Source organism: Anabaena sp. 4-3, from assembly GCF_001597745.1.
Taxonomy (GTDB): Bacteria; Cyanobacteriota; Cyanobacteriia; order Cyanobacteriales; family Nostocaceae; genus Trichormus.
The window spans coordinates 149555-201057 of record NZ_LUHJ01000013.1; the positions used below are offsets into that span (position 1 = coordinate 149555).

At 42.3% G+C, this 51503-nt stretch carries 46 protein-coding genes and 1 tRNA gene; 27 read left to right on the forward strand and 20 right to left on the reverse strand.

Annotated features, from left to right (window positions below):
- Window positions 1-237 precede the first annotated feature (237 nt).
- The 4 genes from A3775_RS25355 (at window position 238) to murI (ending at window position 6083) form a co-directional block, all read left to right on the forward strand.
- Window positions 238-570, forward strand: coding sequence for a hypothetical protein (locus tag A3775_RS25355; protein ID WP_066381543.1), 333 nt, complete (start codon window positions 238-240; stop codon window positions 568-570).
- 524 nt (window positions 571-1094) lie between these two features.
- A complete protein-coding gene (locus A3775_RS02815) occupies window positions 1095-2939 on the forward strand; it encodes an N-acetylmuramoyl-L-alanine amidase (protein ID WP_066381545.1) in 1845 nt (614 codons plus the stop codon).
- A 261-nt stretch (window positions 2940-3200) separates the two neighbouring features.
- The gene (locus tag A3775_RS02820) at window positions 3201-5063 is read left to right on the forward strand and encodes an N-acetylmuramoyl-L-alanine amidase (RefSeq protein WP_066381547.1); all 1863 of its coding nucleotides are present in this window, start codon (window positions 3201-3203) and stop codon (window positions 5061-5063) included.
- A 156-nt stretch (window positions 5064-5219) separates the two neighbouring features.
- Window positions 5220-6083 carry a glutamate racemase gene (gene murI, locus A3775_RS02825; protein WP_066381553.1) on the forward strand — a complete coding sequence of 288 codons (864 nt, stop codon included), beginning with the start codon at window positions 5220-5222 and terminating at the stop codon, window positions 6081-6083.
- 125 nt (window positions 6084-6208) lie between these two features.
- On the opposite strand, the gene A3775_RS23365 is transcribed toward murI, so the two are convergent.
- The gene (locus tag A3775_RS23365; protein WP_156481554.1) at window positions 6209-6406 is read right to left on the reverse strand and encodes a hypothetical protein; all 198 of its coding nucleotides are present in this window, start codon (window positions 6404-6406) and stop codon (window positions 6209-6211) included.
- Window positions 6407-7423: 1017 nt separating this feature from the next.
- Between A3775_RS23365 and sds the strand changes: the two genes are divergently transcribed.
- A complete protein-coding gene (gene sds, locus A3775_RS02830; protein ID WP_066423754.1) occupies window positions 7424-8395 on the forward strand; it encodes a solanesyl diphosphate synthase in 972 nt (323 codons plus the stop codon).
- A gap of 494 nt (window positions 8396-8889) precedes the next feature.
- On the opposite strand, the gene A3775_RS02835 is transcribed toward sds, so the two are convergent.
- Window positions 8890-9363, reverse strand: a complete 474-nt coding sequence (locus tag A3775_RS02835) for a hypothetical protein (RefSeq protein ID WP_066381555.1) — start codon at window positions 9361-9363, stop codon at window positions 8890-8892.
- Between the two features lie 206 nt (window positions 9364-9569).
- On the opposite strand from A3775_RS02835, the gene hetZ reads away from it, so the two are divergent.
- The 5 genes from hetZ to gmk all read left to right on the forward strand — a co-directional run bounded on the left by hetZ (window position 9570) and on the right by gmk (window position 15673).
- Window positions 9570-10775 (forward strand): heterocyst differentiation protein HetZ, encoded by a 1206-nt coding sequence (hetZ, locus tag A3775_RS02840; protein WP_066381556.1) that lies wholly within the window; start codon window positions 9570-9572, stop codon window positions 10773-10775.
- A 193-nt stretch (window positions 10776-10968) separates the two neighbouring features.
- Window positions 10969-11745: a PatU gene (locus tag A3775_RS02845; protein WP_066381558.1), complete on the forward strand. Its 777-nt coding sequence runs from the start codon at window positions 10969-10971 to the stop codon at window positions 11743-11745.
- 256 nt (window positions 11746-12001) lie between these two features.
- Window positions 12002-14326: a DUF3488 and DUF4129 domain-containing transglutaminase family protein gene (locus A3775_RS02850; protein ID WP_197480080.1), complete on the forward strand. Its 2325-nt coding sequence runs from the start codon at window positions 12002-12004 to the stop codon at window positions 14324-14326.
- A gap of 309 nt (window positions 14327-14635) precedes the next feature.
- Window positions 14636-14902, forward strand: a complete 267-nt coding sequence (gene remA, locus A3775_RS02855) for an extracellular matrix/biofilm regulator RemA (RefSeq protein ID WP_066381562.1) — start codon at window positions 14636-14638, stop codon at window positions 14900-14902.
- A gap of 168 nt (window positions 14903-15070) precedes the next feature.
- Window positions 15071-15673 carry a guanylate kinase gene (gene gmk / locus A3775_RS02860; RefSeq protein WP_066381564.1) on the forward strand — a complete coding sequence of 201 codons (603 nt, stop codon included), beginning with the start codon at window positions 15071-15073 and terminating at the stop codon, window positions 15671-15673.
- Window positions 15674-15935: 262 nt separating this feature from the next.
- Here the strand turns inward: gmk and A3775_RS02865 are convergent, their stop codons facing one another.
- The 3 genes from A3775_RS02865 to A3775_RS02875 all read right to left on the reverse strand — a co-directional run bounded on the left by A3775_RS02865 (window position 15936) and on the right by A3775_RS02875 (window position 17408).
- A complete protein-coding gene (locus tag A3775_RS02865) occupies window positions 15936-16454 on the reverse strand; it encodes a photosystem I reaction center protein subunit XI (RefSeq protein ID WP_066381566.1) in 519 nt (172 codons plus the stop codon).
- Between the two features lie 271 nt (window positions 16455-16725).
- Complete coding sequence (gene psaJ, locus A3775_RS02870) at window positions 16726-16875, reverse strand: photosystem I reaction center subunit IX (RefSeq protein ID WP_006276004.1); 150 nt, start codon at window positions 16873-16875, stop codon at window positions 16726-16728.
- Window positions 16876-16913: 38 nt separating this feature from the next.
- Window positions 16914-17408 (reverse strand): Photosystem I reaction center subunit III, encoded by a 495-nt coding sequence (locus tag A3775_RS02875; protein WP_066381568.1) that lies wholly within the window; start codon window positions 17406-17408, stop codon window positions 16914-16916.
- Window positions 17409-17585: 177 nt separating this feature from the next.
- Between A3775_RS02875 and tsaD the strand changes: the two genes are divergently transcribed.
- Window positions 17586-18635 carry a tRNA (adenosine(37)-N6)-threonylcarbamoyltransferase complex transferase subunit TsaD gene (gene tsaD / locus A3775_RS02880; protein ID WP_066423755.1) on the forward strand — a complete coding sequence of 350 codons (1050 nt, stop codon included), beginning with the start codon at window positions 17586-17588 and terminating at the stop codon, window positions 18633-18635.
- 106 nt (window positions 18636-18741) lie between these two features.
- On the opposite strand, the gene A3775_RS02885 is transcribed toward tsaD, so the two are convergent.
- Both A3775_RS02885 and A3775_RS02890 read right to left on the reverse strand, forming a co-directional pair.
- Window positions 18742-19674, reverse strand: coding sequence for an alpha/beta fold hydrolase (locus A3775_RS02885; protein ID WP_066381572.1), 933 nt, complete (start codon window positions 19672-19674; stop codon window positions 18742-18744).
- A 154-nt stretch (window positions 19675-19828) separates the two neighbouring features.
- Complete coding sequence (locus A3775_RS02890) at window positions 19829-20548, reverse strand: hypothetical protein (protein WP_066381573.1); 720 nt, start codon at window positions 20546-20548, stop codon at window positions 19829-19831.
- 537 nt (window positions 20549-21085) lie between these two features.
- Here A3775_RS02890 and A3775_RS02895 point away from each other — a divergent pair.
- The 6 genes from A3775_RS02895 (at window position 21086) to A3775_RS02920 (ending at window position 26070) form a co-directional block, all read left to right on the forward strand.
- Complete coding sequence (locus tag A3775_RS02895; protein ID WP_066381575.1) at window positions 21086-21637, forward strand: GNAT family N-acetyltransferase; 552 nt, start codon at window positions 21086-21088, stop codon at window positions 21635-21637.
- Between the two features lie 190 nt (window positions 21638-21827).
- Window positions 21828-21901 (forward strand) — tRNA-Pro (locus A3775_RS02900).
- Between the two features lie 679 nt (window positions 21902-22580).
- Window positions 22581-23408, forward strand: coding sequence for a Tic22 family protein (locus tag A3775_RS02905; protein WP_066381577.1), 828 nt, complete (start codon window positions 22581-22583; stop codon window positions 23406-23408).
- 5 nt (window positions 23409-23413) lie between these two features.
- The gene (gene prmC, locus A3775_RS02910) at window positions 23414-24337 is read left to right on the forward strand and encodes a peptide chain release factor N(5)-glutamine methyltransferase (RefSeq protein ID WP_066423758.1); all 924 of its coding nucleotides are present in this window, start codon (window positions 23414-23416) and stop codon (window positions 24335-24337) included.
- A gap of 60 nt (window positions 24338-24397) precedes the next feature.
- On the forward strand, window positions 24398-25006 hold the full coding sequence (locus tag A3775_RS02915; protein WP_066423761.1) for an L-threonylcarbamoyladenylate synthase: 609 nt from the start codon (window positions 24398-24400) through the stop codon (window positions 25004-25006).
- 143 nt (window positions 25007-25149) lie between these two features.
- Complete coding sequence (locus tag A3775_RS02920) at window positions 25150-26070, forward strand: sensor histidine kinase KdpD (protein ID WP_066381585.1); 921 nt, start codon at window positions 25150-25152, stop codon at window positions 26068-26070.
- Here the strand turns inward: A3775_RS02920 and A3775_RS02925 are convergent.
- The 6 genes from A3775_RS02925 to A3775_RS02950 all read right to left on the reverse strand — a co-directional run bounded on the left by A3775_RS02925 (window position 26030) and on the right by A3775_RS02950 (window position 31191).
- Complete coding sequence (locus tag A3775_RS02925) at window positions 26030-26497, reverse strand: GNAT family N-acetyltransferase (protein ID WP_066381587.1); 468 nt, start codon at window positions 26495-26497, stop codon at window positions 26030-26032. The genes A3775_RS02920 and A3775_RS02925 overlap by 41 nt on opposite strands.
- A 175-nt stretch (window positions 26498-26672) precedes the next feature.
- On the reverse strand, window positions 26673-27074 hold the full coding sequence (locus A3775_RS02930; RefSeq protein ID WP_066381589.1) for a hypothetical protein: 402 nt from the start codon (window positions 27072-27074) through the stop codon (window positions 26673-26675).
- A gap of 79 nt (window positions 27075-27153) precedes the next feature.
- The gene (secF, locus tag A3775_RS02935; RefSeq protein WP_066381590.1) at window positions 27154-28137 is read right to left on the reverse strand and encodes a protein translocase subunit SecF; all 984 of its coding nucleotides are present in this window, start codon (window positions 28135-28137) and stop codon (window positions 27154-27156) included.
- Window positions 28134-29558 carry a protein translocase subunit SecD gene (gene secD / locus A3775_RS02940; RefSeq protein ID WP_066381591.1) on the reverse strand — a complete coding sequence of 475 codons (1425 nt, stop codon included), beginning with the start codon at window positions 29556-29558 and terminating at the stop codon, window positions 28134-28136. Before secD ends, secF begins: the two co-directional genes overlap by 4 nt.
- 164 nt (window positions 29559-29722) lie before the next feature.
- Window positions 29723-30706: an alpha-ketoacid dehydrogenase subunit beta gene (locus tag A3775_RS02945; protein ID WP_066381592.1), complete on the reverse strand. Its 984-nt coding sequence runs from the start codon at window positions 30704-30706 to the stop codon at window positions 29723-29725.
- 194 nt (window positions 30707-30900) lie between these two features.
- Window positions 30901-31191 (reverse strand): DNA-binding transcriptional regulator, encoded by a 291-nt coding sequence (locus A3775_RS02950; RefSeq protein ID WP_066381594.1) that lies wholly within the window; start codon window positions 31189-31191, stop codon window positions 30901-30903.
- 166 nt (window positions 31192-31357) lie between these two features.
- Between A3775_RS02950 and A3775_RS24005 the strand changes: the two genes are divergently transcribed.
- Window positions 31358-31495, forward strand: coding sequence for a hypothetical protein (locus tag A3775_RS24005; RefSeq protein WP_156481555.1), 138 nt, complete (start codon window positions 31358-31360; stop codon window positions 31493-31495).
- A gap of 41 nt (window positions 31496-31536) precedes the next feature.
- Here A3775_RS24005 and hemB read toward each other — a convergent pair whose 3' ends face one another.
- On the reverse strand, window positions 31537-32526 hold the full coding sequence (gene hemB / locus A3775_RS02955) for a porphobilinogen synthase (RefSeq protein WP_066423763.1): 990 nt from the start codon (window positions 32524-32526) through the stop codon (window positions 31537-31539).
- Between the two features lie 687 nt (window positions 32527-33213).
- Between hemB and prfC the strand changes: the two genes are divergently transcribed.
- From prfC to A3775_RS02985, 6 genes are all read left to right on the forward strand, one after another.
- On the forward strand, window positions 33214-34842 hold the full coding sequence (prfC, locus tag A3775_RS02960) for a peptide chain release factor 3 (protein WP_066381598.1): 1629 nt from the start codon (window positions 33214-33216) through the stop codon (window positions 34840-34842).
- Window positions 34843-35134: 292 nt separating this feature from the next.
- Window positions 35135-37360, forward strand: coding sequence for a M48 family metalloprotease (locus A3775_RS02965; protein WP_066381599.1), 2226 nt, complete (start codon window positions 35135-35137; stop codon window positions 37358-37360).
- Between the two features lie 650 nt (window positions 37361-38010).
- A complete protein-coding gene (locus tag A3775_RS02970; RefSeq protein WP_066381601.1) occupies window positions 38011-38502 on the forward strand; it encodes an RNA-binding protein in 492 nt (163 codons plus the stop codon).
- Between the two features lie 1363 nt (window positions 38503-39865).
- A complete protein-coding gene (locus A3775_RS02975) occupies window positions 39866-41134 on the forward strand; it encodes a glycosyltransferase family 1 protein (protein WP_066381606.1) in 1269 nt (422 codons plus the stop codon).
- Window positions 41135-41441: 307 nt separating this feature from the next.
- The gene (locus A3775_RS02980; RefSeq protein WP_231866928.1) at window positions 41442-42623 is read left to right on the forward strand and encodes an aminotransferase class V-fold PLP-dependent enzyme; all 1182 of its coding nucleotides are present in this window, start codon (window positions 41442-41444) and stop codon (window positions 42621-42623) included.
- A gap of 318 nt (window positions 42624-42941) precedes the next feature.
- Window positions 42942-43301: a hypothetical protein gene (locus tag A3775_RS02985; protein ID WP_066381609.1), complete on the forward strand. Its 360-nt coding sequence runs from the start codon at window positions 42942-42944 to the stop codon at window positions 43299-43301.
- Here the strand turns inward: A3775_RS02985 and A3775_RS02990 are convergent.
- The 4 genes from A3775_RS02990 to A3775_RS03005 all read right to left on the reverse strand — a co-directional run bounded on the left by A3775_RS02990 (window position 43291) and on the right by A3775_RS03005 (window position 46409).
- Window positions 43291-44076 (reverse strand): hypothetical protein, encoded by a 786-nt coding sequence (locus A3775_RS02990; protein ID WP_066423769.1) that lies wholly within the window; start codon window positions 44074-44076, stop codon window positions 43291-43293. The genes A3775_RS02985 and A3775_RS02990 overlap by 11 nt on opposite strands.
- Window positions 44077-44188: 112 nt before the next feature.
- Window positions 44189-44962, reverse strand: a complete 774-nt coding sequence (locus A3775_RS02995) for an ABC transporter permease (protein WP_066423770.1) — start codon at window positions 44960-44962, stop codon at window positions 44189-44191.
- Window positions 44963-45126: 164 nt separating this feature from the next.
- Complete coding sequence (locus A3775_RS03000) at window positions 45127-45990, reverse strand: M56 family metallopeptidase (protein WP_066381617.1); 864 nt, start codon at window positions 45988-45990, stop codon at window positions 45127-45129.
- A complete protein-coding gene (locus tag A3775_RS03005; RefSeq protein WP_066381618.1) occupies window positions 45990-46409 on the reverse strand; it encodes a BlaI/MecI/CopY family transcriptional regulator in 420 nt (139 codons plus the stop codon). Before A3775_RS03005 ends, A3775_RS03000 begins: the two co-directional genes overlap by 1 nt.
- A 291-nt stretch (window positions 46410-46700) precedes the next feature.
- Here A3775_RS03005 and A3775_RS03010 point away from each other — a divergent pair, with 291 nt between their 5' ends.
- Together A3775_RS03010 and A3775_RS03015 are read left to right on the forward strand one after the other, a co-directional pair.
- Window positions 46701-47438 carry a 2-phosphosulfolactate phosphatase family protein gene (locus A3775_RS03010; RefSeq protein WP_066423771.1) on the forward strand — a complete coding sequence of 246 codons (738 nt, stop codon included), beginning with the start codon at window positions 46701-46703 and terminating at the stop codon, window positions 47436-47438.
- Between the two features lie 375 nt (window positions 47439-47813).
- A complete protein-coding gene (locus A3775_RS03015; protein ID WP_066423773.1) occupies window positions 47814-48122 on the forward strand; it encodes a hypothetical protein in 309 nt (102 codons plus the stop codon).
- Here A3775_RS03015 and A3775_RS03020 read toward each other — a convergent pair.
- Window positions 48093-48359: a type II toxin-antitoxin system ParD family antitoxin gene (locus A3775_RS03020; protein WP_066423853.1), complete on the reverse strand. Its 267-nt coding sequence runs from the start codon at window positions 48357-48359 to the stop codon at window positions 48093-48095. The genes A3775_RS03015 and A3775_RS03020 overlap by 30 nt on opposite strands.
- Window positions 48360-48597: 238 nt before the next feature.
- Window positions 48598-51048 (reverse strand): ATP-dependent Clp protease ATP-binding subunit, encoded by a 2451-nt coding sequence (locus A3775_RS03025; RefSeq protein WP_066423776.1) that lies wholly within the window; start codon window positions 51046-51048, stop codon window positions 48598-48600.
- A gap of 230 nt (window positions 51049-51278) precedes the next feature.
- Between A3775_RS03025 and A3775_RS03030 the strand changes: the two genes are divergently transcribed.
- A partial coding sequence (locus A3775_RS03030; protein ID WP_066423779.1) for a DUF3288 family protein occupies window positions 51279-51503 on the forward strand: 225 nt, incomplete at its 3' end.

Consider the following 51503-nt stretch of genomic DNA (forward strand, 5'->3'; position numbering starts at 1 on the left):
ACATCCCCCATGAGATTTGTATAAAACTCATAGCATGACGCAATACGATTTTTCTGTTCCAACTTTGACACCGTTATAGTCAAAAACTGAAACGGTTACATTTTTAGCAACCAAAAAAAATCCTTAAAGCACTACTTGACAAAGGTGCGATGGGTAACGCTAACCTAACGCATCCTACATAGCTGATGCACTCACAACACAAAGCGGCTGAGGAATACCAGCAGCAAAGGTTCACTTGTGGCAATTTTCCTGATTGTCGTAGCAATTTTCGGTAAAGTGATCACAGGCTTCAGCGTCTTTGGTCAGTCCCAAATCAACCGCCTAGCGACTGGTGTGGGCATAATACTTAAGGGGGAAGTCGAATTGGTATTTTCTGGTGTCCCTGCTACCAGTGACGTACTCTCTAAACTAATAGGGGTGGCAATGATTGATCACGGTTATTCTCACAACCTGATTAGCCCTTCCCCGGCTAAGTTCCTCTTGTCTTGCAAAATCACACAACATGGCAAAAGATTCAAAGCAACTCATTCTAGAGGAGTAGGGAATAGGCAACCACAAGCATCTCATTGATTTTTAGTCCCCAGTCTCCTGCTTTCCCAGTTCCCTACTTCCCCAATCCGGCGGAAACTTCTGTACTCTATACTCCGTCCCCTGAAATTGTTTATTTTATTTGTTGTCCCATTGCTACTATCATTTGGAATGTTATTTGTTGCCAGTTTTGTCTCACTTCTCAGTCCTAATCTAGATGTTTATTCAGCAAGTAAAAGATAATAACTGCAAATCTTGTCATATCAGCTAACACAACTTGGAGTTTTAATCTAAAAAACCCAATTACTAACAATCAATTCAGTCAATCTTCATCTCTGGCCAACTCAGTGTTACATCTGATGCTTTGTAGGGTAAATTATAAGTCCTGATATTCAGGCAAAAGTTGCGGGAATACTGTGAGGATAAGCTATTAATTTGCTTTTTTTATACTAGCACCCCAGTCAGAGAAGGTATCAAGACTCAAAATTAGGTGGTGAAGGTGTGACAACTTACCAATATGTTGAGATATTGATGACTCTCATGAATGTGAATCAGGAGAAAGGATTGTGAAATTACACTGGCTACTATCTGGTACTGTTGGAACTGTCATGTTACTTTCGTCGCCAGCATTAGCGGCGCGGTTGGATTCTTGGCGGTTTGATGCCCAGCAGAACCGTTTGCAAATTAACACCACAGGCGCAGTTCAACCCAAAGCACAACTGATTTTCAACCCCACACGTTTAGTGATTGATTTGCCTGGGGTAGTATTTGGGCGACCACAGTCCACACAACCGATAGGTGGTGCCATTCGCGCTGTTCGGGTAGGGCAATTTGACCCACAAACCACACGAATCGTTGTAGAGTTGGCTCCTGGTTACAACCTCGACCCCCAACAGGTAAAATTCGTGGGTGTAACTGCTAATCGATGGACAGTCCAGTTACCCACTCCCACAAGGGAGCAAGCCGAGTCTACCTCTGAAAATGTTTACAATAGAGTCACTCTAGAATCTGAGACTAAACCAGAGTTTTCTAATAATGTTGTCAGTGCAGTCGGCGGGAAAACTCAAATCGACAATTTACAAGTAACTGGGGATGGTTTTTTTGTCCGTACCAGTGGCGGGAATCCTGATATTCAGATGATTCGCAGCCGCGATCGCGCTACAATTTTTATCGATATCCCTGATGCCAGGTTATCATCCCGTCTCACCCAGCGTAATATTACCGTCAACAAGCATGGTGTGAGCCGAGTAGAACTTATTCAACTCCAAACCCGCACCCCCTCTGTTCGCATGGCTTTGCGGGTAGACAAAAATAGTCCTGACTGGCGTGTTACCAAGAGTAGTGCTGGCGGGTTGGTAGTTCTCCCCAGTCGCGTGGTGAGATTGTCAGGAAATGATAATAATGATAATTCTGACAATTCCGACAATATTACTTTACCCAGCAGACCAGTTGCAAATAAAGCACCAGCTACGATTCAATCTATTGACTTAGTAGATAATCGATTACTGATTCGCGCTGATCAAGCGACATCTGCTACCAGTGGATGGGATAGAACAACCGGTCTTTTCCGCATCACTATTCCTAACGCGAAGTTAGCTTCTAACGTTAAAGGCCCGACTTTTAAAGCTAATAGTCCGATTCTGCGCGTCCGGTTACAAACCCAAAACCCCAATACTGTAGTTGTTTTAGTCCAACCAGCCGCAGGAGTGCAAATTGGCGCACTCAATCAAGTCGGTAGTCAATTTTTGGCTTTGGAATTACAAGGTTCGCGTCGGACGATCGCCACACCACCTTTACCTCCCATCCCCGAACAACTACCAGATGCGAGAAATCCTATACCTGTACCCCAACCAAATACCCGTCCACTTCCTAGAGGTAAAGTCATAGTGCTAATTGATCCTGGACATGGTGGTAAAGACCCAGGTGCAATTGGTATTGGTGGATTACGTGAAAAAGATGTCATCTTACCCATTGGCCAACGCATTGCTCAGATTTTGCAACAAAACGGCGTGCAGGTAGTGATGACCAGAGATTCTGACTACTTCGTTAGTCTACCAGGACGAGTCCAAATGGCCGAACGAGCTAATGCTGATGTGTTTGTCAGTATCCACGCCAATGCCATCGGCGGCGGACGAACAGAAGTTAATGGTTTGGAAACATATTATTACGACAGTGGTCTGGGTTTAGCGCGTGCAGTTCATCAGAGCATTCTCCAAAGTGTCAATGTCAGAGATCGGGGAGTACGACGAGCTAGATTTTATGTCCTCAGAAAAAGTTCTATGCCCTCTATTTTGGTGGAAACAGGTTTTGTGACTGGTCGAGAGGATGCCGCTAAGTTGAGAACTTCAGCTTATCAAAATCAAATGGCAGAGGCGATCGCTCGTGGTATTCTTAACTACTTAAAACGATAAGTGTAATTAAAACGGATAAGGATAGTAAAACCACTGAAAACATCCGAATTTACTGACAAATCACAGACAGGAAAAATTATGTAGAGAATACAATGGCAAAAATTAGAGAGCCTGCTATAATTTAACGCCATTAGTTAGATGCGTTTTATACCAGCACAAAATTTGTTTGCCACCTATAAAAGTGAGAACGATGACGGTGTGACGGTGTGAGGATTTGCAAATGTTTTGAGAGATTAATCATGCGAATCAGGAGCAAGAATTGTGAAATTACACTGGCTACTATCCGGTACAGTTGGAACTGTGATGTTACTATCGTCGCCAGCATTAGCGGCGCGGTTGGATTCTTGGCGGTTTGATGCCCAGCACAACCGGTTGCAAATTAACACCACAGGCGCAGTTCAACCCCAAGCACAACTGATTTTCAACCCCACACGTTTAGTGATTGATTTGCCTGGGGTAACATTTGGGCGACCACAGTCCACGCAACCGATAGGTGGTGCCATTCGCGCTGTCCGGGTAGGCCAGTTTGACCCACAAACCACACGAATCGTTGTGGAGTTGGCTCCTGGTTACACCCTCAACCCCCAAGAAGTAAAATTTGTTGGTGTGACTGCTAATCGATGGACGGTACAGTTACCCACACCCGTAGCTGAAAACGTCATAGATACCCCAGAAATTGCCCAGCAACTACCCTCTAACTCTCCTGAGAAAAATATTTACAGAAATATTTACTCTGTTACACCCCATCTTCCAGCAACAGAGGTCAACACCGTCGCCTCTGTCACTGAAATTGAAAACTTACAAGTGACAGCAGATGGTTTTTTCATCCGCACTCGTGGCGGTAATCCGCAAATTCAAGTCAATCGGACTGAGGATAAAAAGGCGATTACTATAGATGTTGCTGGCGCATCTTTATCACCTACTCTCAGTCAGCAGGATTTGACGATCAATCGTTATGGTGTGAGTCGGATTCAATTTACCCAGCTACAAAACAAACCCCAATCTGTACGCCTGACAATGCAGGTGGATCAAAACAGTCCAGATTGGCGGGTAAGCACCAGTAGTGTCGGTGGATTTGTGGTTCTGCCTCATAGAACTCAGGTCAGATTACCAAACGAGCATAGCCCAAACCTCATATTATCTACCACCAACTCACCCGCTACCATTCAAGCGGTAGAACTAGCTAATAACGGTACGCAATTGTTGATTCGCTCTGACCAACCTGTAACTACTCAAAGTGGTTGGGATAGAACCTCTGGATTGTTTCGCATCACAATTAACAATGCTAAGTTAGCTGCCAAAGTCAAAGGCCCAGAATTTACAGCCAATAGTCCCATTCTTCGGGTAAGACTGCAATCCCAAGCACCGAATACAGTGGTGCTGTTGGTACAACCAGCCGCAGGAGTACAAATTGGAGAACTCAATCAACTCAGCAATCAACTGTTAGCACTAGAGTTACAAGGCTCACGACAAGTTGTAGTTGTACCACCTTTATCATCAACTTCCCAAGCTCAATTACCACAGCCAAATATAGATAATCCTCCAACCATATCTCAGCCAGTACCCAGTCCCTCTGTTCCCAGAGGTAAAGTTGTGGTAGTGATTGACCCCGGTCATGGCGGTAAAGACTCAGGCGCGCCTGGTTTGGGTGGGTTATTAGAAAAAGATGTAGTGTTACCGATTGGCCGCAGAATTGCTGAGATTCTGGAGCAGAATGGAGTGCAAACTGTCTTAACACGGAATGCTGACTTCTTTGTAGAACTCCAGGGTAGAGTAGACATCGCTGAACGAGCTAATGCCACAGTATTTGTCAGCGTTCATGGTAATTCTGTAGAAAATCGCCCTAATGTCAATGGTTTAGAAGTCTATTATTACGAAAGTGGTTATGCTCTAGCTGAATCAGTCCGCAAGAGTATTCTGCAAAGTATAGGCACTATTAAAGACCGAGGTACACGCAAAGCTAGATTTTACGTCCTCAGAAAGAGTTCTATGCCATCGATTTTAGTAGAAACAGGCTATATGTCAGGTCGGGAAGATAATCCTAGATTGGGTTCACCGGAATATCAGAATCGAATGGCAGAGGCGATCGCTCGTGGTATTTTGCAATATTTAAAGAGAGGCTAAAAATCTCATTACCAAAAAATTGGGTTTGAGGATGTCAAAATGTAAGAACATAGTACAAATCATAAATTGGTGTGCATACAGAATTTAATAGTCATTTAGCAAAATGTCTGCTAAATTCTGTATTTTAAATCCCCAAATTTCCATCAGTATTTGCCTGTGTATTCATCTTCCGGCTTTGAAGGTAATCTTTACAATTTTTTAGACCAAGAGCCTCAACGCGCTCCTATTGGTGTTTTTGATAGTGGTGTGGGTGGGTTGACGGTATTGCGTCAACTCTATCGGCAATTACCTCACGAATCAATCATTTACTTTGGCGATACCGCTAGGCTACCCTACGGCATTCGTTCGCAAGCAGACATTTTACAGTTTGTCCGCGAAATTCTGGACTGGATGCAACAGCAACGCGTCAAAATGGTAATCATGGCTTGTAACACCAGTTCTGCTCTCGCACTAGAAATAGTCCGGGAAGAATACAAGATTCCGATTCTCGGAGTCATTCTTCCTGGTGCGAAAGCAGCCACACAACAAGGTAAGCGTATTGGTGTAATCGCCACTCCAGCCACAGCTAAAAGTAATGCCTATAAGCACGCTATCTTAGAAATTAACCCGGATGTGGAAGTGTGGCAAGTCGGCTGTCCTGAGTTTGTACCACTGATTGAGCAAAATCGGATTGACGATCCCTACACTACTGAGGTAGCTAGGTCTTATCTAGAACCTCTGCTGCAACAAGACATTGATACTTTGGTTTACGGCTGTACCCATTATCCCTTGCTCGCGCCTGTGGTGCGATCGCTTGTTCCTTCCCAAGTTAAAATTATTGATCCGGCTGTTCATGTCGTCACAGCCTGTAGCCAAGAATTAGACCTACTAGGTTTAAGCAACACTCACCCCCCCCTACCCACTCGCTTTGTCGTGAGTGGCTGTCCCCAACAGTTTGCTCAATCTGGAGTGCAGTGGCTAGGTTGTACCCCAATGGTTGAGTCGGTAAACTGGGCTAGTGTTCCAGTTTCCCAACTCTAGCAAGATTTTTTAGCTGAAAATTAGTTAATAGTTAATGGTCAACAGTCCAAAGTCCATCACGAATGATGGATAATAACGATTGTACAGACGCTATTACGCTCGTTCTTCCACTTCTGATCGCGTCTCTACTGACTATTAACTATTTCTGTCACTGTTGGCGTTAGGGGTAATTCCTCTGGTTCTTTTTCTAAAGGCACTGGAGAAACATTCTCATGAACAGGTTTTTTGCCGATGCGTTTGGCTAAACCCAATAATAGGTAGACAGTGAACAAATAACCCGCCGCTAAAATAAAAATCATCATAGGCATATTCCCGTAAGTCATTGTTCCACCAGCACCCTTTTAAATCCATAATCAAATTGCATAAAATTAGCAAAAAGTCAACCAACCAAATACCATCTTGGTGGCTATACTTTTCTACGCCAAACTCTGCCATAGAGATATAATTCTCTAATGACAAAGAATTTCCTATGGGATTATTTGCAGACCATACATCCGATGACAGGTATTAAATTGCTAAACAGCAACTCAATACCGCACTCCTCAGCAGCCTACCTAGTCTGCTTGATTTTTGTTGACATCTTGACACTAGGAGCCATACTCACGCTCAACGCAATATGAAGTTTAATGGCAAATTTTCTCAAGAAAATCGCCAAGCTCCTAACTAAGATTTTTTCGTCCTAGGGCAGATTCCAGAAAATACTTGCTGAAATTTGGCTTTGACGAATGATATTTATGGCTCACAACACCAAAATAGTCATGTCACTCAAAAAGAGAGCGACTACTGTTGTGGGGTGAATACCTGAAAATTTTTAAATTCCTAGGTTATAGCCTAACACAACCAAGCCAATTTTGAGGCAAAATTTCCAATTTTCTAGAGGGTGACACAAAAACAAAAAACTGAATTATTTCATAAAAATAATTAATATGTGATTTTTCAAAAAATAAAATAAATTTTTCTTATTAATTGAGTATAAAAAATAGTAAGTAACTTGACAAAATACTCGCTCATTCGACAATAGCCTTCGATATCAGAAAACTGCCGATCATATTTACGTTTGTTATTTTTGAAATTTAAAACATATTCATCATCAGACTGGCAGTGAATTAGCTGCAAAAGACGGACAAATACATATAAAATACTTATCTTTCGGGTGGAGTGTTCAAAAACCTGACACTCCTATACCCTGATACCCTTACACCCTCGTGCAAGAGTGAGCATTTTATGGCTTAAATTCGAGAGTATTCTGATGAGCAAAACTTTGCGCTGGCACGGCGTTATTTTAAAATGATTATTAGAATATGTAAATTTTCGTAACTAAAGTCAGAGTCCGCCCATCCATGACCCCAGCCACCTCCCTGTTTACCCCTGTGGAAGGAGACCTGCAAATACTAGCAGATAACCTCAAACAGCTAGTTGGAAATCGCCACCCCATTCTGTTTGCAGCCGCCGAACATTTATTCGGGGCTGGGGGAAAGCGTATCAGACCAGCAATCGTGCTGTTGATATCGCGGGCGACAATGTTAGATCAAGAGATTACACAACGTCACCGCCGCCTGGCAGAAATTACAGAAATGATTCACACTGCCAGTTTAGTACATGACGATGTAGTAGATGAATCAGAAGTCCGGCGAGGCGTGCCTACGGTGCATAGCTTGTTTGGCAATCGCATTGCCATCTTAGCCGGAGATTTTCTGTTTGCTCAATCTTCCTGGTACTTAGCGAACCTAGACAACTTGGAAGTAGTCAAACTACTTTCAGAAGTGATTATGGATCTGGCTACTGGAGAGATTCAGCAAGGAATGAATCGCTTTGACACTAGCATCTCACTGGATACCTATCTCCAGAAAAGCTATTACAAAACCGCCTCGCTGATTGCCAACAGCTCAAAAGCGGCGGGAATACTGAGTGAAGTTGCCTCAGAAGTTGCCGAACATTTGTATGCCTATGGTCGTCATTTGGGTATAGCCTTTCAGATTGTCGATGACATTTTGGATTTCACTAGCACCGCCGACACCTTGGGTAAACCAGTAGGATCGGATTTAAAAAGCGGTAATCTCACGGCACCTGTATTGTTTGCCCTAGGGGAAAAACCACACCTAGAGGTGCTGATAGAGCGAGAATTCGCTCAAGAAGGAGATATAGAACAAGCCTTGTCCTTGGTTGAAGATAGTCAAGGAATACAGCAAGCGCGGGATTTAGCAGCTCATCATACTAAGCTAGCAATTGACAATCTAGCTGTTCTCCCGCCCTCAGAATCTCACCAGGCGTTGATCAATATCGCTGAATATGCACTGAGCCGGTTATATTAGTTGACCCTCCCCTGGCTCAAGGCTAGGGGATGCTTCGCTCATCAACCCTACTGGCTTTGACAGGATTCCTTCAGACAAAGTAGAGGTTAATCAACGGTTGCATCTTCCGTAGCGTTCGGATCACAGTTCCAATTTCTCGTATGCCCTACGGCACTTCAGGCTAAATTCAAGATATTAGTAGCAGCATTGCCATCTCTGTCGAAGATCAACCCGTACTAATAAAAGTGGGTTCTCATTGACAGGGATTTTTTAACGTCAATAGTTCAATTATTTTTCGCCAGTGCAATCAAACTTGGAATTTAGTTCGGCGTGACTATTGCTATCGGCGGGAAAATATCATAACATAAACAACCCTCCTTATAGGAGAGGGCTTTCAACCCATTTGTGTGGTAATCTTAAAATTTGCGATTTGCAGTCAAAAATTTCGGAAATTTTGGAGACGGAAAATTTTGGATGTTGGAATGTATTGAAAAAATCCAACATCCAAAATTTTTTTAAGCAATATTAGGGGGTATGTTTTTACTGGGACGCTGCTGTTGCAACTGTTTTTGTATGAGTTTTTGGAACTCAGAACGCTGTACTTCATAGGAGTGAGTGGTCGTACCCGGCGTTTCCAAAAAAACGATACTATCTACGGGTTCTAATGCCACCAATTGGAACAAAATATGGGTCACAGGGACAATTTTGGGGGTGATGTGAGGGTCTAGCCCAGCAGGTGAGATTAGGGTGACATCTTGTATGGTAGGAAAAGCATAAACAATACGCTTTTCAATTCCGGGGTTGGCACGATGGCTCAATGTAGTTAACACCCAACTACCCTCCGAATTTTGGAGAATATAGTATTGGGAGTAGCGTAATCGTTGAGCGATCGCCACAAGCGTAGGAGCAATTGCTGCAATAAGATTTGGTGTTACACCATCTTTGGGTGCATTGTTAATCAGCAATTGAATTTGTGCTTCTAAATCCATCATGACTTGTTAACGTCTGTTGGGTAATGGCAACAACATTTATCGCAAATAATTAATCCCATTTAATTCGGGAATAATCAAATCCACCATATCCTTAACCAAGGATGGGTATGCGTTTAGCTTATACGCAAAACCACACAGCCAATACCCACAGTTGTCGCCGCTTCTATTTAACTTATCTATAGGGTCTTTTGAGTACCAAGACTATGAATTCAGCCGCAACAGCAACTATTCCAACCGCAAACTTTCTGGGAGAAAACTCTATCGGTGTCGAGGCAATCTTTCAACTTGCCTATAACGAATTTCAACAATTCACCAAGGCTTCAGATCAGAATTGCCGCGATGTAGCAGGACGCATCACCACCGAAGTATACCGGATTTGCCACGAAAGTAAACGTATTCAAGCTTCCGGGGCTGTGGAAAGTTCGGCGATGAACCTGGCTAAACACCGACTACAACAGTGTTTGAGATACTATCAGTTAGGTTCCAACCGAGGTCGGGTTGAATTACATAGTACACTAAGTGCAATTATTTATCGTTACATTAATCCTCCCCAACGCCAATTAAGTTATCAAGGGCGGCTGACTATCATTGAAGATTTCCTACAAAGTTTTTATTTAGAAGCCTTAAACGCCTTCCGTCGCGAAAACCAACTCGGCCCCACCTATCGTCCTCAAACTCTGCTGGAACTGGCGGAATATATGGCATTCACAGAACGTTACGCAAAACGCCGGATTCCCCTGCCAGGTCGTCAACAACAGTTGATTATTCTGCGCGCTCAAACCTTCTCTCAACAGCAACCCCCAGAAACTAGCGTAGACATTGAGCAAGCAGCAGAAGGTAGCAGCAATGAAGGCGATGGTTCTTGGGAAGAACCAGCAGTACAGCAGTTGCGTTCCGCAATGGCTACCCAACCCGAACCCGAACCAGAAGAAGACACTCTACGGTCTGTAGTGATTACAGAATTAATGAGCTACCTAGAACAACGGCAACAATCAGACTGTGCTGACTACTTTTCGTTGCGCCTCCAAGATATGTCAGCCCAGGAAATTGAAAATGCTCTAGGTTTAACACCACGTCAGCGAGACTATTTACAACAACGCTTTAAGTATCATTTGATTCGGTTTGCTTTACTACACCGTTGGGAATTAGTACATGAGTGGCTGGAAGCTTCGCTGCAAACAAATTTAGGCTTAACTCCTCAGCAATGGCAAGCCTACAACGCCCAATTAGATGAGAAACAAAGGGCTTTACTACAGTTGAAGCAGCAAGGACAACCCGACGACAAAATTGCTAAAACTTTAGGTCTATCAATGGCACAACTACAAAAACGTTGGTTTAAAATTTTAGAACAAGCTTGGGAAATACGTAATTCTTTAGTGTCCGGATCAAGTGCATCTACTCATGAATAGTAACTCAGAATGCTTACTGTGCTACCTACTCGGTTTATTTGCCAATCGTGTGAATAAACATGAGACTTATTTGGTAGATTATGAGGCAGTCTACGAGGGATAAATCCTTTTCAACCAAGCTCCACAGTAAAAGGTGGCAAGCCAAATGTTGAAAAGGCAACCCCAAACCTTTTTATAGGGAGAAATTCCTACTGTGCAAGAACGTTTTCAAACCGTGATCAAACAACGGTTAAAAATTCACATCGAAAATCACCCACCTTTGTTCCCTTGGGAAACACAAATAGTAGACTACCCAGATACTTTTGATGAGCCATCACTGGCTATTACCCCTAACTGGGGGTGGATGGCACAGCAATCAAAGCTGAATCTGCCTATTCCCCTACCAGAGAAAGTATTTCAAGAATTATTAGCCAGATGTCAACAAATAGTGGCATCTTCGCTACCAACAGGGGTAAAATTAGTCCAAGTGGTGGAAGGTTTGTTTCCCAACGAATCCCACACACTCAACGATATCGCTGGTCTGGTGTTACGCAGCAGCTATAGGTCTGTGTCTACTCTGGATACCATGCCCAATATTCAGAGTGATTATTCAGACTTAGGGTCGCGTCAACAAATGGCGTTGTCCTTAATGGCTGCTAAACAAATACTAGATAATCTCACCCTCACAGTCTCACCAATTAATCCAGTAGTAGAAAGAATTTGGCTGACCAGCGCAGGTGCTTTAACTTTGAGAGTGGAACACTACTCCCAAGGTGACATGACACAGTTGCGTGTTCATGGTGATTTACCTGCTCAAGGAATCTTGACACTGCGGGGTAATGATTCTATTGCAATGGCACAGTCATTAAATCCTGGTAGCTTGAGTGTAGAAATATCCTGCAAGCAACTACACCCAACTTATACTTTAGAAGTTGAGTGTCCAGACATCGATCCGCTACCCTTGTTGTTCGTGATTAATCCTCAAGTCTAGCTGAGATTACCATCGCTAGCACAAGATGATTGATCAACGCCAATAGATAAGAAAATTATCTTGGTTTTGCATCTGAAATTTTTCTCAACAAGCGGTCATTAGGGCTTCTACAATAATTACCCGCAACGAGAATGAAAATTAACAAGCAATCTATTACTCCCAAAGGCTGCTTTCGGGGAGTTCCTGTTTTCTCATAGGAACTTCCCGAAAGTTTGTCTGTATAAGCATCTACTCTATCGCTTTACTGTCATTGGAAATGTTTAATTTCACCAGGTTGAATCGATTTTGGCATCTACCTGTAAGTTTGAACTGGCGACGTTATTACCAGGGTTCGCCGTTGGAGGAAGTGGAAGACTCTATTTCCTTGCGGGTATTAGTGCTAGCGTTGGTAATCACAGGTATTTTGGCGATGGATGTCGCCGCCGATACTTCATTTAGTCTGTGGGCAGTACCACTGAGTTTTTTGGGGGCAGCTTGGAGTTATTACCGTCGTCGTCAACCTAATGTCACCGTCAAGTTTTGCATTGCCATTGGGATGTTAATGGCCTTGGGTGCTTTCTTTGGACGGTTATTTGGGGAATTAAATGATACGCGCTTGGCTTTGGCGGAGTTGTTAATTCAATTGCAAATCCTCCATAGTTTTGATGCGCCTCGACGCAGAAACTTGGGCTATTCCATAATTATTGGTTTAATTTTATTGGGTGTGGCGGCAACGCTGAGTCAAACGTTAGCATTCGCACCCATATTATTATTATTTTTAGCGATCGCTCTCCCGACTTTAGTTGTTAATTACCGTTCACAGTTAGGCTTAGAACAAGTAAAAGTCAAACGCCAAAAGTCAAGCAAATTTCAATTATCTTCACGTTTACCTGCTTATTTGTTACTGTTTACCGTAGTTTTGGGGTTGGGGTTGGTAGTATTTGCGTTTTTACCCCGTTTCCCTGGCTATCAACTGCGGACTTTTCCGGTAAGTTCTCCGATTGAGGTAAAAGGCGGTTTTACTGGTCGCACGATTATTAATCCTGGTTATGTCCGCCAAGGTAATGCTGACAATCAAGGTAATGGTAATAGTGGAGAAGCAAGTGACAATGGTCAGCCAGGACAAGTAGATAGCGGCTTTTATTACGGTTTTAATAGCAAGATTAACCAAAACCTGCGGGGAGAAATGACACCCAAGGTGGTGATGCGGGTGCGATCGCAAGCTGAGGGATTTTGGCGGGTGTTGGCTTTTGACCGCTATACAGGTAAAGGTTGGGAGGTGTCCCGCAATGATGATGTCACCACCATCAGGCGATCGCCTTGGTCTTATCAAATTTATTTATCACCGCCACCGATTTCTGGTAAATCCAGGGAAGTAGTACAAACATACACTATAGTATCAGACTTACCTAACCTGATTCCGGCGATGTCGTATCCCAGGGAGATTTATTTTCCCACACCGATGATCGCCGTTGACAAGGAAAATGGCTTGCGATCGCCTGTGGGATTATCAGAAGACTTGACTTATACAGTCATTTCTGACGTACCATACCGCGATCGCACATTATTAGGAAAAGCCGGGACAAATTATCCTCGCAATATCGAAAAGTATTACCTGCAAATTCCCCCAGAAATTGCCGCCAAAGTTAAGCAGCGCACCGAAGAAATTTTAGCTAACTACAATCGGGAACGAGTCGGAAAATCAGAGAAATCCTTAGATTCAACCTACGAAAAAGCTTTGTATTTAGCTCAATACATCAAGCAAAATTATTCCATCCCTGACAATCCTTTAGATTTACCGTATTTGGCAGAAGACGAAGACTTGGTAACAGCGTTTTTATTCAAACATAAAGGCGGCTATCCAGACCACTTCTCAACAGTTCTCACAGTCATGCTGCGTTCCATTGGTATCCCGGCGCGGCTAGTAGCTGGGTTTGGTGCAGGGGAATTTAATCCGTTTACAGGGATGTATGTGGTGAAGAATACAGACGCTTACGCCATGACAGAAGTTTATTTCCCCAAATATGGCTGGTTTACCTTTGACCCGATTCCCAATCATCCCCTGATACCGCCATCAATTGAAGAAACTCAGACTTTTAGTGTATTACGTCAATTTTGGCATTGGGTGGCGGGGTGGCTACCTTCACCGGTGACAGGTTTTCTTAACACCGTATTTGGCACAATATTTAGCTGGTTTGGTAAAGCGATCGCTTGGTTTTTCGCGTTATTTACTCAAGGTTGGGTAGGTATCTTAACAGGCTTAATTTTGTCCACTAGCACCGCTTTTTTAGGTTGGCTAGGTTGGGTACAGTGGCGAGAGTCAGTAAATCGTCGTCGCTGGCGTAAATTACCCCCAATGGAACGTCTCTATCAACAAATGCTGCAATGGGCAGATCAAAAAGGTCTAGGTAAGCATCCAGCACAGACACCTTTAGAGTATGCCCAAATATCATCACAGCATCATACCCCGGCAAATGCTCAGGTAATCAATGAGATTTGCCAAGCTTACGTTAGTTGGCGTTATGGCGGTCATACTCCGAACTTAGATCAACTGTGGCAAAAATGGCAGCAGATGAAAAAGTCTCGCGACAATCATAGATAATAACTTGATTAAATCATGCTGATAAACTTCCCCAAAATATTCATATCTTGGGGAAGATGACGCTAAGAGCAAATAACTTTTTGATACTATTAGTAATTCAACGTAGCACTACCGCTAATTGGTATAGTTTTTCCTGTCTCTTAAGGCATATTTTGCGGCTATTTAAAGTAGAAACTCTTAAAAAAAGCGGCTCTTATTAAAAAACTCAATCTAGCTAGATGGAATGCGTTGTAACTGCCATTTTTTAGGGATAACATGGGAATAAATTCCTTACTAGCTTAGTACACCACATAGGGTGTCAGTTTTTTTATGGATGTACAGTTAATTAACATTGGGTTTGGTAACATTGTCTCAGCCAATCGAGTCGTTGCCATTGTTAGTCCAGAGTCTGCCCCGATTAAGCGGATTATTACCGATGCCAGGGACAGAGGACAGCTAGTTGATGCGACCTATGGTCGCCGCACCAGGGCTGTGATCATCACCGATTCCAGTCACGTAATTTTGTCAGCGATTCAACCAGAAACGGTAGCGAATCGCTTCGTGATTTCGCGGGATCATCATACGGTAGAGAATTGATCAGGTGTCTTCTCTATTGACACCTCATCAGCAGTACCATGTGAATTAGATCAGGTTTCTGTCACTCCTGCTACAAATTCGTCAGTTAAGGATTGCTCTGGCAACCCACACCAGATTAAATTACTAATTTACGAATGATGTTTTTTGATTAATTCACAGGTTGATCGGATGATGCAAGTTTTACCAATCCAGAGTTGTGCTACTACCAAAGAAACACCGTTGTCAGGCAAGTTAATTGTGATCACTGGGCCTAGTGGGGTAGGTAAAGGAACTTTAATGCGATCGCTCTTACAGCGTCATCCGGAACTGTATTACTCTGTATCCGCGACAACTCGCGCCCCCCGTCCAGGGGAGACTGATGGCAAAAATTATTACTTCATTAGTCGTAGTAAGTTTGAACAATTAGTTGCTCAAAGCGAATTCTTAGAATGGGCAGAATTTGCTGGTAACTACTACGGTACTCCCCGTGAGGCAGTGCTGAATCAAGTTCAGTCCGGCCAAAAAGTGGTACTAGAGATTGAACTAGAAGGAGCAAGACAAATTCGTGCTTCTTTCCCGGAAGCTTTGAGCATTTTTATTTTGCCGCCTTCCTTTGAGGAGTTAGAGAAACGCATCCGGGGACGGGGACAAGACTCGGAAGAAGCGATCGCCCGTCGTCTACAACGCGCCCACGCAGAAATTCAAGCGGCTGATGAATTTGATATCCAAATCGTCAATGACGATTTTGAAACTGCTCTCCATGCCATTGAAACGGCAGTTTTTGGATCATAGAGCTGTTGACAATCACAGCCCAGCATTTTGACTGCCAAATCTCTGAGAGCATGAATCTTGTGTCTTTGTGTTTCCGAAGCGATTTTGGACGACACAGACACCCTCAGCAGTTCGTTGCGAATGTTGCCAAAGCTGTCAGAACTGCAAACCTGTGAGCGCAGCCTCTGGTAGAGAAGGGAGATACTGAAAAAGTTTAGTAATCAGGCATCGGTATTAGTCAAAAATGAGAGACAATCACCAATGCCCAATTACTAACAACTTCTTAGCCTAAGAAACCTTGAATAATCGCTAAATTGCTGGTTAAGAAGTAAGCTACTACTGCACCACCAATACCACCAATTAAGAAAGCACTGGCGAAGTTGTTCCAGCCTTCTTTGGAGCTAAAAGCGTCTGGAGGATTGGGTACTGTTACACTAGCAAGTGCTTTGGGGGGGTTGCTGTTGGCATATAGAGATAGACAAGCTGTGAGAATTACCACCAAGCCAATCGATGCCAGCAATCCAGCTAAGTTCGCATTAGTGGCATTACGCAGTGGGCCTAATTTAGCGAAGGGGCCAAACAGCAGGTAGCCATGAGCCATCCCAACTTCCAGTCCGCGTCTAAAAGGAGTTAAACCAGGGCGATAGGCAGGTAAGTTGTTAATGAACCACTTAACTAAGGGATAAGCATTAACTGGAGTTTCCAGGTTCCCAATTTGTGGATCGCGTCCGGCGGGAAAAACAACTTCCCGATTTCGAGGATCGCTAGCAAGATTTTTGGATGCGTCTACTGCTTGCACCATATTTTCTGTTTGCCTCTCAAATTAGAATGTTGGCATTTTTATATTAATAATCATTGTAGCCAAAGATGTTTTTTGCTAGGCAAGTTTAGAAAACTTAATTTAATAATTGAAAAAATATAAAACTCGTAAGCTGTAACAGCATTACGAGGTTGAAAAAACTAATTTTGCTGCCTATCTGAGCGATTATTTACTTAATGAGATTAAGCAAATTAACCACACAGTTTTAGGCATAAAGCAACAGATTAAACTGTTTTAAAATCCCGGTTTGAAACTATGGTAGGGGATGGAAAAGTAAGTCAGGGAAAAAGCGATTAAATTCAATTAAAATGCCTGCTGTGATTGTCAGCCAGATAGTAGCTGCAACAGGTGCGGTGGAAATGAATTTAATCAAATAGCTGCTTTGGTCAGATTTATCCGCCATGATTGAGCCTCCAAAACAAGTGAGTGAACTAAGCTGAATTAACGGGGAGAAACAGTGATTTCTGAGTCTTTAGCAGTTAACTCGCCAGACAGCAACTCTTTGACTGCTGCGGCTGGCCAAGCAAAGCCTGTAGCAATGATAGGCAGTGCTAAACCCAAATCGATTTGGATTTCTTTCTGCTCGGTGTCAGATGCTTTTTGGATAGCTTGTAAGTAAGCGCGACCTACCCAGCCAATCCAACCAGCAATGTACAAGAACAGAATGCTAGGAATCAGGAAGTCGCCAGCCCGGTCTAAACGACCATCCACAATCAAGTGAGGATAGCCTTCGGGGCCGCATAGTGCCTGAGAATAACGTTCAAAACGCTTTTTACCAGATTCGGGATCGGCTGTAGTATTACGGGCATTTTGTGCCAATGCTTGAAATGCAGGATTGTCTTTACAGGGGGTGAGGTTCGCTCCTAGGGCTTTCGCAGGAGGGGCGAAACTGAATGAAAGACAAATCACTAAAATCAAAGCAAACAATCTTTGCATGGATATGTTTCCTTTTATTACAAAAGAAAAAGTTACTTGTACAAAACGAAGCGGCTTGTACAGTCTTTATTTGCTTAACTAGCAAGTCATCATACTCTTGGCCGGGAATCGAGTAAAGTTAAAGTAAATAAAAGTTAAAGCTTCTCAAACAAGTCTCGTTTGTGGTAGACCCCGGAAATGACAACTGTTTTAGCAATAGAAACTAGCTGTGATGAAACTGCCGTGGCAATTGTTAAGAATCGTCAAGTTTGCAGCAGCGTCATCGCCTCGCAAATCCCAGTACATCAGCAGTATGGTGGGGTAGTACCTGAAGTAGCCTCGCGTCAACATTTGGAAACAATAAATCGAGCGATCGCTCAAGCCTTAGAGCAAGCCCAATTAGATTGGGAAAACATTGATGGCATCGCCGCCACTTGCGCCCCTGGACTGGTGGGAGCTTTATTAGTGGGATTAACCGCCGCCAAAACTTTGGCAATCTTGTACAATAAACCATTTTTGGGAGTTCATCACCTCGAAGGTCACATTTACGCCACTTATTTGAGTGAGCCAACTTTAGATCCCCCTTTTCTTAGCTTACTGGTTTCCGGCGGACATACAAGCTTGATTTATGTTAAAGATTGTGGTAAATACGAAACCTTGGGCGAAACTCGTGATGATGCTGCCGGAGAAGCCTATGATAAAGTGGCTAGGCTGTTAAAATTGGGTTATCCTGGTGGGCCAATCATTGATCAACTGGCGCAAATGGGTGATCCCCAAGCTTTTACATTGCCAGAAGGGAAAGTCTCCTTACCACAGGGTGGATTTCACCCTTATGATGCGAGTTTTAGCGGGTTAAAGACGGCGGTACTGCGTTTAGTACAGCAACTAGAAAAAGAGCAGGGACAAGTACCAGTAGAAAACGTAGCGGCGAGTTTTCAGGAAACCGTAGCCAGAGCCTTAACCAAAAGAGCGATCGCCTGTGCTATCGATCACGGCTTAGATACAATTGCTGTCGGTGGTGGAGTAGCAGCAAACAGTGGCTTAAGAAAACACCTACAAGCCGCAGGGACTCAACATAACCTGCAAGTGCTGTTTCCCCCCTTAAAATTTTGTACCGATAACGCCGCGATGATTGCCTGCGCCGCCGCCGATCATTTATCTCGTGGTCACACATCCCCCCTAAACTTAGGCGTAGAGTCGCGGCTACCATTGACTCAAGTTATGAAGTTATATCAACCAGAGTCTTAAGGAAACAGGAGAGCTTTCGGAGCAGAGGAGCAGGGGAGAAAAACTAATGACCAATGACCAATGACTAATGACCAATGACTAATGACCAATGACTAATGACTAATGACTAATGACTATTACCCACTAATTCCTGTTGTGTCACAATCGCCCGAATATGATTAGCAACCGCATCAGGCTGTTCCAGCATTGCCAGATGTCCACAATTAGGAATTTCAATCACATTGTAGCCACAGTATTGAAAAAGCTTATGGAAACTAGCTAAATGACGAACATATTTAGGTTCCATCACCTTATCATCAGCACCAGCTAAAAAATACACTGGCTGTTGTAACTGAGAGACTAACTTGGGTAAACGGTTGACTTCTTCCTCAGTGGTAGACTCTAACAATGCTCCCAAAGCCGCTTCGGGATCAGCCACGACAAAATCAATCACTCGCTGACGCGCCCAATAACGATCTAAAGGTTGAGAGACAGTAGCTCTGGTGAATAATAAATCAATCAAAGGTACTTGGGATAACCAACGGGGACGGACTTGTAAAAATCGCTGTCCTGCGGTACGAAACTGCTCAAAAGCTTCTTTGAGGTAAATACCGCCACCAGCATTGATACAGATGACACCCTTGACAATTGCCGGCATTTGAGCAGCTGCCCAGAGAGCGATCGTTCCTCCCAAAGAGTGACCAACTAGCCAAGCACTATTGATATTTAGTTGTTGCAAAAGAATTGTTAAATCCTGAGCATAGGCAGCTGGTGTGTGGAGAGACTCCAACGATGAACTCATTGCCCGAATTGAATTCGCAGACAAACTGACAGAACGTTCAGCTTGACTAGAGTCAGTTTCTAGCGGCGACTGAGACTCGCCAAAGCCTCGTAAATCATAAGACAGACACTGCAAATCACCTGACAAGCGGGAAATTACAGGTTGCCAGTATCCACGACTATTGAGCCAACCGTGGATGAAAACTAACGCATCGGGACAGGATGTGGGAGCTGTTAGCTGGTATGCGTGTGGAACGCCCAAGATTTCAATAGTTGCCATATTTATATCGTACCCTCAAGGGTGGGTGCGACCAAATACAAACCCAGACAGAGCTGTGAAAAATTCACAATTTGTGGTGAAAATCGGGAATGGGGCAAGAGGGTTCGATGCCTACACAATTACCGATCTTCTGTGAATTTTCATGAGTAATTGACTAATTACCCAACAATCTCTGACGCATTCCTTCAGCAATTTTGTGTCCTAGGTACTCAGGAATCAAACTTTCGTTAGGCCCCAACAAGTAAAGAATTAACCGTGTACGTCCCCGCCAAACCAACAAATTGGCATTGACAACCAAAAGGTCTTCTTGCCAAATGGCATACATAACTTTATAAAATAATCCCGCTTGATTATCAGCCTCAATCACTAAAGCCGGGAGATGAAACACCGGATCAACATAGAACTCAGTTTGTACCTGTTCTATACCTACATCCAGGTTAAATTCTACTGCCAGCATTTCTTCTACCTCAAACCGTCCTCCCAAAGCCTCACGAATGGCACGACAGACATTTTCTGCGGTTTTCTCTGTCAAAGCTTTGCTACCACGAGAAACCAACAGTTTGATAAATACTAACATTGGTGGGCGAATCTGTCCGTAGAGACTCAGACTGTGGATAGTCAGACCATAAGCAGCCAACACACCAAAAATATCACTCAGGAGAAATGATTGATTGCGGTAGGCAAAATGTAAGGCACTTTTACTACCTTCCGGCTTCAACTCAATTACGGCACGCTTGGTTTTATAAAGGCGATAGGCTAGCCGCAAATTTTGCAGCTGAATCTCACTGCTGACAAATTGCTCATAAAACTGGGGAAACGCGCGATTAAAGCGTTTGAGAAGTTCCAGTGTGGAAGATTTTAAACCAGAAGCCATCGTTGGGGGTAAGACTCACTTGCTTTTGTTTCCTGAATACTGGGGAACTGATCATTCCCTGTGGGGCTGTTGTCAATGGCAACTCAGTAATTTCACCATGCCCAACTACCCATTAACTAATCCCTTCATTTATAAGGGATAAGGGATAAGTTGAACAAAAATGTTGAGCGCAGTCCCTAGCTATAACGCAGTTGAGGTAAGGTAAGCAAAATACCGAGTTTATGGTACAATGCCATTGGTACGGTAAAAGGTCATAAACCTGGAGACACGACCGATTCAGATTAGTAATTATTAGTTATTTGCTATTATTACTAATTTTTTTGACAAGGATTTGTGTGAAACACGTCTTCACTGCCTGTTACTATTGATCATTCCGAAAATACCCCCATAATTTTGAGGGTAAGGCTAAAAAAATGGTACTGCACTGTCAGACGTAAATTAACACTTTTCAACTCCTCTGAAGAATCCCACGCGCTGCTAGCCGTGGGAATGTCAAAGTGGAAATCAATTCAGTTATACTACCCGAACCACGTTGGCATGGGTTTTTGGAAAACTTGGTTTAGTGCTTCTGAATCTGCGACTAGTAGAAACTCCTCTTTTGGAGAGGATACCCTAGACGCTACGGGCAACTCTAACGCTAATAGCGATAACTCCGGTTCTACACGGATTACAGAACGTATTGTTTTCAGCACAGAGCGAGACATCGATCTGTATGAACTAGAAGAACTGTGTGATGCTGTTGGTTGGTCGCGTCGTCCTTTGAGAAAAGTCAAGAAAGCTATTGAACATAGTTTTCTTGTGGCCTCAATGTGGCAGGTGCGAGGAAACCACAGACGGCTCATTGGCTTCGCCCGTGCTACCTCAGATCATGCTTTTAATGCCACTATTTGGGATGTGGTTGTTCACCCAGACTTTCAAGGTAAAGGACTGGGTAAGGCATTGATGAAATATGTACTCAAAAAACTTAGAAGCGAAGAGATTAGTAATGTAACTCTTTTTGCCGACCCTCATGTGGTTGATTTCTATCGCTCTATGGGCTTTATGCCAGATCCCGAAGGTATCAAAGGGATGTTTTGGTATCCTCATTAAATTTCCCAAAAAAAATATAGCTGACTACAAAAAAGTCAGCTATAATAGATATGATGTGTTTAACCTAGATTAATTTCCGGTTAAGTTTAAGCTAGAATGCTTGTCAATTTTAGAAAAAACTACAATTAAATGCTTTCATCTAGCAATTAGTAGTTTTTGTGTTAAAATAAGTCAAGATTAACCTATTCATCGGGATGTAGCGCAGCTTGGTAGCGCGCCTGCTTTGGGAGCAGGATGCCGCAGGTTCAAATCCTGTCATCCCGATATTAAAATCTGAATTGAAAAAACCCCAATCTGTTAAAAGATATGGGGTTTTTCTATAGGCAGGTGTAGCAGTCGAATCATAGATGAGGACATTTTGACTTGGAGGTGATTATTCAAATTACGGCTAAGTAGCACGGAAAATTAAATTTATCAAAAAAATACTAAATTAAACTGTGTTTTTGCGTAAGATACTAATTATTTGTTCAGCAGCATAGTTTAATTTATGTCAATAAGAAAAAAATTTTTCTTGAAAGAACAATACACAGCAGATAAATTTTGTGTAGAACAGGAATTATTTAACATCTCCAAACTAGGTGGAACGATTTTCGACTGCATAACGTCACTCAAAATCGAGTAAGGACAATAGAATGGCATTGGCGAACTCAAAAATAAGCTAGATATAATCAGCATCTACATTAATGCGTAGTGAATAATACAAGTCAGCCGAAAAAAATCTCACTCTAGTAGTGTCAACAGGTAACAATGTCATCAATGGAATCCTGATGGATGGGAAAATATCATGTTTGAAGAGTAGATTGTGAAGATGAAACTATGCTCATCAGTTTTTCCCATCTCAAATGGATTGCTATATAACTGATAAAAGTTGGTACCAAATTGGTGCTGTGCAGATCAAACTATTTGTCTAAACTGAATTGACATATTGACTTAAGGAGTCATCATGAAAGCATTGGTTCGCTGGGGCGCAACATTGGGTTTAGTTGGAAGTACATTGCTGGGATCAGTTTTTGTAGGAAATATCCCAGTATTGGCATTGTCAGAACAACAAATTAAAGAAAAATTAGATGTTATACCTGTATATCTAGTTACAAATGACAAGGGTTTACCTTTGAGCCGTCCTTTACCAGCAGGACAAAACGGACAAAAACCCGGTGGTTCGGTGACAGGGGCTTATTTAAGTCGGCAAGAGGCGCAAGCTTTTATTAACGATTTGCGGAATGCCCAAGGTAAAGACCCAAAAATGGCAGAAATTGTCAAAAGCCTACAAGTGACACCTGTACCTTTGGGGGTAATTTATCAGCAATTACAACAAACTAAATCAGATCCAAATCGTCTTTTATTTGCATTTAAACCTGTAGATCAGGAAATTAAGGGGGCGATGGATTTATTGCGTCAAAGCGGGCAGAAGGTAGATCAATTTACGAGTGTACCGATTTTTGCTGTGAGATTTGCGCCAGATCAAGGTTATGTACCAATTCAACTAGGTTCTGAAAAAGAACAAGTTGTACCTTTGTTTTTTAGTAAACGAGATGCACTAGGTTTATTAAACCAAGTTAAGCCAAAGTTTCCTAAAGCTGATATTCAGGTAATAGATGTAGATGGAGTTATCAAGACACTACAGGAGAAAAATGACCCTTGGCTCAACCAAGTTGTCTTGATCCCATCCCCAGAATCAAGAGAATATATTAGAACACTACCAAAAGAAAATGGGGCTAAATCTCCGGCGAATCGAAATAACAACGCCAGTCCGGCGAAAAAGTCCAATTAACAAGGATGGCGAATAATAAGCTAAATGTAGTTTCTGGTTTACAAGTTTGGCAATGGCGCAACAGAGCTATTGAAGGGGCGATCGCTTATCAGATTTCAGTAGCGGAAGTTGATTGGCTGCTGCAAGAAATAGCTGGCTTAGACCGCTTGTCCTTGCGTTTGGCATCTTTTAAAAACCAAGCTGAGATTGCCATGAGTTTGTCTTTAGAAGACTTAGAACATTTGTGGCAAAGACGCTTAAATGAACGCTTACCAGTACAATACATTGCGGGAACTACACCTTGGCGAAATTTTCAGCTACAGGTGTCCAGCGCAGTTTTAATACCCAGACCTGAAACAGAGTGCTTGATTGATTTAGCTGTGGCTGCTGCTGCTAAAAGTCCATTAGCAACACAGCTAGAACAAGGACATTGGGTAGACTTAGGGACTGGGAGTGGTGCGATCGCCTTGGGATTGACAGATGCCTTTCCCAAGGCCACAATTCATGCTGTGGATTACAGTTTAGAAGCTTTGGCGATCGCTCAAGAAAACGCCCAGAATTTAGGTTTAGCCGACCGGATGCGATTTTATCAGGGTTCATGGTGGCAGCCATTAACTGCCCTCAAAGGTCAGTTTAGCGGTATGGTGTCTAACCCACCTTATATTCCTAGTCACATTTTGCCGACATTGCAACCAGAAGTAATCAACCATGAACCGCATTTAGCTTTAAATGGCGGCCTTGATGGCTTAGATGACATTCGCCAGTTGATAGCAATCTCACCTAAATATTTACGTCCTGGTGGCGTGTGGCTAATTGAAATGATGGCAGGACAAGCCCAGACAGTGGTAACACTTTTACACCAGCAAGGTAGTTATAGCAATATTCAAATTCATACTGATTTAGAGGGTATTGAACGTTTTGCCTTAGCTTATATCAAAGATGAGTGCTGAGTGCGGAGTTTTGAGTTATGAGTAGTGAAGTGATCATTCAAATAACTCATAACTGTAAGTATGACCAAAGTTTCATTAGAGGGTTTAATAGCTGGTGTTCGTGCTGGTGCTGTAGTAAGTTTTCCTACTGATACCGTTCCCGCATTAGCAGCTTTGCCAGCACAAGCGGCGTTGATTTTTGCTGCTAAAAAGCGCAGTCAAGACAAGCCTTTGATTTTGATGGGGGCTAGTGCAGAGGATTTATGGCCTTATGTCCTAGGTAGTGAACAAGAGTATAAGATTTGGCAGCAAGTCGTAACTCAGTATTGGCCGGGAGCATTAACATTGGTGTTACCTGCTAGCGATCGCATTCCACCAGCGATGAATCCCACTGATCCCACAACTATTGGGATTCGAGTCCCGAACAGTGCGATCGCTCAAACTATTTTGGCGCAAACAGGGCCGCTTGCCACCACTAGCGCAAATTTTTCAGGACAGCCACCTTTACAAACAATGGCAGAAATTGATGCTCAATTCCCCGAAGTTCTGACATTAGAACCCACCGCTATCAACTCTTTTGGTGACAATACTGAAATTAGTCTCCCTTCAACTGTTGCTAAATGGACAGGGATAAATTGGCAAATCTTACGGCAAGGGGGAGTAAATTTAGATTTACAGGCGGGAAGCTAGAGCAGCAAATGGTGTTATTACTAATATAGCAGTGACTTCCTGTAATTTTAGTGACATACTTACAGATAACCAATGAACTAGGGAATTTGGAAAACTGATTTGACAGCTTTGTGCATAATTAACAAGTTGATAGCTGCGAAATTATGAATTGGAGTAACTGGATATATCTAGGAACCGGATTGGTAATGGGGATAAGTTCTCGTTGGTTATGGGCGAGAACTGCAAAGGCTAACTCCAACCAATCCCCAGTAGAGTTGACACAGCCACAGCACACACCACAAATATTAGAAGAGTTAAAAAACACACAACTGGCGTATCAGATGGCTGAGGAAATGAGCCAGTTTAAAGCCGGTTTTTTGGCGCGGACTACCCATGAATTGCGATCGCCTCTAAATGGACTGATTGGCTTACATCAGCTAATTTTGTCAGATTTGTGTGAAAATCCGGCAGAAGAGCGCGAATTTATCGCCCAAGCTCACGAGCGTGCTTTAAAGCTTTTACATCTGATGGATGAAATTCTCACTGTCGCCAAGACAGAACACGGCACTAATAAATTAGATATTCAGCCCCAGCCTTTAGCTAATGTTTTACAGGAAGTTCATAATTTAATTTATATGTTGGCGGTAGATCGCAATTTCAAGTTGCGAATATTACCGCCAGAGTCAGAGATTTATGTTTTGGCAGATCAAAAGTGGTTACGTCAAATATTACTAAATTTAGTAGATACTGCACTTTCTCAAATGAAAGAAGGCAGTATTTATATTTCCACTGGCAGAGCATCAACAAGTGATTTTGTCAATATTTGGCTAGATGTCCCAACTCACGCATTACTCAGCCATGAGTCAATAGATTTACTCAAATCAGAACACAAATCTGTGGAGATTGAGCCAGAGAAAACTGCTCTGTCTCCAGGAATGAAGCTATTACTCAATCAAAATCTGTTAGCAGTGATGGGAGGTAAACTAGAAATCCTACCATCACCCAATTCTGGAGAAACAGAGCAGTTGACGAGATTACAGGTATCTATGCCCCTAGCGACTCTTGAAGCTGAACTTCCCCAGTAGTCAGAGTGCTAATTTCTGATTGGTTGCATAACACCATAGTTGTAGTGTAATTAGCTTGGAAACCAATTTTTTCGTAGAAACTTTGTTGATGGGTAGTCATCAAATATACGCGCTCAACCTGCATCCGGGGATGACTCAAAACAGTTTCTACTAATTTGCTTCCTAATCCTGTGCCACGATAATCTGGGTGAATCACAACATCCCAGATTGTACCTCGATATATACCATCAGAAGTTGCTCTAGCAAAACCAATCAATCTTTCTCCATCCCATACAGAAATTACCGGATCACTATTAGCAATAGCTGTACTCAAATCCTCAATACTGCGTCCTTTTGCCCAGAATGCTGCAAGATTAAATAGTTCTTGGAGTTGGTGAAGGTCTACTTTAGACTGGTGATGACAAAATTGAATCTGAGGCTGGTTCATGTATAGGCACTCCGATGTGGCAGCATTGTTACTGTCTTTTAATCATAATTGTGCATGAAATTACTGAATTAGTGTATCTATACGCAACTCATTAAAAAAAATAATCGGCTCTTTCCTCATTCCCTGTTCCCTGTTCCCTGTTCCCCGTTCCCTGTTCCCTGTTCCCCGTTCCCTGTTAATTGTTAATCACCCACTTCCATAAGGGGTGAGTGCTGCCTTGTTTACGGATTTGAAATACTTGTTTTTCTAAACGTTGCTTTTCATGCTGTGGCAAGCCCAGCAAAATGTTGCGACTTTGCCACACTAAAACACTAGCAGTCATACCTATACAAAATGCTAAACCGATGGCAGACAGGGGGTGGTAGAACAGTCCATAGCGCACTGCTACCCAAGTAAAGTATTGTTGCCATAGTGCAATTTCCCCCCGCATATTCCATACACAGATAGGCGCAATTGTCAACCACAAAAAGCCAACAAACAGCCAACGCCCATATACAGTCAACTGGTGTAGCCTTTGAACTTGTTGAGCTAAAGATTGGTCATTGGTATAAATGTTAGGTTCTTCGGATTGAGCCATTATGCAATAGTGTTAATTGTTGAGTGTTGATTGTTGACTAATGACTAATGACTAATGACTAATGACTAATGACTAATGACTACTCAACAGATGTATCAGCTACTCCAGCACTTGCTACTACTGTAGATTGACCTGTTCGTTCTCGCCACCAAGTTAAGAGGGTGCTAGCAACAAAAATACTAGAATAAGCTCCTGCTAGAAAGCCAAAAATCAGGGCTAAAGCAAAGTTTTTCAGGGTTTCGCCACCAAATATAAAGATAGCTAACAATGGCAGCATAGTAGTGAGAGTTGTATTGATTGATCTGCCTAAAGTTTGATTAACGGCATCATCAACAATTTCAGTAACCCGTCGGTTGGGAGTTGCTTTTAATGTTTCGCGAATGCGGTCATAAATTACTACTGTATCGTTGACGGAGAAACCTGTAATTGTCAGTAGAGCCACAATAAACAGACTATCTACTTCTGTACCGAACACCAGACCGAAAATTGAGAAAATTCCTAGGGTGACGAGTACATCGTGAAACAGGGCAATAATTGCGAAGATGGCATAGTCTAGCTGAAACCTGAAGGTTAAATAAAGAACGATGCCCAAAAAAGACACAATCAGAGCAATGATACCAGAGGTAAACAATTCTCGCCCCAAGGTAGGCCCTACGGTGTCAATTTGATTTTTTTGCTCGTCAAAAGTACCGACTTTTTCGCTTAAAGCCGTTTGTAATTGAATACGCTGTTCACGATCTAAATTTTTTGTGCGAATTAAGATACCATTTTCTTGGCGTGTTTCTTTGTCAGCGATGATTTGGATGCTGCTATCACCAAGTCCCTGTGCTTTAGCGACTTCGCGCACCTCGTTAATATCTATGGGCTGATCACAGTTTCCGGGTTGAGTACAATCTCGTTCCAATTGTAATCTTGTGCCACCGACGAAATCCAAACTTGGACGTAGGGGGGCGCGAATGTTGGGGTTTTGCCAAGAAATCACCATTGAGATGATACCAACCAAGATAATGGCACTAGAAATAGTCCACCACAGCGATCGCGATTTGTTAATACTGAGTTTCATTTAGCTACCTCTGCCTTATTAGATGCACCTGATGCTGGCAGGTTTGGACAAAACAGTTCTGCTTTCCGTAGTGAGGGAATGGAAATTGCAACAAACATTAAGCTGCGACTACAGGTAATAGCGGTAAACATACTCACAGCTACACCCAAAGCCAGAGTTAAAGCAAAGCCTTTGACTAAACCAGCACCGAGCCAAAATAGGGCGGCACAGGCAATCAATGTTGTCAAGTTGCCGTCTAGGATACTAGAAAAGGCGCGATAAAAACCAGATTCTACAGAACGATACAGCGATTTACCGGCTCTTAACTCTTCTCTGGTGCGTTCAAAAATTAGTACGTTTGCGTCTACTGCCATACCGATACTGAGAATAAAACCAGCGATTCCCGGCAAGGTGAGAGTTACACCTAGTAGAGCAAAGGTAGCCCAAGTCAAGATGGCGTAGACGATTAAAGCTAAATCCGCAATTAATCCTGGTAGTCTATAGTACACCACCATAAAGATTAATACTAAAATCAGACCACCCATACCAGCATAGATGCTGCTGGTGATACTGTCTTTACCCAAGGTTGCGCCAACGGTGCGGATTTCAGCAATTTCCACTGGTACGGGTAAAGCACCACCGCGCAGTTGTACGCCTAAATCATTGGCTTGTTGTGCGGTAAACCTACCTGTAATGATTGCAGAACCACCTGTAATTCCGGTTGCGGCGAATTCTGGCCCAACCACGGGTGAACTGATGAGTTCATTATCTAGAAATATACCGATGCTGCGTCCTGTACCTGCGAGGTTTTTGGTGAGTACGGCAAATAGTTCTCCACCTTTTTGATCGAAACGAATGGCAACATTCCAGTTACCACCTTGTTGGGTGGGTTCGCCATAGGCATCTTGAAGATATTTACCATCAAGCGGTGGGTTGGTGCTTTCAAATAATTCAGCGATCGCTTGATTATTTTTTTGTAATTCTTCTAAATTTTGATTAATTGCGGCTTGATCGTTACTTTTTCTGAATTCGTCTTGCTTGGCTTTTAGTTCTGCCCTTGATGCTTGAAAAGCAAATAATTGAGTTTCTGTATTGGGTTTTTGTAGGCGAAATTCTAGCTGTGCTGTACCACCCAAGACTCGTTCTGCTTGTTCTGGATCATTCACCCCTGGTAACTGCACAAGGATTTTATCTGTACCGACAGTTTGGATGACTGGTTCGGAAACACCAAGCCCATTAATTCGGCCTTCCACAACTTTTTTCACCGCATCTAATTCACGTTCGGTGATTTGCTTAATCTCTGCTGTGGTGTTCACCTGAATTGTAAGTTGTGATCCGCCTCGTAAGTCTAGCCCCAAGGGGATGGGAATTAAGGCAATCGTCGCAATGGCGGCGATTACCAATACAAAAATTAAAGCTAATAGCGATCGCTGTCTCTGCATACCATCACTCGCAACTGACAAAGGCTATAATAACGCTCTTTGCATCAGTTTTGAGTCAATGGGGATTGGGGACAAATCAAGATTGTTGACTGTTGATTGTTGACTGTTCAAGAATTTCTACCTCATCCCCCTCATCCTCCCCAGTCAAGAGTCCCTTCCAGTCCCTAGACTCTCATCGCCACCATTTTCTGTACAGCTTCCACAATTTGCTCTGGCTGTACGATTGTCAGGCGTTCTAGAGTGCCGTTGTATGGTGTGGGAATATCTTGAGATGATAGCCTTAGCACTGGTGCGTCTAATTCATCAAACAGGCGATCGTTTATCGAAGCGGTTAATTCTGCACCAATACCCCCAGTTCGCATACATTCTTCTACTATAATCACGCGATGGGTTTTACGCACGGATGCACCAATAGTATCAAAATCTAATGGTTTTAGGGATATTAAATCAATTACTTCTGGGTCGTAACCTTGTTTTTCTAAAGCTTTGACGGCTTGCATAACATGGTGACGCATCCGTGAGTAGGTCAAAATTGTGACATCTTTCCCGCGACGCACAACTTCTGCTTTATCCAAGGGTAGTATGTATTCTTCCTCTGGCAGATTTTCTTTTAAATTGTAAAGTAAAACGTGTTCAAAGAACAATACTGGATTATCATCACGGATAGCAGATTTTAGCAGTCCTTTGGCGTTGTAAGGGGTGGAGCAGGCGACAATCTTCAATCCTGGTACGGCTTGGAAGTAAGCTTCTAGGCGTTGTGAGTGTTCTGCACCTAGTTGTCTACCTACACCACCAGGCCCACGAATTACCATTGGAATTTTAAAGTTACCGCCGGAGGTGTAACGTAACATCCCAGCGTTGTTAGAGATTTGGTTGAAGGCGAGGAGCAAAAAGCCCATATTCATACCTTCTATGATTGGCCGCAATCCAGTCATTGCTGCGCCTACTGCTATACCAGTAAAGCTGTTTTCAGCGATGGGAGTATCTAAGACTCTCAAATCACCATATTTTTTGTATAGGTCTTTGGTGACTTTATAAGAACCGCCATAGTGTCCTACGTCTTCACCAAGAACAAATACACTGGAATCACGAGCCATTTCTTCATCAATGGCTTCCCGCAGAGCGTTGAAGAATAGTGTTTCTGCCATTTAGACCTTTTTTTACGACTATCGTTTTAGAATCTTATCGCGCTAGTGTCACCAATACCGTGAGCGATCGCACTACTACCACCACAGGAAATTAAAAATTTCCACCTGCTTTGTGCGCTGTTTTTGTCTTTGATGGGTAATCGCTTGATTGTTGCCTTGCATGAGTAATTATGAATTTTTATCTAGTCAGGGTATCAGCTGCAAACTGGCGAATCAGTCACCTGCGTTACCTGATTGTCTGGAAACCTTCTTGGTCTTCCTGGCTTGCGTTTATGTCGCTGATTAACCGACTTTTCGCTGGCATTTGCCAGTTCTTCCGGTGTACATTGGAAGAGGTGTAAAGCTGCCAAATATTTTTTCGGTGTCATTGTCGGTTCAGTGCGCCCAGCCTCCCAATTGCGAACGCTGGTTTCACTGATTGCAAGCCTGAAGGCAACTTCTGCACGGCTGAGGCCTGCTCGTTCTCTCAGGACTTGCATATCCATATTTCATGCTCCTGTGGAAAAATGTTGACTTTTTTATTAAATCAATTGACATTAGATGTCAATAACGGTGATTAAAAGTTTGTTATCTATACTATTTTATCGCGATCGCCTCCCTCTTTGGCAAATGTAGCTACTAATTTCTGTAACATCCCATACAAAATCTTCTATGCAACATCAACAGGACTTACGCAACTGGCATCATAGTAGGGTGCGTCAGATATCAACCATCTGTTTATTGACAGCATTTAAGCAGTCTGACGCACCCTACAAGACTGTGCAACATCAAGCCAAAAAAGAGACGTAATCATGTTACGTCTCTCTAATATTTTTGGTGATTTCTCCACATCATGCAGGTTTTTGCAACCATCTAGCCGCATCTTTGGCATGATAGGTTAAAATTAAGTCTGCACCAGCACGTTTGAAACTGGTTAAAGTTTCCATGACTACACGCTCTTCATCAATCCAGCCATTCAACGCCGCAGCTTTCACCATTGAATACTCACCAGAGACGTTATAAGCCGCCACAGGTAAGTTACTGGCTTCCTTGACACGCCAGATGATATCCATGTATGCTAAAGCTGGCTTGACCATGAGCATATCAGCCCCCTCAGCAATATCTAACTCAATCTCTTTGATGGCTTCACGGGCGTTACCTGGATCCATTTGGTAAGTTCTTCTGTCACCAAATTGGGGTGTAGACTCGGCTGCATCCCGGAATGGGCCATAGTAAGCTGAAGCATACTTAGCAGCATAAGATAAAATCGGCGTGTCTTGAAATCCAGCTTCATCCAAAGCTGTACGAATTGCCTGCACAAAACCATCCATCATCCCAGAAGGCGCGATGATATCCGCACCGGCTTGAGCTTGAGATACGGCCGTTTTCTTCAATAGTTCCAAGGTAGGATCATTGAGAACTCGCCCTGTTAAGTCACCAATTTCTAAATAACCACAGTGACCGTGACTGGTATACTCACACAAACAAGTGTCGGCAATCACAATCAAATCCGGTAATGCTGCTTTCACAGCCGTTGCTGCTTTTTGTACAATACCGCAATCATGCCAAGCACCGGTAGCATCTGCATCTTTATCTTCAGGAATCCCAAACAAAATAATTGCCGGAATGCCTAAATCATAAACCTCTTTCGCCTCTTCGACAATTTTATCTACCGAAAGTTGGTAGACTCCAGGCATAGATTTAACTTCATTGGCAACACCCTCACCAGGTACGGCGAACAATGGATAAATTAAATCATTGGTGGTTAAGACTGTTTCTCGTACCATCCGCCGCAGTTGGGGATGAGTACGCAAACGACGAGGGCGATGATTGGGGTACATAAACTTTCGTCAATAAATACAATAAAATGGACAAAAAACAAAGCGTCACAAAAGTAGGACGAAACTTCGCTATTTTCAGTGACACTAAAGACAGTGCTTAACTGTCCTTTGCCCTACTCCTGCTCAAGCTGTGGGGCAATTTTGTATTCTACAGGAGGCAGGGGACAAGGGGCAGGGGCGAAAGACTTTTCTGGTTGCTGACGGTACTCTGCCGCAATTTTTTTGATGACTCTAGCCCTGACTCACCTTGCTCAGTTACACTGGCGATCACGGATTTGAGATTGCTCATCCCAAATTTAGAATAAGTTGATCTCTCTTTACAGCACAAAAAAAGACAAATCTGAGCAATTTTTTCATGAATAAATCTCAATATCTGAGATATTAATTAACGCTTCATCATCTATTTCTAAGTTCTCAATTTTCGAGATGCTTTTATAATAATTTTTATTAAAAATTATCAACATCAACAGCCAATAGTTGAATATATGTTCATCAATACCTGGTAGATTGACAAAACACAGGAACTTCATCCAGACACCAAAGCATCGGGTTGTCTGTGATCAATTTTTGGCATTTTAAATTTTGACCTACCTAGCATGAGCCTATCACGAGCATCGTTGTTTTAAGATGAAAGGACTCGCTAAAGTAGAAAAATTAAGTTACGTAACAAGGAAGTCAAGAGAGTTTATGTCAACTGAACTGAAGACAGAACTTAGTCAAGCAGTTGAAAGTCGCCGCAACTTTGCAATTATCTCTCACCCGGATGCTGGTAAAACTACGCTGACAGAAAAGCTACTACTCTACGGGGGTGCAATTCACGAAGCTGGTGCTGTGAAGGCTCGCCGGGCGCAACGCAAAGCTACATCCGACTGGATGGCGATGGAACAACAACGGGGTATTTCTATCACCTCTACAGTGTTACAGTTTGAATACAAAAACTGTCAAATTAATTTACTTGATACACCAGGACACCAGGATTTTAGTGAAGATACTTATCGCACCTTAGCGGCGGCTGATAATGCGGTGATGTTGATTGATGCTGCTAAAGGTTTGGAACCCCAAACTCGCAAGTTGTTTGAGGTATGTAAATTGCGGGGTTTACCAATTTTTACATTTGTTAACAAACTCGACCGTCCGGGTAGGGAAGCTTTGGAATTATTGGACGAGATTGAGCAAGAATTGGGACTGCAAACCTATGCGGTTAACTGGCCGATTGGGATGGGCGATCGCTTTAAAGGTGTATTTGATAGAATGCAGCAACAAATCCACCTGTTTGAACGTACCGCCCACGGCAGTAAAGAAGCCCGCGATACAATTGTGGACTTGGGCGATCCGAGAATTGAAGAACTCCTAGAACAAGACCTGTACTACCAACTCAAAAATGATTTAGAACTGTTAGAAGGCGTAGGGCCAGAACTAGATTTAGATTTGGTGCATCAAGGCAAAATGACCCCTGTGTTCTTTGGTAGCGCAATGACCAACTTTGGGGTAGAGTTATTTCTTAAGTGCTTCCTTGACTATGCACTAAAACCAGGTGTTCATCATAGCAGCGTCGGTGAAGTACCCCCTACATATCCAGAGTTTTCAGGGTTTGTCTTCAAACTGCAAGCCAATATGGATCCAAAACATCGCGATCGCGTTGCTTTTGTCCGGGTCTGCACTGGTAAGTTTGAAAAAGATATGACAGTTAATCATGCTCGCACAGGCAAAGTTGTCCGGTTATCAAGACCACAAAAACTCTTTGCTCAAGAGCGAGAATCGATTGATGTAGCTTATCCAGGCGATGTCATCGGTTTAAATAATCCAGGTGTTTTTGCTATCGGCGATACAATTTACACAGGGCAGAAGCTGGAATATGAGGGAATTCCGTATTTTTCGCCGGAACTGTTTGCGATTCTTCGCAACCCCAACCCCTCAAAGTTTAAGCAATTCCAAAAAGGCATCTCCGAATTACGAGAAGAGGGTGCAGTACAAATCATGTACTCAACTGATGAAGCTAAACGCGACCCGATTATGGCAGCTGTGGGTCAGTTACAGTTTGAGGTGGTGCAATTTCGCTTACAAAACGAGTATGGTGTAGAAACCCTGCTAGAACTACTACCTTATAGTGTTGCCCGGTGGGTAGAAGGTGGCTGGGAAGCTTTGAACAAGGTGGGACGCATATTTAATACCACCACAGTCAAAGACAATATGGGTCGTCCAGTTTTACTATTCCGCAATGAATGGAATTGTCAACAGTTACAGGGTGATCATCCAGAGTTGAAATTAAGCGCGATCGCCCCAGTCTTTTCCGCTCAAAAACCAGTTGAGGAGTAATACAATTCAAAATTCAAAATTCAAAATTCAAAATTAAGACTTTCAGAGTGAGTGGATTTTTGAATTCAGAATTAGGAATTACAAATTATACCAATTCTCTAAAATCCAGTCACAGATGCAAACCGTAAAACCCAAATAACATCTGACTTGGTTAATTGCGAATTGCGAATTGCGAATTGATATCACTCTAGCTGGAGATGACTGGTGAAGTTGATGTCCACGGCATCCCTTGTGATGCGCGCTTTTGTATCACCGTGGCTCAATTTACACAGATGGGAGTGCTAAAATTTCTATGCCTTCACACGCTAAATCGTCTTTGGAGGCTGGTTTAATTGCCCTCAAGCAGGGTAATTACCAAACAGCGATCGCGCAACTAGAACCCTTAGCCAGCTATCACGGTAATGGTACTGCTAGCTTGCAAGCTAGGGTAGGGTTAGTCATGGCTTATGCACGCAGTGGCGAAGTCCGTAAGGCGATCGCCCTGTGTCAAACTCTCACTGACAGCCAAAACCCAAAGGTGAAAGAGTGGGCAGAAGTTGCGCTAGTTCATTTGACAAAAAATCAGACAAAACGCCAAAAAAAACCAAATTATGCCAATAGCAGGGCAAATAATGCTGAGGTTACTGCCAAATCAAAACCAGCCGTAGCCAAAACAAAATCTCATTATTCATCCACGTTGCCCTCTGTGGGTTTGCCAACACAATTTATAGAAAGACCTAATTTAGCGAATCATAATTTATTTGGCGTGACAAGTTACGCCACAACTAAGGAATTTGGCATTTATTGGCGACAAGCAAAACGCGCCAAAGTTTGGCAGCCTTTACAAAAACCCAGTTGGATACCCTTACAACTGTTAGCAGGTGGCACATTCATAGCATTGTTTTGGGTGTTGCAAGCTATCCTGAAGTTCACAATGGGTACAATTAATTGGACTTTAGTGAAATTGCCCTACTTACAACCAGTACAGTTGTTGTATCGTGATCCTACCCCAGCGTTGTTGACAGTTTTGTTGATAGCGATCGCCATCTCACCTTGGGTATTAGACTGGTTGTTAGCCCAGTTGTATGGACAGCGAGAATTATCTAAAGATGTCCTACACAACCACAGTCGGGAAACGCTGCGGGTGCTACATCGCTATTGTCAACAGCGACATTGGCCAGCACCCCAACTACGAATTTTACCAATAGCCGCACCAATAGCCCTAACTTATGGCAACTTACCCCGCAATGCCCGGATTGTAGTCAGTCAAGGGCTGTTAGATCAACTAGCAGATGATGAAATTGCTACCATTTATGCCATGCAGCTAGGGGAGATTACCCACAGAGATTTTATCCTGATGTCTTTACTGCTGCTAATAACGTTGCCAATTTATCAACTCTATCAGCAGGTAGCAATTTGGGGTGATCAGAAATCACGCGGGATATGGCATTGGCCATTTACTATTGTATCCAGTTTGCTCTATGGGTTGTGGTGTGTCCTGAGTGGTACAGCTTTACTGTATTCTCGCATACGCCTTTACTATAGCGATCGCCTAGCTGCGGAAATCACCGGAAATCCCAACGGCTTAATTCGTGCCTTGCTGAAAATCACTATTGGCATTGCTGCTGATATTCAAAGACAAGAACAGACTACAGGACAATTAGAAAGTTTAAATCTTTTACTGCCAGTCAGTTATCAACAAAGTATTAGTTTCGGTAGTGTGGCAGGTTATCTCACCTTTGAATCCATGTTGATGTGGGATCATGTCAACCCCTATCGACGTTGGTTTACGATGAATAACACTCATCCTTTAATGGGCGATCGCCTTCACCGATTATGCCAGATAGCTCGACACTGGCATATAGACCCCGAACTGCACTTTACTAACCAACAAGCCCTGAGTCAACAAATACTAAATCTGACTCGTCAGACTTTCTGGCTGCAAATCGCGCCATTTTTAGGGATTCCTTTAGGTTTTGTGTTTGCGGGTTTAATTTGGCTACTGTGGCAAACTGCTTTCGCCTTGAAAATTTTAAACCTCAAATGGATTTACGACGATTGGTCATTTGTTACAGGTTGCCTACTCATCTGCATCAGCATTGGTATAGTGTTGCGAATGAACTCCTTTTTTCCCGATATCAAAGCCCATAACATACAAACTGAACAACAGTTACCTTCCCTGTTAGCCAATCCCTCAAGCATTCCTAGTGATAGCATCAAGGTGCGTTTTGTCGGTAAGCTACTAGGCCGCCAAGGTATTAATAATTCTTTAGCCCAAGATTTAATATTACAATCCAGCCAAGGCTTAGTGAAACTCCATCATGTTTCCTGGTTGGGAAAATCAATGGCTCATCAAGATTTAATTGGTAGACAAGTAACAGTTACAGGTTGGTTTCGCCGAGGTGCAACACCCTGGATTGACATCCAAAGCTTACAAACTCAAAGCGGTAAAACTATCTATAGCCATCATCCCATTTGGTCTACAGTCTTAGCAGTTGCCGCCCAAGCTTGGGGTGCTTATATTTTCTTGACTGGCTAGGTTGTTAGTCATTAGTCATTAGTCATGAGTCATTGGGCATTGGATTTTATCCTACACCCAGCAGAATGTAACCAAACATTGCAAATGTTGCTGTCAAGTGTTACATTTATTTACAAAATATCAGATAAATGAAATAACAAGCGTTCCAGCTAGGTGACTACCAGTGGCTGCTTGCGCCAATCTATCTTTGTTTATCCTCCCAACACAGCAGTAAATCGACCAGCCACAGGCTGGTTTTTGTTTCCAAATATTTACACTTGAATAAATGTGTATTTTATGTTACGATAGGTTAATATATGACTAAAAACTATTGCTAGAAAAGTGTATGCTGAACTAGCTACGTAGAAAATACCGTGGTAATGTAGGGAATGGTATTTATTTCTGCGGGCAAAGGCATTGAAAAAATGCTGATAGCAAGAAGCAGCAAAAAACAAGTTTAAAACCTTTAAAATTAAGGTGGTATTAGTGGAGCGGTTTGTACGCTTTTTCAATCAAAAAGTTTTATCCCAACAAAAACTGTATTGTATAGGTTGACAGTTTGGAGTAAAAAAATTGGTTTATGGCAGTCTTGGTCAATAGCATTTAAAAGTTAAAGCCAAGCCATTGTTTTCTTGCCTGGCCATGTTCATTCAACTCTGGAGGTATAGTTCATGTCCGTTCGCCTATATATAGGCAATTTGCCAAAAGAAGAAATAGATCGTCAAGAGCTACAAGCAGTGTTTGCTGCTGAAGGCGATGCTGTGACGACTAAGCTGATCAAAGACCGTAAAACTGGGAAGTGTCGCGGTTTTGGGTTTCTGACAGTCAATAATGATGAACAAGCAGACCAAATTATTGAAAAGTATAACGGTCAATTGTTCAAAGAAACCCCCATTAAGTTAGAGAAAGCATTACCCCGTACTAAAGGTGATGAGGGTGATGAGCAAGCAGCAGCAACACCAGCAGGTGGTGCGCCTGTACCTAAAGCTAACAAAGAAAGCAACCGCCGTGAAAAAGGTTCTAAGAAATCTCGTCGCGGTGGTGGTGGACGCGAAAACACTGCTGCGTCTACAGCCGATACAGACGCTATTCGTCCTGATCCTCGTTGGGCTTCTGAATTAGAAAAGCTCAAGCAAATGCTAGCAGCACAAACCACCAATTAAATCACAAAGGTAAAAGATTAAGAATTAAAAGTCAGGAATTGTTGATTTTTAATTTTTAATTTTTACCCAAGAGCTAATTGTGGCTATTGTTGACGGTGCGATCGCTACTGTTGGGTATAATATACCGATTAACTGAATGTGTTTGTCCAAATTGGCTATAGATTGTCAATGAAGTCAAACAAAGTTTTGCCTAGAGTTGCGATCGCACTTATTCATCTAAGTTAAGCGTGTCTGATTCTTCCAGAGTCCCAACCGCCAGGATGAGGGCAAGGAAACACTCTCAACTGGAAACAATTCGTATTAAGTAAATATATTTCAACCCCTCAGTCTCACTACACTCTGAATTTAGGCTGAAGGGGTTTTGACTTTTTATCTAGCTGGCGGATGCTGGCTGTCAGGGATTCCAGATCAAAAAACATCCAAAATGTAGGGTGCGTCAGTACGAGACACCCTAGCCATACCAAGAAAATATTCATTCTGACGCACCCTACTAACAGTCAGTTTGGATAATTTATTTTTCGGTGTTCCCTAAAGCCGCTAGTTGGAGGCTTTCAAGAAACACGGAATCTAGGGAAGTAGAGGAAGTGGAGGCAGCAGAGGGAGATGTAGCGTTAGCTTTTCTTTACTATGCAACGCTAAAGCGTAGCTTGCTTCCTCGGAGGGGTACGGAGGTGTAAGCCTACCCGAAGGTTGGAAGATGAGGGGAATGAGGTAGACAAGGTAGACAAGGTAAAAATTCTTTAAGAGTCAACAATCTTCAATCAATCTTCAACAGTATTTTTTGGAAGGTATACAAAAATTACCTTTAACTAAAGTGTATTGTATTATAAGATACAAAATTTTCATAGCAATATTAGTAATATTAAATACTCTACTTATTAATAGCAAAGTAAAGCAATTTAATTCAACGTAATTAATGACTTACTTTTTTTGTTTCAGTAGTTGAAATAAATTGTAAATTCACAAAAATTCAGTTAAATGAATTAAGTGAAAATACTGCTGCTAATAGTTTTACTAAAAATATACAAATATTGTAAAACTGATCCAAAAACCAGTAAATTTTTAGGTCATAACCTGATTTATTTACTGGATTGCGACCAGTGTTTTTGTATGTTTATAGAGTCAAAAATAGAAATAAATCTATTAAAAGTATTAGATATAAATATGGCAAATTAGATATAAAAAAAACAAATAGAAATAATGAATAAAAACAGCAAAAAATCAGGAAGAAATATATAAAAAATCTTGGCATATTAAATTAAAATAAAAAATACTCACAGTTACTCACAAATTCAAGTAATTGTGCAGACAGCACACTTGAAACTTCCGCCGACTGAACCACAATCAGCAACACACACAAACTATGAACTCGAACACTGAAAAACGGATAGCTTTAATTTCAGTTCATGGAGATCCAGCAATTGAAATCGGGAAAGAAGAAGCTGGAGGGCAAAATGTTTACGTGCGTGAAGTAGGTAAAGCATTAGCCGAATTAGGATGGCAAGTTGATATGTTTAGCCGCCGAGTCAGCCCTGAACAAGAAACAATTGTTCAGCACAGCCCACTTTGTCGGACAATTCGGTTAACAGCAGGGCCAGAGGAATTTGTCCCCAGAGATAATGGTTTTAAACACTTACCAGAGTTTGTCCAACAATTGCTGCAATTCCAAAAAGAAAACCAAATTATTTATCCGTTGGTGCATACAAACTACTGGCTGTCTAGTTGGGTAGGAATGCAATTAAAAGCAATCCAAGGCAGCAAACAAGTTCATACTTATCACTCTTTAGGCGCAGTCAAATACAAAGCTGTAGATACAATACCTTTAATTGCCACTAAGCGGTTAGCTGTGGAAAAACAAGTATTAGAAACAGCAGACAGAATCGTGGCGACAAGTCCCCAAGAACAGCAACACATGCGATCGCTCGTGTCCACAAAAGGTTATATTGATGTAATTCCTTGTGGTACAGATATCGCCAAGTTTGGCTCAGTAAACAGAGAAACAGCTAGAGCCGAATTAGGAATTGCACCAGATGCCAAAGTCATCTTGTATGTAGGACGTTTTGATTCGCGCAAAGGTATAGAAACTTTGGTGCGTGCAGTCAACGAGTCACAGTTACGGGATTCTGGTAAACTCAAACTAATTATTGGCGGTGGTTATACCCCAGGTAACAGCGACGGCAGAGAGCGCGATCGCATTGCGGGAATTGTGGCAGAATTAGGTATGAGCGACTTTACAAGTCTTCCCGGTCGCCTCAGCCAAGATATACTGCCTACATACTACGCTGCGGCTGATGTTTGTGTTGTTCCCAGTCATTACGAACCTTTTGGACTCGTAGCAATTGAAGCGATGGCTTGTGGTACACCAGTAGTAGCAAGTGATGTTGGTGGGTTGCAATTCACAGTCATCTCAGAAAAAACAGGTTTATTAGTACCACCAAAAGATGTAGCTGCTTTTTCTGTAGCGATTGATAGAATTTTGATGAATCCACAATGGCGGGATGAATTAGGTCAAACTGCTAGAAAACAGATGGAGTCTATTTTTAGTTGGCTGGGTGTGGCTGCGCGTCTGAGCGAACTATATACCCAAATTTTAACAACTAAAGTTCCAGAACCGGCATTAGTTACTCAATAACACTATCAACATCCTTGGTAATAGGTATGAGGGAATTGGTAATATTTGGAAGCAAGAAGGAAGAAGGTATCTAAAGCCATCCGTCAGAATTCACAAGTGAGAAACCTTGAGTTTTCTCTGCTTGTGAGTTAAACTAACCGGAGATATATTTCTGCTTGACTGCATTAGGAAAATTGGGTGATACTCACCTTTTCCCTTTTACTTTTTACCCTTTGAGATAACTTATTTATTTAAAATAATTTAGCCAAAGGTTAGTTATATTAAAAAATATTATAAATGCTGCAAAAACTAGAGTATGAAGGATAGAATGTCAGACTTCATGCCTCATCCTTCGGAATTACATAAATTGTGGACACTTGACCCATCTGTAACTTTTCTCAATCATGGTTCATTTGGTGCTTGTCCACAAGCAGTGTTGGCAATACAGCAAAGATTGCGATCGCAATTAGAGAAAGAACCGTTACGCTTTTTTGGTAGAGAGTGGGAAACACTGCTCGATGATGCCAGAAGCAAACTAGCAGCATTTGTGAACGCTGATGTTCAAGATTTGGTATTCGTTAACAATGCTACGACAGGTGTAAATTCCGTGTTACGTTCCCTGACTTTTACAGCAGAGGACGAAATTTTGACCACCAACCACGAGTATAACGCTTGTCGCAATGCGCTGGATTTTATCGCCAGTCGCACAGGTGCGCGGGTAGTCGTGGCAAAAATTCCCTTTCCCATAGAGTCGCCACAACAAGTAATAACGGCAGTTATTGAGCAAGTCACATCAAAAACCAAGTTGGCATTATTAGATCATGTGACTAGCCAAACTGGGTTAATTTTTCCCATTCAGGAATTAATACAGGAATTACAACTACGGGGTGTAGATACCTTAATTGATGGCGCACACGCACCGGGAATGATACCTTTAAATTTGCGAGAAATTGGCGCAACTTACTATACCGGAAACTGTCATAAATGGCTGTCTGCGCCCAAGGGTGCGGCATTCTTGTATGTGCGTCGAGATAAACAGCCAGAAATTCGACCTTTGACAATTAGCCACGGTGCAAATTCACCACGCACCGATAAAACACGCTTTCAGTTAGAATTTGACTGGACTGGTACAGATGATTATACAGCTTATATGTGTGTACCAGAGGCGATCGCTTTCATGGGTTCGTTGTTACCCGGCGGTTGGCAAGGATTGATCCAGCATAATCATCAAATGATATTAGCTGCCAGACAGTTACTTTGTCAAGCTTTGCAAGTGTCACCACCTTGTCCTGAAGACATGATTGGCGCGATGGCAGTTGTACCAATGCCAGCTAGATTAGAAAATCGTGATTTCATGTCTGTGCATGACCAATTATTTGATCAGTATGGCATTCAAGTACAGATAGTTCCTTGGACAGAATCACCGCGATTGTTGCTGAGAATTTCCGCACAGATTTACAATACCCTAGAGCAGTACGAATATTTAGCAAAAGCACTCACAGAACTTTAAAAGTATTGCATAAAAAGTCTTTACTTATGCAGCCATTCCAGACAGAAATAAATCAAAGTATATTAAGTAATGTAACATAATCAAAGTTGAGTTCGTAGTAAGGACTTAAGTCCTTACTACAAACCTTAATTTATTTACGCCGTGCTACTTATTTCTGAATATCGCATATAATAAGAGCATAATCTCAAGGAATGTACTGTAAACTCATAGAAAAAAACAGTCAAAATTAGTATAACAGTAATACTCCCAAAAAGCCAATATTCCTGTCAATTAATCTGGCTGTTTGAGTAGAAATTGCCCTGTGCAAAGGGGGCTAAAATGAAAAATACTTTATACAATATATTCTCCAGACTGGCTATAACTGCAACAGTGGTATTAGCAGCTTTATTAATCACTGTACCAGTAGCTGCTAATGAAAATCAGCAGATTACTAATGCTTTAATTAACCCTAGAGGAATAGACTTTTTCCGTGAAGGGCAAGAGCAGTTTGAGCATGAAATGAAAGTGTTAATGATGAAAGATAGTCTGTTACCAGAAAAATTACTGCAAATTAATCCTGAAGTCATGCAGGTACAACAACAGTTATTACCATTAGAAAATCATCAGGTTATTCCCGGTGATGTTAATAGTGATAATTCACAAAAATTCATGAATCAAGATAGTGAGATTATACATTAGTTTGTAATTTGAGAAAACTAGCGATAGCCTCAACGGTTTGTGCTGCACTTTTAGCTGTAAACATGGGGCCAGAAGCCAAATAAATCTGCTCCTCATTGTCTAAATTTAGCAGAACATAGTAATTTGTTCCTCTCCCTACAGTAGCAGCATCAATATTAATTCCTAAAATTTCTTTTAATTTAACTTCAGTAACCGCTTGACTAAACCAACCTTGACGGTTAATAGTTGCTTTACCCAGAACTTTATCGAAACTACAGACAATTTTAGCATTCATTTGCATATAGATAATGCAACCACCACCAGCAGCAATTAGTAATAAACCTAGAGGATAAGTCCAAAAGCGGCTATCTTCCTGAATAGTTAAAGTTGTAGCTGGCGAGTTTTTCAGAAAATCGTTGATTTGGGTTGCATAGGTTTCTTTTTTAGTTCTATCTGCATTTATTAAATTAATAGGAAAACTACCTTGATTTGTTAGCAGTAAAAAAGGATAACTACCCCATTCATCAGTAGTGCTAGTATCTAGTTTTGCGCCTTTTATCTCTAAGAGATTCCAAGTGTGAGTTTGAGATTTTAAAAAACTGTTGCTAATTAACTGACAACTAGCTGGCTGGTTTTCAATGCGATTACAAGTAAAAGTAGTGACTTTTCCGAGTGTAGCTATTAAAAAAATACCACTTGCGGCGAATAGTCCCCCAAACAGCCAGTAAAAAATGGCTTGTGGTTTGAATTGTAGTTTTAATAAAGTTGGTGTTTTTTCTAAAATCAGAACTTGCATGGTTATAACAAAATATAAGACTTTAAAACCTAGTATGAAATTGGTGTTTACGCCGCCCACTCTCTACTCTTTTATAGATGATATATTAATCGCATCTATTGAAAAAATAATGTCAAAAACTGGGAATTTCAAATAATAGTAAAGATAGAATAAAATCCATAATAAAAATTGCTACCCAAGTCGTGACAACTGCGGTAGTTGCTGATTCTCCTACTTCTCTGGCACCACCTCTAGTAGTCAGTCCCCAACTACAGCCATTAATAGATACTATCAGCCCGAAAATTAACCCTTTCAACAAAATAATAAATACATCTGATGTCTCTAAAAAACTTCTGACTGACTCTAAGAATATCTCTGGAGGAATTTGATAAAATTGTGCAGCCGCAAAAATTCCGCCACTGATACCCATGACTAAAGCGAAAATCATCATAATGGGCATCATTAAACAGCAAGCAATGACTCTGGGAAGCACTAGATAATCAATAGGGTTAGTTTTGAGCATATAAAGCGCATCAATTTGTTCAGTGACACGCATTGCACCGATTTCGGCGGCGAAAGCAGAACCTACTTGTCCAGCAATAATACTAGCAGTCAAAATAGGAGCTAATTCCCGACAAAAAGCTAATGCAAAAGCTCCGCCGATGGTATTCTCAGCACCAAATTGTATTAATTCTCTAGCGGTTTGAATAGTAAAAATCATGCCAGAAAAAACACTCACAAGCAAAACTGGAGAGACACAACCAGGCCCCGCAGTTACAGTATGTTCTAAAATTTTACGGTAGTAAGTTTTTCCTTGTAGGAAATGTAGCCAGACTTGACCAAAGAGTAGCACTGTGGCGAAACAACGGACAGTAAATAAATGTTCTAAATTTTTTGGTTGTTGCAATTTTACCTCCTTTTAATACTCTAGAAACCTGATGAAAAAGACGCGGTTTATCGCGTCTCTACAGGAGGATTTTGGATTTATCTATTGTTGAGAAATAAGAATAATCAGTCATTAGTTGAAGTTGTAAATAACCACTGATTATTTATACAAAGAAAGCTTGACAATTAGGTGTGAAATATGATAGTGATTAGGGGGAGAAATGCCAATATCAAGCTATTCCACAACTGAAATTGAGGTTTTGAGATTGGTTGTGGTGGTGCTAATAAAGCTTCTATTCTCTGTTCTAAGCGTAGCTTGCCGTTGTAGGTATCGCCTACACTAGAACCTAGAGCAGCACAACAAATTTCTGAGTCTGTGAATGCTGTAGCATTACTTACTACTAACAACAGTGATTCTGCGAGTAATAGGGGGTCTACCTGGGATGCTGCATAACTGTCAGCACGTAGTTCTCGCAAGATTAAAAGTTCTTGCCACAATGGTTCTGTGTTGGGCAACCAAGCTGTACAGGAACGTATCCAACCCAACCAGAAAAACCAAAATGTATCTTTGTAGTGGTGATGTCCTTGTTCGTGGGCTAAGACACTTTTAACATGATCTGCGGAGAGTGTTTGTAGCAATCCTTCGCTGACTACTAATTCAGGATGCCAAAAACCAATTTGTCCGGCAAATAAGGCTGGTGTGCTGAGTAATCTGACTCGCTCACCTTCAACATTTACTAGAGGACAATTGCGGGCTGATTGTAGGGACTGATAACCTTGGATAGCTAGTTGCAAGCACAAACAAGAAAAAATAGTCAGGATAATTAAAGCTAGTACATAACTTAATGATCCTGTGTCCATACCGACCATTTGACCTTGAGTACCCATGCACAGCACAGCGATCGCTGTCATGATTAACAGCAACGGTGGAAAGAGAAAGAAAAACAGGGTTCTTTGCCAGCGTAGTTCCCAACTACCTGGGGTATGAGTCCAAGATTGTCTTAAAATTCCAGAAACTGCCAAAGCAGCCAAAATCATTAATAGGTGCATTATTGTTCCTCCCTGGCTTGGCGTGCTGCTTGAATACGTTTAGCGATCGCTGCGATTTGTTCACTAGCCGCCTCATCCAGACTATCAGCAAAAGCCGCAACCACATCAGGATTACCTACGGCTAAAAACCGTTGTAATTGGTCATGAGCTTTGATAACTTGGGCTTGCTGCTTTGTGATTAAAGGTCGCCAATAGAAAGCTTTGCCTTTTTTATCACAGGCTAGCCAACCTTTTTCAGTCAGGCGACGTAAAACTGTGGTGACAGAGGTGTAAGCTAATTCGCGGTTAGGGTCAGCCAGAATGCGATCATGCACATCTTTAACTGTAGCTGAACCCAGTTCCCAAACGATATTTAAAATTTCTGCTTCCAAAGGGCCTACAGACAATTGTTTGGGGCGATAATCGGGTAAAGGTGCCATAGAAATTGGGGATTAGGGACTGGGGATTGGGGATTGGGGGGTTGTTTCCTACCTTCTACCCCTACGTTCTTTCAGATTACCGTGATTTACACTCTAGCTAGAAACTATGGGCTGAAAACCTCTCTTCTCTAGCCTCCAACCTCTCGCGTTTAGCCCCTAGCTACTCCGACATAATAAAAAATAGTCTGGCATAACCATAAGAAATACTCTAATTTTTCCTGTGATTATGGTGATTGACACCAATTAGAATGTAATCTCGGCAGTAGTATTTAAAGCAGGTGTAACCCGCGCGTGAAGCTATTTGTATATCACACCCCGGAATTAACCCCCGAAGATCAAGTTCCAGACTGCGCGATCGCAGTCGATGTCTTGCGAGCCACTAGCACCATTGCAACTGTGTTGTCGGCTGGTGGCGAAGCTGTGCAAGTCTTCAGCGATTTAGATCAACTGATCGAAGTCAGTGAAAAATGGCCTCAACAGAAACGGCTACGAGCCGGAGAACGGGGAGGTGCAAAAGTTGCTGGTTTTGAATTAGGTAATTCTCCCCTTGACTGTAGACCCGAATTAGTGAATGGGCGACGCTTGTTTATTAGTACCACTAATGGCACTCGCGCTTTAAAACGGGTACAGGAATCACCCACGGTGATGACAGCCGCTTTTATTAACCGAGCCGCAGTAGTACAATATTTGATTGACAAGCAACCTGAGACAGTGTGGATTGTGGGTTCAGGTTGGGAAGGCAGTTTTTCTTTAGAGGATACAGCCTGTGCTGGTGCGATCGCTCACAGTGTGATCGAGAAATCCCAATTACCAGCCGCAGAATTAGCTGGTAACGACGAAGTTATGAGTGCGATCGCGCTATACTCCCAGTGGCAAGACAACCTCCTGGGATTATTCCACCACGCTAGTCACGGCAAAAGGTTGTTACGCCTAGATGGCCATGAAGACCTGAAATATTGTTCCCAAACCGATATTTTAGCTGTCCTGCCCACACAGCAAGAACCAGGTGTATTTAAAAGTCAAACTTAAATATGCAAAATCAATAGCTGAATAGCTCCCCTTGTCTTGTTTATTTGCCCCGTCTCGGCAAAACTAGCCAAGGGACTAATACTAATTCAAAATTCAAAATTCAAAATTACTCCCTTCCCACCAGAAGAATTCCGATATGAATGAACCACGAAGGAACGTTCGCGAAGCGTTCCGAAGGAAAGGACACGAAGGAAGAATCAAAGGAGATACGTAATCTTGCACCAGGAAGGAAGTAAGAAAACCAGATTTTGCAGCGAAAGTTTAGGGATTCAGGTTTTCGTTAACCAGAAGAAATGCGCGAGCCTTCGTCAATAGTCCCCAGTCCTTAATCCTCAGCCAAATTATGAATTGTAATGATATATATTTTAATGAGTCATGAAAGTGGAAAATTATTCTAGTCCAGATATTATAGAAGAAGTTAAATCTATTCCAGATATTATAGCAGAAGTTAAATCAGGAATTATTCATATAGTTCATGTAGTCGATGGAAGAAGAGTTTCATCTGGTACGGGATTTATGGTTCATGGCTGCTTAGTTACTAACTATCATGTTATGTATCAAGCACCCAAAGAATCAAAGGTTATTTTAAGAAAACAATTATCAAGAATAGGAGATAAACTAACGGATATAGCTAAAGAAATTGAAAGTATTCCATTATCCTTGACTCTCACGCGCTTTACGTAACTTTTCCTCCAGTTGCGCCATCACCACTTCACCATTTATTACATCTCCACGTTCGATAGAAGCCAGCCCAGCCGCTAGTTTTTTCTTAGTTTCTTCTTCCCATTCTTGATAACCCTTCTCCCATTCCTCCAACAGTTTCAATGCTTTCACAATCACATCTTCAGCATTTTCATATCTACCCGTAGCAATTCGGGTTTGTATAAATTGCTCGTATTCCGCTTTTAGTTGGATGTTCATATCTAGCCTAAACCCCAATTTTAAATCATAGAATAGATATTCATCTGCGTTCATCTGCGTTTATCTGCGTTCAATTATCTTTCTTCTCACTCCCATTGAAAACCGCTATAGTTTCCTGTATTGATATGCTTATCATCTCACAAACCTCATAAATCAAAAACCTCTGGTAGCATATACCAGAGGTAAAATTATGCAATCCTATTTCACAGGATTAACTAATAGACAAACGGCTGCAACATTAACCAGCATTCGCCAAAAGTAACTCGCGTTTTTCTGACTGAAGTACCTGTACTTGACCATCATCATTAACATCCACAACGGCAGTGCAACCTTCGCTGAGTTCGCCAGCAAGCAAAGCTTCCGCTAAAGAATCTTCTAACAGACGCATAATTGCACGGCGTAATGGTCTAGCACCGTAGCTGGGGTTATAACCTTCAGTTACTACTAAGTCTTTGAACCGTTCCGTAACTTCTAAGTTAATACCTTTTTCAGTCAGGCGACTAGCTACTTCACGCAGCATGATGTCAGCAATTTGCTTGACTTCATCCTTAGACAGTTGACTGAAGACGATAATTTCATCTACCCGGTTGAGGAACTCAGGACGGAAGTAATTCTTCAGTTCTTCGTTGACTAAGTTACGAATGCGTTGGTAACTAGCTTCGGGTTGGTTGTCGAATTCAAAGCCTAAACCGCCACCACCTTTTTCAATTACCTTAGAACCAATGTTCGAGGTTAAGATAATCAAGGTGTTCTTGAAGTCCACTTTCCGACCTTTAGCATCGGTGAGGTGTCCGTCGTCGAGAATTTGCAGCAGCATATTGAAGACATCCGGGTGTGCTTTTTCGATTTCGTCGAATAGCAACACGGTGTAAGGTCTGCGGCGCACGGCTTCGGTGAGTTGTCCGCCTTCGTCGTAGCCGACGTAACCAGGAGGCGAACCAATCAGTTTAGATACTGTATGGCTTTCCATGTACTCAGACATATCCAGCCGAATCATTGCATCTTCCGCACCGAAGAAGTAAGTCGCCAAGGCTTTGGCTAATTCGGTCTTACCAACGCCTGTGGGGCCGGAGAAGATAAAGCTGGCTATGGGTCGGTTGGGGTTCTTTAAGCCGACTCTAGCGCGACGGATGGCACGAGACACAGCCGTAACTGCTTGTTCTTGGCCGATGAGTCGTTCGTGGAGAGTGTCTTCTAGGTGCAGCAGTAATTCAGACTCAGATTCTGTGAGTTTGTTGACTGGTACGCCTGTCCACGAAGCGACGATTTGGGCGATGTCTTCCTCATCTACGGCGATGGGGTGAATGGCTTTTTCTGCTGAAGCTGCTTGTAGTTCTGCTTCTAGGGCGATTTCTTGGTCGCGCAGTTCTCCAGCTGTATCAAAGTTTTGCAGTCTGACGGCTTCGTTTTTGGCTTTGGTGACTCCCGCGAGTTTACGCTTGAGTTCTTTATCGGCTGAAATGTGGGAGTGACGCAACCGCACACGAGAACCAGCTTCATCTATCAAGTCTATGGCTTTATCTGGTAAGAAGCGATCGCTTATATACCTATCTGACAACTCAGCAGCAGCCACCACCGCCTCATCGGAAATTTGTACTTTATGGTGCTGTTCGTAAACTCCCCGCAAACCGTAGAGAATTTCAATGGTTTCTTCTACTGACGGTTCACCGACTAAAATCGGTTGGAAACGACGCTCTAAGGCTGCATCACGCTCAATATGTTGACGATATTCATCTAATGTGGTAGCACCAATACATTGGAGTTCACCACGGGCTAAAGCTGGTTTGAGGATGTTAGCAGCGTCTAACCCGCCTTCTGTACCGCCAGCACCGACTAGGGTGTGAATTTCATCAATTACTAGGATGATATTACCCGCACTGCGGACTTCATCAATAATTTTCTTGATGCGTTCTTCAAAGTCTCCCCGGAAACGGGTTCCAGAGACTAATAACCCCATATCGAGACTGATGACTTGCTTATCTTGCAGCAGTTCGGGGACATCTTGATTAATGATACGCTGTGCCAATCCTTCAGCGATCGCCGTTTTCCCTACCCCTGGTTCACCAATTAACACCGGGTTATTCTTAGTCCGACGACCGAGAATTTGAATTGCTCGCTCAATTTCTTTTTCACGACCAACTACCGGGTCTAGTTTACCTTCTTGGGCTAATTTAGTGAGATTTCTGCCAAATTCTTCTGTAGTTAGTGTTTTTTGGCTGCGTCTGGGGCTAAAACCACTACCAACCACCGCCGGGTCTTCACCTATACGCCGAATTACACCAGTGCGAACCGTTTTCAGGTCAACTCCCAGATTTTGCAATACTTTAGCGGCGACACCTTCACCTGCTTCAGTTAAACCTAAAAGTAAGTGTTCTGTGTTGATATAGTTATGTCCCAGACTGTGAGCTTCTCTAAATGACTGCTCAAATAGACTTTTAACTTTGGGGGTAAAAGGAATTTCTGGTGGCACAAACCCAGAACCCCGACCGATAATTTTTTCGACTTCCCGACGTGCGTCTTTGAGAGTTACACCCAACTCAGTCAGCACTTTGGCAGCAACCCCAGTTCCTTCTCCCATCAAACCCAGGAGAATTTGTTCAGTTCCTACGAAGTTGTGTCCCAGGCGACGTGCTTCCTCCTGAGCGAGCATGATAACCTTGATGGCTTCGGAAGTGAAGTGTTCAAACATAGCGGGTTCTTGCTCCCTTGCTGCTTGGACTTTGGGCGATCTAAAAATTCACCCTTTTCTTAACTTTTTTGTATTTTCTTAAAGACAATGTATCTTTATTTATTATGTAGTGACAGTGGTGAGAGCCGTATTAGCTCAGGTGTGGTTGCCGTCATCTTTAATTATCGCGCGTTAGGACGATTTTAGCTCTAGACTTAAAATGAATTTATCATCTAGAAAAAGTATAAAACATGACAGAACAACACGGTAGTAAAGACCAACAACACCCACTTTACAACCGCGATCGCCCTCTTATTGATATTTTACTAACTCAAGAGGCGACAGACTACAACTTAGCAGAATTAGCCAGGCTGAAAATACGTTATCAAGGCTTCCCAGGCGCAAGGGACATACAACAGGACTTGGATAAAGTTTTGCAACAATGGGGATTAACGGAAACCCAACTATTTGAAAGA

Coding starts and splice junctions, on each gene's coding strand:
- A3775_RS23365 (WP_156481554.1), bottom strand. CDS start 6,406: ATGACTTACGGGAATATGCCTATGATGATTTTTATTTTAGCGGCGGGT.
- sds (WP_066423754.1), top strand. CDS start 7,424: ATGACCCCAGCCACCTCCCTGTTTACCCCTGTGGAAGGAGACCTGCAA.
- A3775_RS02835 (WP_066381555.1), bottom strand. CDS start 9,363: ATGGATTTAGAAGCACAAATTCAATTGCTGATTAACAATGCACCCAAA.
- hetZ (WP_066381556.1), top strand. CDS start 9,570: ATGAATTCAGCCGCAACAGCAACTATTCCAACCGCAAACTTTCTGGGA.
- A3775_RS02850 (WP_197480080.1), top strand. CDS start 12,002: ATGTTTAATTTCACCAGGTTGAATCGATTTTGGCATCTACCTGTAAGT.
- remA (WP_066381562.1), top strand. CDS start 14,636: ATGGATGTACAGTTAATTAACATTGGGTTTGGTAACATTGTCTCAGCC.
- gmk (WP_066381564.1), top strand. CDS start 15,071: ATGATGCAAGTTTTACCAATCCAGAGTTGTGCTACTACCAAAGAAACA.
- A3775_RS02865 (WP_066381566.1), bottom strand. CDS start 16,454: ATGGTGCAAGCAGTAGACGCATCCAAAAATCTTGCTAGCGATCCTCGA.
- psaJ (WP_006276004.1), bottom strand. CDS start 16,875: ATGGCGGATAAATCTGACCAAAGCAGCTATTTGATTAAATTCATTTCC.
- A3775_RS02875 (WP_066381568.1), bottom strand. CDS start 17,408: ATGCAAAGATTGTTTGCTTTGATTTTAGTGATTTGTCTTTCATTCAGT.
- tsaD (WP_066423755.1), top strand. CDS start 17,586: ATGACAACTGTTTTAGCAATAGAAACTAGCTGTGATGAAACTGCCGTG.
- A3775_RS02885 (WP_066381572.1), bottom strand. CDS start 19,674: ATGGCAACTATTGAAATCTTGGGCGTTCCACACGCATACCAGCTAACA.
- A3775_RS02890 (WP_066381573.1), bottom strand. CDS start 20,548: ATGGCTTCTGGTTTAAAATCTTCCACACTGGAACTTCTCAAACGCTTT.
- A3775_RS02895 (WP_066381575.1), top strand. CDS start 21,086: ATGGGTTTTTGGAAAACTTGGTTTAGTGCTTCTGAATCTGCGACTAGT.
- A3775_RS02905 (WP_066381577.1), top strand. CDS start 22,581: ATGAAAGCATTGGTTCGCTGGGGCGCAACATTGGGTTTAGTTGGAAGT.
- prmC (WP_066423758.1), top strand. CDS start 23,414: ATGGCGAATAATAAGCTAAATGTAGTTTCTGGTTTACAAGTTTGGCAA.
- A3775_RS02915 (WP_066423761.1), top strand. CDS start 24,398: ATGACCAAAGTTTCATTAGAGGGTTTAATAGCTGGTGTTCGTGCTGGT.
- A3775_RS02920 (WP_066381585.1), top strand. CDS start 25,150: ATGAATTGGAGTAACTGGATATATCTAGGAACCGGATTGGTAATGGGG.
- A3775_RS02925 (WP_066381587.1), bottom strand. CDS start 26,497: ATGAACCAGCCTCAGATTCAATTTTGTCATCACCAGTCTAAAGTAGAC.
- A3775_RS02930 (WP_066381589.1), bottom strand. CDS start 27,074: ATGGCTCAATCCGAAGAACCTAACATTTATACCAATGACCAATCTTTA.
- secF (WP_066381590.1), bottom strand. CDS start 28,137: ATGAAACTCAGTATTAACAAATCGCGATCGCTGTGGTGGACTATTTCT.
- secD (WP_066381591.1), bottom strand. CDS start 29,558: ATGCAGAGACAGCGATCGCTATTAGCTTTAATTTTTGTATTGGTAATC.
- A3775_RS02945 (WP_066381592.1), bottom strand. CDS start 30,706: ATGGCAGAAACACTATTCTTCAACGCTCTGCGGGAAGCCATTGATGAA.
- A3775_RS02950 (WP_066381594.1), bottom strand. CDS start 31,191: ATGGATATGCAAGTCCTGAGAGAACGAGCAGGCCTCAGCCGTGCAGAA.
- A3775_RS24005 (WP_156481555.1), top strand. CDS start 31,358: ATGCAACATCAACAGGACTTACGCAACTGGCATCATAGTAGGGTGCGT.
- hemB (WP_066423763.1), bottom strand. CDS start 32,526: ATGTACCCCAATCATCGCCCTCGTCGTTTGCGTACTCATCCCCAACTG.
- prfC (WP_066381598.1), top strand. CDS start 33,214: ATGTCAACTGAACTGAAGACAGAACTTAGTCAAGCAGTTGAAAGTCGC.
- A3775_RS02965 (WP_066381599.1), top strand. CDS start 35,135: ATGCCTTCACACGCTAAATCGTCTTTGGAGGCTGGTTTAATTGCCCTC.
- A3775_RS02970 (WP_066381601.1), top strand. CDS start 38,011: ATGTCCGTTCGCCTATATATAGGCAATTTGCCAAAAGAAGAAATAGAT.
- A3775_RS02975 (WP_066381606.1), top strand. CDS start 39,866: ATGAACTCGAACACTGAAAAACGGATAGCTTTAATTTCAGTTCATGGA.
- A3775_RS02980 (WP_231866928.1), top strand. CDS start 41,442: ATGTCAGACTTCATGCCTCATCCTTCGGAATTACATAAATTGTGGACA.
- A3775_RS02985 (WP_066381609.1), top strand. CDS start 42,942: ATGAAAAATACTTTATACAATATATTCTCCAGACTGGCTATAACTGCA.
- A3775_RS02990 (WP_066423769.1), bottom strand. CDS start 44,076: ATGCAAGTTCTGATTTTAGAAAAAACACCAACTTTATTAAAACTACAA.
- A3775_RS03000 (WP_066381617.1), bottom strand. CDS start 45,990: ATGCACCTATTAATGATTTTGGCTGCTTTGGCAGTTTCTGGAATTTTA.
- A3775_RS03005 (WP_066381618.1), bottom strand. CDS start 46,409: ATGGCACCTTTACCCGATTATCGCCCCAAACAATTGTCTGTAGGCCCT.
- A3775_RS03015 (WP_066423773.1), top strand. CDS start 47,814: ATGAAAGTGGAAAATTATTCTAGTCCAGATATTATAGAAGAAGTTAAA.
- A3775_RS03020 (WP_066423853.1), bottom strand. CDS start 48,359: ATGAACATCCAACTAAAAGCGGAATACGAGCAATTTATACAAACCCGA.
- A3775_RS03025 (WP_066423776.1), bottom strand. CDS start 51,048: ATGTTTGAACACTTCACTTCCGAAGCCATCAAGGTTATCATGCTCGCT.